This window comes from Clostridium sp., assembly GCF_026168755.1.
In the GTDB taxonomy this organism is placed as follows: Bacteria; Bacillota; Clostridia; order Clostridiales; family Clostridiaceae; genus Clostridium.
Map to the genome: position 1 here is coordinate 1 of NZ_JAPFDR010000021.1, position 49662 is coordinate 49662.

Annotated in this window: 52 protein-coding genes and 1 pseudogene; 3 read left to right on the forward strand and 50 right to left on the reverse strand. The window is 29.0% G+C overall.

The genetic code is table 11. From position 1 onward, the window contains the following. Positions 1-293 precede the first annotated feature (293 nt). The 20 genes and pseudogenes from ppdK to Q0Y03_RS09130 form a co-directional block, all read right to left on the reverse strand. The gene (ppdK, locus tag Q0Y03_RS09035; protein WP_297713504.1) at positions 294-2924 is read right to left on the reverse strand and encodes a pyruvate, phosphate dikinase; all 2631 of its coding nucleotides are present in this window, start codon (positions 2922-2924) and stop codon (positions 294-296) included. Positions 2925-3006: 82 nt separating this feature from the next. Then, the gene (locus Q0Y03_RS09040) at positions 3007-3645 is read right to left on the reverse strand and encodes a helix-turn-helix transcriptional regulator (RefSeq protein WP_297713505.1); all 639 of its coding nucleotides are present in this window, start codon (positions 3643-3645) and stop codon (positions 3007-3009) included. 186 nt (positions 3646-3831) lie between these two features. Then, the gene (locus Q0Y03_RS09045; protein WP_297713506.1) at positions 3832-4434 is read right to left on the reverse strand and encodes a DUF4342 domain-containing protein; all 603 of its coding nucleotides are present in this window, start codon (positions 4432-4434) and stop codon (positions 3832-3834) included. Between the two features lie 7 nt (positions 4435-4441). Beyond that, complete coding sequence (gene recO, locus Q0Y03_RS09050; RefSeq protein WP_297713507.1) at positions 4442-5191, reverse strand: DNA repair protein RecO; 750 nt, start codon at positions 5189-5191, stop codon at positions 4442-4444. Positions 5192-5198: 7 nt separating this feature from the next. Next, positions 5199-6089, reverse strand: a complete 891-nt coding sequence (era, locus tag Q0Y03_RS09055) for a GTPase Era (RefSeq protein WP_294387162.1) — start codon at positions 6087-6089, stop codon at positions 5199-5201. Between the two features lie 9 nt (positions 6090-6098). Then, the gene (locus Q0Y03_RS09060) at positions 6099-6500 is read right to left on the reverse strand and encodes a cytidine deaminase (protein WP_297713508.1); all 402 of its coding nucleotides are present in this window, start codon (positions 6498-6500) and stop codon (positions 6099-6101) included. Between the two features lie 129 nt (positions 6501-6629). Further along, positions 6630-7331: a diacylglycerol kinase gene (locus Q0Y03_RS09065; RefSeq protein ID WP_297713509.1), complete on the reverse strand. Its 702-nt coding sequence runs from the start codon at positions 7329-7331 to the stop codon at positions 6630-6632. A 22-nt stretch (positions 7332-7353) separates the two neighbouring features. Next, positions 7354-7854, reverse strand: a complete 501-nt coding sequence (gene ybeY, locus Q0Y03_RS09070; RefSeq protein WP_297713510.1) for an rRNA maturation RNase YbeY — start codon at positions 7852-7854, stop codon at positions 7354-7356. Positions 7855-7971: 117 nt separating this feature from the next. Further along, positions 7972-10035, reverse strand: a complete 2064-nt coding sequence (locus tag Q0Y03_RS09075; protein WP_297713511.1) for an HDIG domain-containing metalloprotein — start codon at positions 10033-10035, stop codon at positions 7972-7974. A gap of 31 nt (positions 10036-10066) precedes the next feature. Next, positions 10067-11206, reverse strand: coding sequence for a sporulation protein YqfD (gene yqfD, locus Q0Y03_RS09080; protein ID WP_297713512.1), 1140 nt, complete (start codon positions 11204-11206; stop codon positions 10067-10069). A 7-nt stretch (positions 11207-11213) separates the two neighbouring features. Next, positions 11214-11492 (reverse strand): sporulation protein YqfC, encoded by a 279-nt coding sequence (yqfC, locus tag Q0Y03_RS09085; protein WP_297713513.1) that lies wholly within the window; start codon positions 11490-11492, stop codon positions 11214-11216. 104 nt (positions 11493-11596) lie between these two features. Continuing rightward, positions 11597-12047: pseudogene (locus Q0Y03_RS09090) on the reverse strand (GatB/YqeY domain-containing protein). A 30-nt stretch (positions 12048-12077) separates the two neighbouring features. Continuing rightward, entirely contained in the window at positions 12078-12254 is a 177-nt protein-coding gene (rpsU, locus tag Q0Y03_RS09095; RefSeq protein WP_003441547.1) for a 30S ribosomal protein S21, read from the reverse strand. Between the two features lie 123 nt (positions 12255-12377). Then, positions 12378-12722, reverse strand: a complete 345-nt coding sequence (locus Q0Y03_RS09100; RefSeq protein WP_297713514.1) for a histidine triad nucleotide-binding protein — start codon at positions 12720-12722, stop codon at positions 12378-12380. Between the two features lie 99 nt (positions 12723-12821). After that, positions 12822-14126, reverse strand: coding sequence for a tRNA (N(6)-L-threonylcarbamoyladenosine(37)-C(2))-methylthiotransferase MtaB (mtaB, locus tag Q0Y03_RS09105; RefSeq protein ID WP_297713515.1), 1305 nt, complete (start codon positions 14124-14126; stop codon positions 12822-12824). Further along, positions 14126-14887, reverse strand: coding sequence for an RsmE family RNA methyltransferase (locus Q0Y03_RS09110; RefSeq protein WP_297713516.1), 762 nt, complete (start codon positions 14885-14887; stop codon positions 14126-14128). Before Q0Y03_RS09110 ends, mtaB begins: the two co-directional genes overlap by 1 nt. Before the next feature lie 21 nt (positions 14888-14908). Continuing rightward, a complete protein-coding gene (gene prmA, locus Q0Y03_RS09115; protein WP_297713517.1) occupies positions 14909-15850 on the reverse strand; it encodes a 50S ribosomal protein L11 methyltransferase in 942 nt (313 codons plus the stop codon). 135 nt (positions 15851-15985) lie between these two features. Then, positions 15986-17173 carry an O-antigen ligase family protein gene (locus Q0Y03_RS09120; RefSeq protein WP_297713518.1) on the reverse strand — a complete coding sequence of 396 codons (1188 nt, stop codon included), beginning with the start codon at positions 17171-17173 and terminating at the stop codon, positions 15986-15988. A gap of 318 nt (positions 17174-17491) precedes the next feature. Next, positions 17492-18148, reverse strand: coding sequence for a tRNA (guanosine(46)-N7)-methyltransferase TrmB (gene trmB / locus Q0Y03_RS09125; RefSeq protein WP_297713519.1), 657 nt, complete (start codon positions 18146-18148; stop codon positions 17492-17494). Between the two features lie 186 nt (positions 18149-18334). Continuing rightward, entirely contained in the window at positions 18335-19885 is a 1551-nt protein-coding gene (locus Q0Y03_RS09130) for a nitrite/sulfite reductase (RefSeq protein ID WP_297713520.1), read from the reverse strand. A 234-nt stretch (positions 19886-20119) separates the two neighbouring features. Between Q0Y03_RS09130 and Q0Y03_RS09135 the strand changes: the two genes are divergently transcribed. Then, positions 20120-20797 carry a hypothetical protein gene (locus Q0Y03_RS09135; RefSeq protein WP_297713521.1) on the forward strand — a complete coding sequence of 226 codons (678 nt, stop codon included), beginning with the start codon at positions 20120-20122 and terminating at the stop codon, positions 20795-20797. 32 nt (positions 20798-20829) lie between these two features. Here the strand turns inward: Q0Y03_RS09135 and dnaJ are convergent, their stop codons facing one another. The 9 genes from dnaJ to gpr all read right to left on the reverse strand — a co-directional run bounded on the left by dnaJ (position 20830) and on the right by gpr (position 31712). Next, positions 20830-21963 (reverse strand): molecular chaperone DnaJ, encoded by a 1134-nt coding sequence (gene dnaJ / locus Q0Y03_RS09140; protein ID WP_297713522.1) that lies wholly within the window; start codon positions 21961-21963, stop codon positions 20830-20832. Between the two features lie 126 nt (positions 21964-22089). Further along, complete coding sequence (gene dnaK, locus Q0Y03_RS09145) at positions 22090-23949, reverse strand: molecular chaperone DnaK (RefSeq protein ID WP_297713523.1); 1860 nt, start codon at positions 23947-23949, stop codon at positions 22090-22092. 49 nt (positions 23950-23998) lie between these two features. Continuing rightward, the gene (gene grpE, locus Q0Y03_RS09150; RefSeq protein WP_297713524.1) at positions 23999-24586 is read right to left on the reverse strand and encodes a nucleotide exchange factor GrpE; all 588 of its coding nucleotides are present in this window, start codon (positions 24584-24586) and stop codon (positions 23999-24001) included. 23 nt (positions 24587-24609) lie between these two features. After that, positions 24610-25638, reverse strand: a complete 1029-nt coding sequence (hrcA, locus tag Q0Y03_RS09155) for a heat-inducible transcriptional repressor HrcA (RefSeq protein ID WP_297713525.1) — start codon at positions 25636-25638, stop codon at positions 24610-24612. A 190-nt stretch (positions 25639-25828) separates the two neighbouring features. Further along, on the reverse strand, positions 25829-26962 hold the full coding sequence (gene hemW / locus Q0Y03_RS09160; protein WP_297713526.1) for a radical SAM family heme chaperone HemW: 1134 nt from the start codon (positions 26960-26962) through the stop codon (positions 25829-25831). A gap of 72 nt (positions 26963-27034) precedes the next feature. Then, the gene (gene lepA / locus Q0Y03_RS09165; protein ID WP_297713527.1) at positions 27035-28840 is read right to left on the reverse strand and encodes a translation elongation factor 4; all 1806 of its coding nucleotides are present in this window, start codon (positions 28838-28840) and stop codon (positions 27035-27037) included. Positions 28841-28973: 133 nt separating this feature from the next. After that, entirely contained in the window at positions 28974-29432 is a 459-nt protein-coding gene (locus Q0Y03_RS09170) for a hypothetical protein (RefSeq protein WP_297713528.1), read from the reverse strand. A gap of 104 nt (positions 29433-29536) precedes the next feature. After that, positions 29537-30649 (reverse strand): stage II sporulation protein P, encoded by a 1113-nt coding sequence (locus tag Q0Y03_RS09175; RefSeq protein WP_297713529.1) that lies wholly within the window; start codon positions 30647-30649, stop codon positions 29537-29539. An 88-nt stretch (positions 30650-30737) separates the two neighbouring features. Then, positions 30738-31712 (reverse strand): GPR endopeptidase, encoded by a 975-nt coding sequence (gene gpr, locus Q0Y03_RS09180; protein ID WP_297713530.1) that lies wholly within the window; start codon positions 31710-31712, stop codon positions 30738-30740. A gap of 174 nt (positions 31713-31886) precedes the next feature. On the opposite strand from gpr, the gene rpsT reads away from it, so the two are divergent. Continuing rightward, on the forward strand, positions 31887-32150 hold the full coding sequence (gene rpsT, locus Q0Y03_RS09185) for a 30S ribosomal protein S20 (RefSeq protein WP_133014421.1): 264 nt from the start codon (positions 31887-31889) through the stop codon (positions 32148-32150). A 97-nt stretch (positions 32151-32247) separates the two neighbouring features. On the opposite strand, the gene holA is transcribed toward rpsT, so the two are convergent. The 7 genes from holA to Q0Y03_RS09220 all read right to left on the reverse strand — a co-directional run bounded on the left by holA (position 32248) and on the right by Q0Y03_RS09220 (position 39806). Further along, on the reverse strand, positions 32248-33279 hold the full coding sequence (gene holA, locus Q0Y03_RS09190) for a DNA polymerase III subunit delta (RefSeq protein ID WP_297713531.1): 1032 nt from the start codon (positions 33277-33279) through the stop codon (positions 32248-32250). A gap of 19 nt (positions 33280-33298) precedes the next feature. Next, positions 33299-34984, reverse strand: coding sequence for a ComEC/Rec2 family competence protein (locus Q0Y03_RS09195; protein ID WP_297713532.1), 1686 nt, complete (start codon positions 34982-34984; stop codon positions 33299-33301). Between the two features lie 117 nt (positions 34985-35101). Continuing rightward, a complete protein-coding gene (locus tag Q0Y03_RS09200; RefSeq protein ID WP_297713533.1) occupies positions 35102-35422 on the reverse strand; it encodes a hypothetical protein in 321 nt (106 codons plus the stop codon). Positions 35423-35461: 39 nt separating this feature from the next. Further along, positions 35462-35878 carry a YbaN family protein gene (locus Q0Y03_RS09205; RefSeq protein WP_297713534.1) on the reverse strand — a complete coding sequence of 139 codons (417 nt, stop codon included), beginning with the start codon at positions 35876-35878 and terminating at the stop codon, positions 35462-35464. 50 nt (positions 35879-35928) lie between these two features. Then, entirely contained in the window at positions 35929-36228 is a 300-nt protein-coding gene (locus tag Q0Y03_RS09210) for a nitrous oxide-stimulated promoter family protein (RefSeq protein ID WP_297713535.1), read from the reverse strand. Between the two features lie 106 nt (positions 36229-36334). Next, on the reverse strand, positions 36335-38005 hold the full coding sequence (locus Q0Y03_RS09215; RefSeq protein ID WP_297713536.1) for an ABC transporter ATP-binding protein: 1671 nt from the start codon (positions 38003-38005) through the stop codon (positions 36335-36337). Between the two features lies 1 nt (position 38006). Next, positions 38007-39806, reverse strand: coding sequence for an ABC transporter ATP-binding protein/permease (locus tag Q0Y03_RS09220; protein WP_297713537.1), 1800 nt, complete (start codon positions 39804-39806; stop codon positions 38007-38009). 173 nt (positions 39807-39979) lie between these two features. Here Q0Y03_RS09220 and Q0Y03_RS09225 point away from each other — a divergent pair, with 173 nt between their 5' ends. Continuing rightward, positions 39980-40789, forward strand: coding sequence for an EcsC family protein (locus Q0Y03_RS09225; protein ID WP_297713538.1), 810 nt, complete (start codon positions 39980-39982; stop codon positions 40787-40789). Between the two features lie 77 nt (positions 40790-40866). Here the strand turns inward: Q0Y03_RS09225 and Q0Y03_RS09230 are convergent, their stop codons facing one another. The 14 genes from Q0Y03_RS09230 to spoIIAA form a co-directional block, all read right to left on the reverse strand. After that, positions 40867-41151, reverse strand: a complete 285-nt coding sequence (locus Q0Y03_RS09230; protein WP_297713539.1) for a DUF2325 domain-containing protein — start codon at positions 41149-41151, stop codon at positions 40867-40869. A gap of 58 nt (positions 41152-41209) precedes the next feature. Beyond that, positions 41210-41848 carry a DUF3793 family protein gene (locus Q0Y03_RS09235; RefSeq protein ID WP_297713540.1) on the reverse strand — a complete coding sequence of 213 codons (639 nt, stop codon included), beginning with the start codon at positions 41846-41848 and terminating at the stop codon, positions 41210-41212. A gap of 7 nt (positions 41849-41855) precedes the next feature. After that, positions 41856-42272: a flavodoxin gene (locus Q0Y03_RS09240; protein WP_297713541.1), complete on the reverse strand. Its 417-nt coding sequence runs from the start codon at positions 42270-42272 to the stop codon at positions 41856-41858. A 181-nt stretch (positions 42273-42453) separates the two neighbouring features. Continuing rightward, positions 42454-42618: a FeoB-associated Cys-rich membrane protein gene (locus Q0Y03_RS09245; protein WP_297713542.1), complete on the reverse strand. Its 165-nt coding sequence runs from the start codon at positions 42616-42618 to the stop codon at positions 42454-42456. Between the two features lie 30 nt (positions 42619-42648). Continuing rightward, entirely contained in the window at positions 42649-44796 is a 2148-nt protein-coding gene (gene feoB, locus Q0Y03_RS09250) for a ferrous iron transport protein B (RefSeq protein ID WP_297713543.1), read from the reverse strand. A 30-nt stretch (positions 44797-44826) separates the two neighbouring features. Further along, positions 44827-45048, reverse strand: coding sequence for a ferrous iron transport protein A (locus tag Q0Y03_RS09255; RefSeq protein ID WP_297713544.1), 222 nt, complete (start codon positions 45046-45048; stop codon positions 44827-44829). Between the two features lie 12 nt (positions 45049-45060). Further along, positions 45061-45270: a FeoA family protein gene (locus tag Q0Y03_RS09260; RefSeq protein WP_133014441.1), complete on the reverse strand. Its 210-nt coding sequence runs from the start codon at positions 45268-45270 to the stop codon at positions 45061-45063. A gap of 204 nt (positions 45271-45474) precedes the next feature. Next, positions 45475-45633 (reverse strand): DUF1540 domain-containing protein, encoded by a 159-nt coding sequence (locus Q0Y03_RS09265; protein ID WP_291676439.1) that lies wholly within the window; start codon positions 45631-45633, stop codon positions 45475-45477. Between the two features lie 137 nt (positions 45634-45770). Beyond that, on the reverse strand, positions 45771-46127 hold the full coding sequence (gene spoVAE, locus Q0Y03_RS09270) for a stage V sporulation protein AE (protein WP_297713546.1): 357 nt from the start codon (positions 46125-46127) through the stop codon (positions 45771-45773). Between the two features lie 20 nt (positions 46128-46147). Continuing rightward, on the reverse strand, positions 46148-47167 hold the full coding sequence (gene spoVAD / locus Q0Y03_RS09275) for a stage V sporulation protein AD (RefSeq protein ID WP_297713547.1): 1020 nt from the start codon (positions 47165-47167) through the stop codon (positions 46148-46150). Positions 47168-47185: 18 nt separating this feature from the next. Beyond that, positions 47186-47650 (reverse strand): stage V sporulation protein AC, encoded by a 465-nt coding sequence (gene spoVAC, locus Q0Y03_RS09280; RefSeq protein ID WP_297713550.1) that lies wholly within the window; start codon positions 47648-47650, stop codon positions 47186-47188. 198 nt (positions 47651-47848) lie between these two features. Further along, positions 47849-48601, reverse strand: coding sequence for an RNA polymerase sporulation sigma factor SigF (sigF, locus tag Q0Y03_RS09285; protein ID WP_297713548.1), 753 nt, complete (start codon positions 48599-48601; stop codon positions 47849-47851). A gap of 17 nt (positions 48602-48618) precedes the next feature. Beyond that, positions 48619-49041, reverse strand: a complete 423-nt coding sequence (gene spoIIAB / locus Q0Y03_RS09290; protein WP_297713549.1) for an anti-sigma F factor — start codon at positions 49039-49041, stop codon at positions 48619-48621. Between the two features lie 15 nt (positions 49042-49056). Then, positions 49057-49392, reverse strand: a complete 336-nt coding sequence (gene spoIIAA / locus Q0Y03_RS09295; RefSeq protein ID WP_133014447.1) for an anti-sigma F factor antagonist — start codon at positions 49390-49392, stop codon at positions 49057-49059. Positions 49393-49662 lie beyond the last annotated feature (270 nt).

A 49662-nucleotide genomic window follows, 5' to 3' on the forward strand; every position in this document is an offset into this window, starting at 1 on the left:
ACTTACTCCTCTGAGCGATAGTGAAGAGTGAGTTTCCTTTTAAAAGGAAGCACCTTCTCCTTACGTCGAATGTGTAAGTTCGATTAACAAAATTGAAATTTTGAATCTCACTTAAGTTTAAAAACTTTAGCCAACTTCACGGAATCAATTATATAAATTCTAGGCAAAAATTTCACAGTTCCCGGAAAATAAATATTTCATTTTTTCTCTTCCACGTGGTGCGCAATAGAATTCAGTTGTTCATTAAAAAAGGAACGCGAAAGCGTTCCTTTTTTATATTATCTCGGTTTATATTATCTTGGATTTTTTACTTGTGCTTGTGCTGCTGCAAGTCTTGCAACTGGTACTCTAAATGGTGAACAAGATACATAGTTTAATCCAACATTATGGCAGAATTCAACTGATGATGGATCTCCACCATGCTCTCCACAAATACCTAACTTAATGTTTGGTCTTGTAGCTCTGCCCTTTTCCGCAGCAATTTTAACTAATTGACCCACACCTGTTTGATCAAGCTTAGCAAATGGATCTTGTTCGTATATCTTTCTTTCATAATAGTCTGATAAGAATTTAGCAGCATCATCTCTTGAAAATCCAAATGTCATTTGAGTTAAATCATTTGTTCCAAAAGAGAAGAATTCAGCTTCTTTTGCTATCTCATCAGCTGTTATAGCAGCTCTAGGAATTTCAATCATTGTACCAACATGATAATTTAATTTAACTCCTTTTTCATCCATAACTTTTTCTGCTGTTCTAACAACTATATCTTTAACAAATTTTAATTCTTTAACCTCTCCAACTAACGGAATCATAATTTCTGGAACTATATCATATCCTTTATCAACTTTAACTTCTATTGCAGCTTCTATTACTGCTCTAGTTTGCATTTCTGCAATTTCTGGATAAGAAACAGCTAGTCTACATCCTCTATGCCCCATCATTGGATTGAATTCATGTAAACTTTCAACTGTAGATTTTAATTCTTCAAAAGTTAACCCCATAGTCTTTGAAAGTTCTTCTATCTCATCATCTGTATGAGGTAAGAACTCATGTAGTGGTGGATCTAAAAATCTTATTGTAGCTGGCATTCCTTGAAGAGCCTCATAAATTCCAATAAAATCTTTTCTTTGAATTGGAAGTAATTTTTCAAGGGCTGCTCTTCTTTCCTCTTCATTCTTAGCTACAATCATCTCTCTCATAGCCATTATTCTATCCTCTTCAAAGAACATATGCTCTGTTCTACAAAGCCCTATACCTTCTGCTCCAAACTCAACACCTTGTTTTGTATCTCTTGGATTATCAGCATTAGTTCTAACATTAAGTTTTCTTATTTCATCTGCCCATCCCATAAATGTTGCAAAATGACCTGAAATCTCGGGAGTAACAGTCTTAATTGCTTCTCCATATACACTTCCTGTAGAACCATCTATTGAAATATAATCATTAGCTGTATAAACTTTACCATTTGCCTCTAATGTTTTTTCTTCTTCATTTACCTTTAAATCTCCACATCCAGCTACACAGCAAGTACCCATACCTCTTGCTACAACTGCAGCATGTGAAGTCATTCCTCCCCTAACTGTTAATATACCCTCAGCAGCTATCATACCTTCAATATCTTCTGGAGAAGTCTCAAGTCTTACTAAAACAACCTTTTCTCCTTTTTCAGCCCTTTCCTTAGCTTCTTCTGCAATAAATGCAACTTTACCACAAGCTGCTCCTGGAGATGCTGGAAGTCCCTTAGCTATAACAGTAGCCTTTTTCATTTCTGTTAAATCAAATGTTGGGTGTAATAAAGAATCTAATTGCTTAGGTTCAACTTTAAGAATTGCTTCTTCCTTAGTCAACATACCTTCTTCAACTAAATCAACAGCAATTTTTAAAGCTGCTTGAGCTGTTCTCTTACCATTTCTTGTTTGTAAGAAATATAATTTTCCTTCCTCAATAGTAAACTCCATATCTTGCATGTCCCTATAGTGATTTTCAAGAGTATTAACTATATCTATAAATTGTTTATATATAGCAGGATTTTGTTCTTCTAATTTAGCTATTGGAAGTGGTGTTCTAATACCAGCAACAACATCTTCCCCTTGTGCATTCATTAAATATTCACCATATATTTCTTTCTCTCCAGTTGCAGCATTTCTTGAGAATGCAACACCTGTTCCTGAAGTATTTCCTTTATTACCAAATACCATCTCTTGAACATTAACAGCTGTTCCCCATTCACCCGGAATATCGTTTAATCTTCTATAAACTATAGCTCTTGGGTTATCCCATGATCTAAATACAGCTGTAATAGCTTCAGTTAATTGTGTTGTTGGATTTTGTGGGAATTCTTCACCCCTTTCTTTCTTATATAACTCCTTATACTTTACAACTAGTTCCTTTAAGTCATTCTCATCTAAATCTGTGTCATATTTAACACCCTTTGCTTCCTTTGCTTCATCTATTAAATTTTCAAATAATCTCTTCTCTATTCCCATAACAACATCAGAGAACATTTGAATAAATCTTCTATATGAATCATAAGCAAATCTTGGATTTCCTGTTGCTACTGCAACAGCTTCTACTGCAACATCATTTAAACCAAGATTCAATATTGTATCCATCATACCCGGCATTGAAACTCTTGCCCCTGACCTTACAGAAACTAATAATGGGTTTGTGTTGCTTCCAAATTCTTTTCCTGTTATTCTTTCTAATTCTTTAATGTTTGCATATATTTCTTCTACAACTGAATTTGTAATTTGTTTTCCATCCTCATAATACTTGTTACAAGCTTCAGTTGTAACTATAAATCCTTGAGGAACAGGAATCCCTATTCTAGTCATTTCTGCTAAATTTGCCCCTTTACCTCCAAGAAGGTTTCTCATTGACCCATCACCTTCACTAAAAAGGTAAACATACTTTTTCTTCTCCATCTCAATACTCCTCCGTTCATACAATAATATATACTAACAAGACTCTGTCTCGTAGCTACCATAATTACCCTTTAAACTACCCTTAATTTGCTTCTCCAAGATTAACAAATAGTTTTGTTATGTTAGTCTTAGAAATTTTGCCAACTATCTTTAAATTAACTTTTCCATTGTCTGATTCGCAGGATTTTTCTACTATCGGTATACTATCAATTTCATGTTCTATTATTTTTTTAGCTAGTGAATAGGCACTATCCTCTGGATGACCATAAATTATATTAGGCATTCTTGTCATGATAACTCCAACTGGAACCCTATGTATATCTGTTCCTCCAATTGCTATCTTAAGAAAATCCTTTCTTGATGCTGCCCCAACTAAATTCCCATTGTTTTCAACAAAAAGTGTTCCTACATCATGTAAAAATAAATGAACAATTGCATCATATACAGTAGTATCATCGTTAACGGTTACAGGCTTAGACATAATGTCACCAACCTTTATTTTGGATAAATTCTCCAAAATCTCCCCATCAATCTTTTTCCCTAAATACACATAACCTACCTTAGGTCTAGCATCTAAAGTACCAGTCATTGTAAGTATTGCTAGGTCTGCTCTTAAAGCAGCTCTTGTAACTCCAAGTTTTTCTGCTATTGCTTCACTTGTAATTGGCTGCTCATCTTTAACTATCTTAATTATCGCCTCTTGTCTTTTTGTAAACTTCAATGCTATCCCTCTTTTCGACTATTTAAGGAATATTCAGACAATTAAGAATATTTTTTATTCACAGTATAATTATAACATTTTCTCACTTTTTGACTATGCTTAATTTTCTGAAAAATCACTCATATTAGCTGAATATTCCTGTTGTCCCTTTTTTTCTAGACTATATCGTTGTTTTTCTTTAATTTCCTAATTTTTCCCATTATCATCATCAAAATTCACAGTATAAGTAAAGGTATTATTTTCCTTTTCTTCTTTTTCCTTTTCCTTAAATTTATTTGGCATTTTTATTCCATCTAAATTTACATCTTGAACTTTTTCCTTAACCTTATCTGCCAAACCATTTGCTTTATCCTTCGCTTCGTTAACAGCCGCTGATATATATTTATTAACAACTTCTACTGTACCATCAGCCTTTGTTATTTCAATTGTAACTTGAGTTACTACAGCTGCTACTACAACAAATGCTAATATAGATGGAATTATTATAGCTATAACACCTGCTGCTATTCCAGCATTAACTGGAACATCAACTATCTTTTTGCCATCTTTAGTTATTTTAATTCTAGTAACATTTCCTTTATTTATTAACTCTTTTAACCATCCCTTAAACTCATCAATAGTTTCAGATTGTTTAACTTCATTTAAATCATTATATTTTGATTTTTCTTCAAGTAATATAATTGCATTTAAGACATCTCCATTTACTTCTTCTAATGCCTGTTTTGCTTCTGCATAACTTACTCCAGTTCTTTCTCTTACTTGATCAACCATTTCCAATGTAATATCCATATTTCCTCTACTCCTTTATATAATTTAACATCTCTAAACTTTTCGGCTTTCTTGAATAATTTGAATTTATTATAAATGTTGTTACCTTTTCTATTTGATTCTTAATCTCTTTATTTACATTCAATCTATAAATTTTATCCATTGGTGTATTATTTAAAAATCTTAAAGCATTATATCCTGCTCTAGAAATATAAAGTCCATGTTCCTTATTACACTCTACACATACACCACCAAAGTGTGATAATGAAATATAATCACTTGTTCCTATTACTTTTTTACAAATACAACATTTATCAAACTCCAACCCATATCCTGTAGCACTCAACAATCTCAATTCAAAAGCTCTTATTAATAACTCATAATCCATAGCATCTGTATTTAATAAGTATAAACAAGTTATAAAATTCCTAAACAACTCCTTATTTACTTCGGCATCTTGTACACATATATCTATTAATTCACAAACATATGAAGAATACGTAAGCTTATCTAAGTTGTTTAACAATCCCTGAAATGAGTTTATAATTTTTCCTTCTTGAAGGTTATACAAATTTCTACCTTTAAAAAATATATATTCCCCAAAGCATAAGGGTAAAGTCAAACTTAAGTTTTTACTTTTACTCTTCTTTGCCCCCTTAGCTATAAAGGTTATTTTCCCTAAATCTTCACAATAAGCCCATATAAGTTTATCATTTTCTTTATAATCTATAGCCTTAATTATTATAGCCTTAGTCTTCTCAATAGACAGAATACTCAACTCCTATCTACTTTGTCTTTTTATATCCTAATTCCTTAAGTAAAAGTCCATTATCTCTCCATTCTTTTCTTACTTTTACCCATATCTTTAAATTAACTTTAGCTTTTAAAAATCTTTCTATTTCGTATCTTGCAGTCTCTCCAATTTTCTTTAAAGATGCTCCGTTCTTTCCTATTATTATTCCCTTATGTGAGTCCTTTTCACATATTAAATCTACCTCAATATGATATGTTCCATTTTCTTTTTGCTTCATTTGAATAATATCAACAGCTATTCCATGAGGAATTTCATCTCTTAAATTCTTTAATGTTTTTTCTCTTACTATTTCTGCAACAATAAATCTTTCATTAACATCTGTAATCATGTCCTCTGGATAATATTGTGGACCCTCTGGCATTTTTTCTACCATTAATTTTACAAGAGTATCTACATTTTTCCCCTTTAATGCTGATATTGGTACTATTTCAGCAAAATCATATTCCTTTGAATACATATCAAGTGTTTTAGCTACTTTTTCATGACTATTTTCATCAACTTTATTAACAACCAAGAATACTGGTGCTTTTTGTTGTTTTAATGCCTCTAATATAAATTTATCTCCTCTTCCAATTTCATCACAAGGATTAATTATAAATACAACTAAATCTACTTCTTTTATAGAGCTAGTTGCAGCATTAACCATATAGTCTCCTAGTTTATTCTTTGGTTTATGTATTCCTGGAGTGTCAACAAACACTAATTGATAATCATCTCCAGTTAATATTGTTTGTATGTTGTTTCTTGTAGTTTGCGGTTTATTTGAAACTATTGATAGTTTTTCTCCCATTATCTGATTAGTTAATGTTGATTTTCCTACATTTGGTCTTCCTACTATTGTTACAAATCCTGATTTATACATATTAGCCTCCTAGCCTTTTAAGTCTTTTTTTGAAAAAACACCTGGTAATATTTCTTCAAAAGTTTTTACTATATAGTCATTTTCATTTTTTATTATTATTACTGGAACTTTTTCGTCTGCTATAAACTCTGCAATTACTTGCCTACATATTCCACATGGATAAGTGTATGAATTAGTATCTCCAACAACAGCCACAGCTTTTATTTCCCTATTTCCTTCATGTACACCTCTAAAAATAGCTGTCCTTTCTGCACAATTAGTTGCTCCAAAAGATGCATTTTCTACATTAGATCCTGTATATATTTTTCCATCTTCAAATAATATAGCTGCTCCAACCTTAAAATTAGAATATGGACAATAAGCTTTTTCTCTTGCTTCTAAAGCACTTTGTATTAATTTTTTGTATTCCATTTTTAATTCCTCCATCTAAATAGTATATCACATATAAGCAAAATTCCAAATGTTGATTTAATTTATATTATTAATATCAATATATTTATTAAATACACTTCTAATTAAATTTGGAATATTACTTAAATTTTATAATTTAAATATAGTAAATATTAATAAAGTTAATAATATTCCTAATATTCCTCCTACTATAACTTCGAATACAGTATGAACTTCTGAGTCAACTCTACTTTGAGCAGTAATAAATGCCATTAAATAGGCTAATATAATGCAAATAGGCTTTTCAGTTATTAATGCTATAGCTGTGGAAATAGAAAATGCTAATGCACTATGTCCACTAGGCATACCACCTTTTAAAGGTGTTCCTTCACCAAAAATAGCTTTTATTATAACAACAGCCAAAACAACTATAACTAATGCTATTAATATCATATATGGTTCTGAATGTTTTATTTTATAAACTACCTCAAATGAAAAGTTAGAAAGTTTATCCCAAAATACAATATATCCTACTAATATTGCATTTATTGCTGTTACAAGCACTGCTCCTGCTGCTGTATTTTTAGCTATCTTCGCTAAAGGATGATAATAATTAGTATTTAAATCTACCGCTGCTTCTACAGCTGTATTGACTAATTCAGCGCTAATTACCATTGTGATTGTTATTGCCAATGCCAGAAATTCTGCCTTTGATACATCAAAGAAAAAACAAGCAATTAAAACACCCATAGATGCTAATATATGAATTTTCATATTCCTTTGAGTTCTTACAGCATCAACTACGCCATCAATTGCATTATTAAAGCTCTCTAATAATTTTTTCATCTCCATAAATTACTCACCCTACCTACATTTATCTAGTTATATTTAAATCCCCCAATATTTCCTCTTCTCTTTTTCTCATGATTTTCTTTTCTTCACTTTCCATATGATCATATCCTAATAAGTGAAGAATAGAATGAACTACTAAGTAGCACACTTCTCTATTAAAAGAATGATTATATTCTATACTTTGCTCCTTTGTTCTTTCTAAAGATAAAACCATATCACCTAATACTAGCTCTTCACCATCTAAATATATCTCATTAAATTTAGTGTCCTTATAAACCCCTTTAAAAACTTTACCTTTAGGATAGTCTAACATAGGAAATGATAGCACATCAGTAACTTTATCTATCCCTCTAGTTTCTCTATTTATATCTCTTATTTCTTCATTGTCTACAAATAAAAGTGATATTTGATAAGGAATATTTACCTCTTCAGCCTTTAAAGCCTTTTCACAAACTTCATTTATAATATTAATGAGTTCCTCATTCACTTCTATTTTATTTTGTCTATTATCAGTATATAACATAACTTCTCCTTTCATTTTTTCATAATTTAAATTATGTATATTTTAAATTAACCTTTATTAGCTATAATGCTTTTTAACTTAGTAATTTAGAATAAAAAAGGAGGTAACCCTCCCCTTTTATTCTTTACCATTTTCTTTTGGATACTCTATTCTATGATGATAAATTCCCTTTAAAACCTTTAAGAAACAACTCTTTATAGTTTCTAAATCTCTAAAAGTCAAATCACATTCATTTAATTGATCTGAGTTCAATTTATCTTTCACTATATTATTTACCATATTTTCAATCTTATCGAATGTAGGCTCTTGAATTGATCTTACAGCTGCTTCAACACTATCTGCCATCATAATTATGGCAGCTTCCTTACTTTGAGGCTTAGGGCCTGGATATCTAAAATCTTCTTCCTTTATACTATCTGGATCATCACTATTATTTTTTAAAGTATAATAAAAATATTTAACTAATGTTGTTCCATGATGTTGAATCATCATATCACTTATTGCACTAGGTATATCATATTCTTTTGCCAAGTCTAATCCATCTTTAACATGAGATATTATTATGGATGCACTTAAAGCTGGTGAAATTTTATCATGAGGATTAATTCCCCCTAATTGATTCTCACCAAAGAAAAAAGGTCTTTTTATCTTACCTGCATCGTGATAATAGGCTCCAACCCTAGCTAACATAGGATTAGCTCCAACCTCTTCTGCTGCAACCTCAGCTAAGTTTGCAACCATAACACTATGATGATATGTTCCTGGAGCTTCCATTAATAATCTTTTCAATAAAGGACTATTAGGATTTGAAAGCTCTAATAATTTCATATTAGTAACTAAACTAAAACTAGATTCTAAAAATGGTAATAACCCCATAGCTAATATTCCTGAAATAAAAGCTCCTAATGCAACTAACGCCATATCAAGTAATGTTTTCTTTATATTATTCGATAAAAGCACTCCACTTGATAAAACAACAATAGAAGCAGAAATTGCAACATAAATAATGGAATATAATATATCGTTTCTTTGGCTAATCTTCCTTAAAGAAGTCGATGCTACAATTGTCCCAACTATACCTACTAAAATAACTTGTGGGTCAAACCCTACTATAACTGCTATAAACATTAAATTTAAAGAACTAATTATAACTGAAACTTTGTAATCTAAAAATACAGTAATAAGTATTGGTGAACATGCTATTGGAATTAAAAATAACGATACAAATGTAAAAATTCTTGTTGTTACTAATGATATCAAGTTTAATAATAATATTAAAAATACAAGCTTAGTGTTACAAAGAACTTCTTTTCGCTCTTTTTTTAAATACATATACTGCAAAATCAATATAAATAATACATAAAATGCTATTATTATATAAGTATATATATAATCCTTGCTTATTCCTTCTCCTACTAATCCTAATTCATTAAGTATAGTTATTTGCTTTTGTGTAATTGGCTCTCCTTCTTTTACTATAATTTGATTTTTCTTTATCATAACCTTTGAAACACTTTTTAAGGCTTCCTTAACAGCTTCATCTGTCTTTGTTTGATCAAAAAAGTAATTTGCCTTTACCTGGCTATCACACATTTCTTTTAAAACATCTTCAAGATTAATATCTAAACTCTGACTTTCTAAATATTCCTCTACAGAAGCCTTTGCTTCTTCTATTTCATCAGCATTTCCTTCCTCTATCTGATTTTCATATGCCTTATCAATTGCTGCTAGTGCTATCCATTGTAACTCTGTGTCTTTATCAACACTAAGATCTAATAATGCTTTATATTGGTTATCTGAAAGCTTAAATGACTCTATCTTCTTTAATTCATTAATTTTTTCTTTCTCTTCTATTTCACTACTCTTTAAATTAATTAACTTATCAAAAAATGTTTTTATATTCTGACTTGCTTCAATTTTTACTTCATTTTTCAAAGTAAACTTTTTTTCTACCTTATCTGCTACTTCTTGTTCCTTTGCACTTGTAGCTTCCTCATCAATAATATCCCTAGGTGCCTTTATATCAACACTAGCAATATCACCTTCATTGAAATTATACCTTTTAGGAGTCACAACAGTCATTATTATAAAATAAACTAAGAATGCTGTTACAGTAAATAAAAATATTCTTTTCCATTTGTCTTTCTGTGTCTTTTTATCTACACCACTTTTATCTTTCATTTTGTTCACCTTCTCATCCTACCCTAATTATCTAATATCTTACAGTATCCTCACTTACTATATTTTGCTCTACAACAAAAACCACATTTATCAACATATTTTCTTCATCTTTCATTTCTTTATCAACTAATTTGTCAACTATCTTTGCATCTCTACTTAGCTCATTTAATAAAGATTTTTCTAAATCATTAACTGCCTTTTCTATAGCATCATCTTCCGATAAATTTATATCTTTTTCTACTCTTTCATAATATAACACCTTATTAAACATTTTACCACTCACTTCTATTTTATCATAATGTTCAAAATCTTTTATAGCCTTTTTTAAATAAATTTTTTTACCAAAAATATTTATATAAATATCACTATCTTTTTCTCCACTTCTTTCTAGCGTAGTTCCATTAACTTTTACATTTATAGATTTTTCATAAAATGTATTGGCTATAACTATTCCTCTTGGTGGTAAAATATACTCTCCTCCTTCACTCCCATCTACCCCCTCTATTACAACATCTCCTGCTTTAACTAATTGCCCACTCTTAACTTTTGCTCTACCTGCAAAAGTGTAAACTCTCTTTACTTCTCCCTCCATAGTTGCAACTAAATTTCCATATTCATAACTCTGTTCTTGTGGTGGATTTATCTTTTCTTCTATTACAACCTTTAAGGTAGACCCCTCAACTCTAACCCTTAACCACAATATTTCCGAACTCATATTTTCTAACTGCTTCTCTATTTCTTTCACATCTATAGAATTTTTAGCAATTCCAGGTTTAATACCTATACTATTTAGCTGCTTTCTTATTTCAAAGGGTGGTATATTTTGTTGAACATCTACCTCTATAGCCCATATGTAAGTAGATAAATAATATATAATACATAAAAACATAATTCCACCAATAACTAATGATAACTTCTTTTTAACATTACCTAAAAAGAATACAAACCCTGCACTTTTTATAATGTTTATTCTGCCACCTAAACTTTCCACCAACGCTTTTACTTCTGCATAATTCAAATAATCAATCTCTAATATTAATGTTGCAAAATCCCTTTTCTTAACTTTATAAACTCTTATGTTCTTTGTCCAAAATAAATTTAACAACTTCTCAGTATTTAATATTTTAATTTCAACTAATATTTTTCCATTTTTTATCTTATCAAAAGCCATTTTCTATTCACCCCACATATTCAATCGAATTAAAATAACCTTTAATAGTTATAGTTGAAGCTGCTATATATAATATTTCAAACTCACTACCATTTATCTCAATTGGTGACATATTAGTATTTATCTTTATCTTATCTCTTTCAAAAACCATTATCCCTTTATGATTTTCTATGGTTACTTCATTTCTTCCTGTTACTATAATCTTTGGTACATCTAGTAATACATCTTTAGGGAGATCAAGTTTTTCAATCAAAACCTCTTTACTTCTATTAAACTTATTTTCCATAACTTCTCTCCTTTAAATAATACTCTCTCAATGTACTTTATGATTTTATTTTAAAGAAAATAACAAAAATAAAAAAGAACCCAATTTACATTGAGTTCTTTTAACTATTTACTATTTAAATACTCTTTAACAATCTGACTAACAAGTTTTCTATCTGCTTTGCCTACAACCTTTGGTCTAACTGCTGACATAAGCTTACCCATGTCCTTCATGTTATCGACACCCACTTCTGTAGCTGTTTCTTTTACAATTTGTAAAATTTCTTCTTCACTTAATTGCTGAGGAAGGTAACCTAGCAAGATTTCAATTTCAGATTTATTCTGATTAATCAAATCCTGTCTATTTCCCTTTTCAAATTCAAGCATTGCTTATTTACGCTGCTTGACTTCTTTTGCTAATATTTCTATAACCTTATCGTCCTCAAGCGTAACACCATCGGTTTTTTTACTAGCAATACAGCAGACTTAGACTACTTAATACATTAAGTCTAAATTTATCTTTAGATTTTAATGATTATTTTCAGTCCTCTTGTAGTCTTTCTTTTATTGTTGGCATACTTAAATACCTTGTTTCAAAAATTAAAAACTACTTGAATTTTCTCTTTCTTGCAGCTTCTGATTTTTTCTTTCTCTTTACGCTTGGCTTTTCGTAATGTTCTCTCTTTCTAACTTCTGAAAGAACCCCAGCTCTTGCGCATTTTCTCTTAAATCTTCTTAATGCACTTTCTAGTGTTTCGTTTTCTCCAACTTTGATTTCTGACATCTATTATCCCTCCCTCCGCTAGCTCAAATTAGTATCTTTAACTCAGCTACGGGCTTAATAACACATATTGTATTATACAATAATGGTCACAAAAATGTCAATATTATTTATACTATTTTTATATTAACCAGGTGGCCATTTTAATTCTCTTGCACCTAATATATGAAAATGTATATGATTTACGGTTTGACCCCCATCAGCTCCGCAGTTATTTACAATTCTATAACCTGAATCAGCAATACCTAGTTCCTTTACTATTTTATTTATTATCACGAATATGTGTGAAACTATTTCAGAATTTTCTTCAGTTATTTCATTAGCACTACTAATATGCTCTTTTGGTATTACTAAAAAATGAACTGGTGCTGCTGGACTTATATCATAAAATGCAAGAACCTTATCATCTTCATATATCTTCTTAGATGGAATTTCTCCAGCTATTATTTTACAAAAAATACAATCTCCCATAAATTCACCTCCTTTAACTGACACTCCAAATTTTCAATTTGGTTAGTTGAAGTTACTCATTCCACTTTAGAAGAATAAGTTTTCTTTTCAAAGGCTTTTTTAAACCATACTTGCTATAGCATAATCTCCTATTGCTTCTTCAATCTTTACATCTACTATTTTACCAGTAATATCAGCTGACATGCAATGTACTATTACTTTTATATAATTTCTTGTATATCCTTCATAGAAATCTGGTTTATCTTTAATTTCTTTTTCTATTAAAACATCCATCACTCTTCCAATGAACTTCTCTGTAAAGGCATGCTCGTTTTTATCATTTAACTCTATTAAAGCCTTACTTCTTATATCTTTTATAGTTCCATCTAATTGATTTGGCATATCTGCCGCTTTAGTTCCTTTTCTTGGACTATATTTAAATACATGCGTCTTAGTCAAATGAATTCTTTTTAAGTATTCATAAGTTTCATTAAACTCTTCTTCAGTCTCTCCTGGGAAGCCAACAATTACATCTGTAGAAATTGATACATCTGGCAATGTTTCTCTTAACATATTAACCGCAGCTTCATACTCTTCAGCTGTATATCTTCTATTCATTCTCTTTAATGTTGCATCACAACCACTTTGAAGCGATAAATGGAAGTGTGGGCATAACTTTTTAAACCCTTTAATCTTCTCAATAACTTCTTCAGTGAAAAATGCTGGCTCAATAGATCCAATTCTAATTCTCTCTATTCCATCTATTTTTTCTATATCTTCTATTATATTAATTAAATTTATATTGCCTTCTAAGTCTAATCCATATGAAGCAGTATGTATTCCTGAAAGTATAACTTCTTTAAATCCATTAGCTGCCAATTCTTTAACTTCTTCTAAAACCTTATTTGGATCCTTTGAACAAACTGATCCCCTAGCATAAGGTATTGTGCAATATGTACAAAATCTATTACATCCATCTTGAATCTTTAAAAACGCTCTAGTTTTATCTTGATAATCTTCTATTTTTAAATCTTCAAACTTTTTATTTTGTAGTACAGGTTGAACATGTACTTGTGGCTGACCTTCATCCTTTGCCTTGTTAACATAATAAACTACATCACCTTTATTTCTTGTACCTAGGACTACATCTACCCCTGGTATTTCTGAAACTTCTTTAGGTGCCATTTGTGAATAACATCCAACGGCTGCAATTATAGCATCTGGATTAGCTCTTCTTGCCCTACTTATTATTTGTCTTGATTTTTTATCTCCCATATTAGTAACTGTACAAGTATTTATTACATATACATCAGAAAACTCATTAAAATCCACTACTTCATATCCTTCTCTAATGAACTTTTCCGCCATAGCTTCTGATTCATACACATTAACTCTACAACCTAATGTAGCAAATGCAACTTTCATTAATCATTTCCTCCTAAATCACTCAGCTCATATTGTATTAAGGATGTTACAACAAATCCTGCTGTTTCAGTCCTTAATATTCTTTTTCCTAAAGTAACTATATAAGCTCCTTTATCTTTAAGTCTTTCAATTTCATCTTCTTCTATTCCGCCCTCAGGCCCTACAAATATTCCAATATTTTTAATGCTATCTATATTATTCTCTTTTCTTAATTCATTAATCAATGTTTTTATACCAAAATTATTTGCATTTTCATATGGAACTATTAATAAATCTAAAGAATTTATTTTGTCTAAAACTTCATCAAACTCAATAGGCTCTAACACTTTAGGAATTATACTTCTCTTACTTTGTTTTGCAGCCTCTAAAGCTATTCTATTTAATCTATCTAACTTTTTAAATTCACCTTTTAATTTAACATCCACCCTATGAGTTATTGTTGGAATGAACTCTGTAATTCCAAGCTCAGTTCCCTTTTGGACTATTAAATCCATTTTTTGAGACTTTGGTAGCCCTTGAAATAAATATATCTTCACATTACTTTCATTATTTAATTCTAGCTTTTCTAATATTTCTATTAAAACTTCTTGTTTAGAAACAGACTTAACTCTTCCTAAATATTCAACACCTTCACAATTGTTTAATGTTACTTTTTCACCTTCAGAAATTCTAAGAACTTTATATATATGTTTTACATCATCACCAATTATTTTAGCTACATCTCCGTTAATTAATTCTTTTGGAGTAAAAAATTTATGCATTATTTGATTCTCTCCTAAAAATTATTTTAATTTTGCAACTATGCAGTTCCATTCACCATCTCTATTTTTTTCAATAACTTCAAATCCAGTAGCTTCAAGTTTTTTACAAACCATATCAACTCTATCATGAATTATTCCTGATGTTATGAAAATTCCACCATCATTTAAAACTCTCTTAACATCATCTGTTAATATGCATATTATTTCAGCTAATATATTCGCAACAACTATATCAGCTTTCCCATCAATAACTTCAACAAGATTTCCATGAAGTATTTCAATATTATTTAAATTATTATATCCAACATTTTCTATTGAAGATTCAACTGCAACTGGATCTAAATCTACACCAACAGCTAACTTTGCTCCAAGTTTTGCTGCCGCTATAGCTAGTATACCTGATCCACATCCAACATCAAATACTGTACTTTCTTCTTTAACATATCTTTCTAAAGCTTGAATGCACATTCTTGTAGTTTCATGTGTTCCTGTTCCAAATGCCATACCTGGATCTAAATCTACAACTAACTCTCCATCTTTAGCTTCATATTCTTCCCATATTGGTTTTACAACTATCTTTTCACCAACTTTTGATGGTTTATAATATTGTTTCCATGTATTAGCCCAATCCTCTTCGTGCATTTTTTCGTGCTCAACTTTAGCTTCTCCTAAATCAAGGCCCATTTCTTTAAGCTCTGTTAACCTTTCATTAACATATTGTAATACATCTTCAATATTATCTTCTTCTGCAAAATAAGCCTTTACAACTGCAACTTTTCCTTTATGCTCTAAAACATTTATATCTGCAAAATCCCATGTTAACGGACCTTGTTCTCTTCCTAAAATATCCTCAGGATCTTCTATTGCAACACCTTTGCAATCTAAGCTATAGAAAATTCCTGATATTGGTTCCAATGCTTCACTTTTAGTTATTACTCTAACTTCTATCCATGTTCCATCCATTATTGAATCATCCTTTCAAATCTTTCTCCTTGACTAATACTATATTTTACACGTATGTTTACATAAAGTCTAGAATAATTTATATACAAAAAGGATAACTATATTTTTACATATAGTTACCCTTAAATAGCTAATTTAAACTGCTATATCTTTATTATCATTTTTCTTATTCTTATCTTTACTGAAGTTAACTTTTCTAACGATTTTATTATTAGCCATATTATAAGTCACTGTTCCTATAAAAACAAAAATTATGGCTAACTGTGGTGCATACAAAGTACAATCTACAATTCCCTGAATAATTATCATTGTATTTATAGACGCAATTAAAGGCAGCATTTTATTATGTTGTTTGTATAAGCTTACCATATTTTTATACAAATTAATTTTAATATATAAGTATATTAAAAGCCCTACAATTCCCAAAGTAACTAAAAATGTTAACCACAAATTATGAGGATGAATTAAAAAATCAATTATTTTATTATGTAAACTTGGATCATCACTAAAAACAAAATTTGATCCTTGTTGCATCATCCCTAACATTCCCCATCCTGTAATAGGCTTTTTTAATATCATACTTATAGCTCCAATCCAAATACGATATCTCGAATTGAAAGATATTACCAATTCCCCAATAGGTGTTGTGTTAGCAATCTTATTCTGCACTATAAAGAAAAAAATAGAACTTATTGTTACAGTAATACAAATTGCTATTAGTCCTCTTACATCTTTTTTCTCTTTTAATATATAATATACAAATATTGCTCCTACTAAAGCAATAAATGCTCCTGTTGATTCAGTTAATAATAAAGCTAATATTATTAATATAATTGAAAAATTATATTTTATAGAATCCTTTTCTCTTTTATTGATGCACTTTAAATAAAATATCATTAATATTATACTTCCAAACCAAGCTCCTGCCATGTTAGGATTTCCAAAAGAACTAAAAACTCTATGATGCGGCATTCCTATCAAAATAAATATTATCTTTTCTATTACCCCTCCAATAGCTGCAATTACACTTAAATATACCAAATACTTAATGACTATATTTATTCTACTCATCTTAACAAAGTAATTTTGAGAAAATACATTTAAGCCAAAATATAAAAATAATATAGAAGATGCTAATAAGGATAATAAATTATTATTTACAACACCACTAAATACAGAGTATATAAATAATAAAAACAAACCTATATTCCAATAATTTTTTTCTATTTTTAATTTCTTTTTAAATATTAAATTCACTGCATATACAGCCGGAATTATAGCTGTAAAAGGTGAAAAAACAATCATAATAATAAAGTATATCATAATTTACCACCAACATTTATTATTTACACCATATTATGTAACTTGACTAAGTATACACATACTAAAAACTTTATTCAAAAACTTTAACTATCTTTTTATTAAATTTAACATAAATATTTTAATATATACTTAGTATCTCCAATAAATATTTTTATTTATCTAATAACATGATGTTTACATTTATATATTTACTAATAAATCTTGTTATAAATTATATATATTTCTATTTTTTCTTTTTACTTGATATTCACTTAAGTTTTTTATCCTTATAGTCATTTTTATCAACTTATATTTTTTTTAAATTCTAACATACATTTTCTATTTATATATAGCAATTAAGAATTTAGTTTTTATCCCTTGAGCTGTAAACATTTCTTCATGCTCTGTTGTAACATTTCCTTCAAATCCACTATTATGTAAATCATAAGTAATATATTTAATTTCTAAGTTGCTTTCTTTAAAATACTCAAGTGACTCTTCAAATAATTCATCATCATCTGTCTTAAACCAAATTTCTGCACCACTCTTTAAAAACTTCTTATATTTTTCAAGTTGTCTTGTATGAGTTAATCTTCTCTTTTTATGACGCTCTTTTGGCCATGGATTACAGAAATTAATATATATTCTTTCTATAACATCATTTTCATCTAACATATCATCTATCAATAATATTTCCTGGGACATAAGAGCAACATTGTCTATTTCATGACCAACTTTTTTATATGCTTCTTCAATATTTCTTTTGGCTAAAACTAAAACTTCATCTTTTATATCTACTGTTATATAATTTATATCTGGATTTTTAGAACCATGTACAGCCATAAATGTTCCTTTTCCACAACCTAATTCCATATACATTGGTTTATCATTTCCAAAAAACTCTCTCCATCTACCTTTATATTCACTTGGCTTCTGTATAAAAAATTTACAACTTTCTAATTCAGGTCTTGCCCAAGGCTTTCTTCTCATTCTCATAACTTTTGTTCACTCCAAATCATTTCTTTAAGTTTATAGATTAATTATACAGATTATTTCTTTTATTTCAACTCTATATACATCTTCATAACAACTTTTATTTATATAATAATAAATCCACAATACACAACTTCTTATTTACAAAGATAGTATATTGTGGATAATTTTAATAATTATTTATACTTACTAACAGTTATACTTTTCAACTAAAGTCTTAAATTCACTACCATTACTCTTTATATACTCAATAAAGCTCTTATTAGCGGAATTTAAATTATTAGCTAATTCACAAATAAACATTGGAATATCTTTTTTTGCAATATCCCCATAGCATTTTCCTAACCTTGCTTCTCCCTCTACAAAACTTCCATCAACATGAATTTCATATGCTTCTTCTATAACATCATTAATTCTTTTTTTCTTTCCTGTAAATCCTATTTCAGCTATTTCATGTACACCACAAGAGTTAGGGCATCCTGAGAAATATAATCTAGGTAATAAATCAATATTAGAAGTATTTTCTTTAACATAATTTAATGTCTCTCTTAAAACCCCTTGACTTTCACATATACCTATTTGACATGTTGGAACTCCTATACATGCTACACTATAATCAAATGAAGTTGTTCCTCCCATTGATTTTGTAACTTCTAATAACTCTTCTGCTTCTTTTCCATTTAAGTTTCTAAAGTATACACCCTCTGTCATTGATAATCTAATTTCAGGATCATCAAATTTTTCTAATGTTGATATAATAATTCTTAAATCACTTAGCTTTATTTGACCTCCTATTGGATGTACATAAACACTATATAATCCTGGTTGCTTTTGCGCTACTAATCTTGAATTAGTTGTATTTGTTTCTATACCAGCTTTAGTATACTTTTTAGCTTCTACTGATAGATTATAACCCTCTTCTTTTTTTACTATTTCAACATACTTTTTATATTCATCAATAAAGCCTTCTTCTCCTAATTTATCAACCATATATCTTACACGAGCTTTAGCTTTATTTTCATAATTTCCTTCAGCTTTAAATAATCTAACCATGGCTTCAACATAATTTAATACTTCACTAGGTTCAATAAGCTCTGGATATATTAATGCAAGCTTAGGGTTTCTTCCTAATCCTCCACCAAGATATACTCTAAAATATTCCTTACCATCCTTCTTCACTGCTAAGAAACCTAAATCTTGTATTGTACAATGCGCTGTATCATTTGAACCATTAGAGAAAGATACTTTTAACTTTCTTGGTAACTTGTAACTAGTTATTCTCTCCATAAAATATTCCCCAGTAGCTACTGCATATGGTGTTGGATCAAATGCTTCTTCTTTATCAACACCTGATAATGGTGATAAAGCAACATTTCTTGGAAAGTTTCCACCTGCTCCTCGTGTATATATATCCTTATCTAATGCTTCCTTCATTAAATCACATACTTCATCTATTGATAATCCGTGATATTGAATTGCTTGACGAGTAGTAAAATGTAATCCACCTAACTTATACTTTTCTGCCCAATCATATATCATTTTTAATTGTGGCATAGTTATTATACCTGAAGGCATTCTAAGTCTTAACATAAACTCCTTACCACCACGATGAGCATATGCTCCCATTCCACCTGATGCATGCTTAAAGTCCATAACAGACATTTCTCCATTTACGAACTTACGTCCAACTTTTCTAAATTCTTCAATTTCTGGTAAAAGTCTTTCCTTTAATTTTTCCATATTATCACCTCATATTATTGCTACTCTTTTTAATATTCCTTGTTATCATAACAAATATTCACTTCTATATTATACTATAATCCACTTTATTTTCTATTAATTAACTATTTAAATATTTAATTATAACCATTAACTTTTTAAATGTTTACCATTTTTTAAAATTTCTATCAATTGATTTTTTGTATTTTTTTCTATAAAATATAAATAATGTACATATTTACAAGGAGTGATTATATGGTCAAACAAAGAAACAAACCACATTTAGACTCAGAAGTATCTGTTAAAGAAACCTTTAAATCTTTATCTGCTAAAAAGAAAATTGAATTTATATATGATTATTATAAACTTCCTATAATAGGTACATTACTTGCTATTATAATTATAAGTTATATGACATATTCATTTATCACAAAACAAGATATTTATTGTAATATAACATATTATGGTTCTACTATTAATACAGATAATTTCAATAAACTTAAAGATACACTAAATGAAAACATTTTAGGAAATGATAAAAAATCTACTATATTTACAGATAGTCTTTTAATTAATGCTAATTCAAACTATGGTGATGATCCAACAACAACGCAAGTCTTTGCTGTTAAATTAGCAGCTAATGAACTAGATATTCTCTTAATTCAAAAGAATAATTTTGAATTTTTCGCTTCTAACAATATGTTATTAGATTTAAACTCATTAGAAGGATTTGCTTCATTAAATATACCTGAGGAAGCCTTAGTAACCGCAAAAGATCAATCTGGAAATAGTAATTTATATGGTATTAAAGTGGATAACCTAGATTTATTGAAAGATTCTGGTATTGATAATGAAAATACTGTTTTAAGTATAGCTATCAGCTCAAATAGACACGAAGAGATTATTAAAGTATTAAGTGAACTTACTAAGTAAAAAAAGATGTTGCAACTTTGCAACATCTTTTTTTACTTCTTATTAAATAAATCTTTTAAACCCTTTTTATGTGTAACTTCTCCATCAACACTTTCTCCACAGGCTTCCATAAATGCTTCTAAAGCTTCTTTTTGTTTAGAATTTAAATTCTTAGGGGTATCAACTATTACTTTTACGTATTGATCTCCTCTAGTATTTGAATGAACCTTAGGTACACCCTTACCTTTTAATCTAAACATTGTTCCTGATTGAGTTCCTGCTGGAATAGTATACTTAACATCTCCATCTACTGTTGGAACTGTTATTTCAACACCTAAAGCAGCTTTTCCCATTGATATATGAGTTTCTATATAAATATCATTTCCTCTTCTATCAAATTGTTTAGACTTAGCCACGTTTATTCTAATATATAAATCTCCTGGAGGTCCATCATTAGAACCATGTTCACCTTGACCTCTAAGTGGCATTACATTACCTGTATCAACACCAGCTGGTACATTTATTTTAATTGATCTAGTCTTTCTTACTTTTCCTCTACCACTACAACTTGAACATGGAGTTTCAACTATAGTTCCTTTTCCTCCACATCTATCACAAGCTGAAGTACTTACAAAGCTTCCAAGGGGAGTTTGTCTTTGAACTCTAACTTGCCCACTTCCATTACATGTTGGACAAGTCTTTGGTGATGTTCCTGGTTCTGCACCAGTACCTCTGCAAGATTCACAATTTTCATTTCTATTTATTGTGATTTCTTTTTCTACTCCAAATACAGCTTCTTCAAAAGTTAAATTTAAATTGTATTCTATGTCAGAACCTTTTACTGGTCCGTTTCTTCTTCTTGAAGAACCACCACCTCCAAAAAAGCTTTCAAATATATCACCAAAACCTCCCATATCTGAGAAGTCAAAGCCACCAAATCCACCTGCTCCAAATCCACTTCCATCAAAGTCAGCAGTACCAAATTGATCATATCTAGCCTTCTTTTCTGGGTCAGAAAGTACTTGATATGCCTCATTTATATCTTTAAATTTTTCTTCTGCTTCCTTATTACCTTGATTTTTATCAGGATGGTATTTAATAGCTAGCTTTCTAAAGGCTCTTTTTATTTCATCATCACTCGCACCTTTTTCAAGGCCAAGAACAGCATAATAGTCTTTATTTGCCATCTATATACTCACCACCTATTTATATCTAACTTAATCTATATTAACATTTATAAAAATATTCGTAAATACCTAAACTTTTAAAAAGGGAAGACGACTTTTGTCTTCCCTATATTTATATTACTTATATTATTTATCTTCTTTTACTTCAAAGTCAGCATCTACTACATTATCATCATGAGCTGGTCCTTGATTAGCATTTCCACCCATGTTGTTTGGATCGAACCCTGCACCTTGAGCTCCTGCTGCACCTTGAGCATCAGCATACATCTTTGAAGATATAGCATAGAATTCTTGAGTTAATTCTTCTGTAGCTTTCTTAATAGCTTCTAAATCCTCTCCATCTTTAACAGCTTTTAATGCATCTAATTTAGAAGTTATTTTTGCTTTATCATCAGCAGAAATCTTATCACCAAGTTCTTCTAATTGTTTTTCAGTTTGGTAAGTTAATTGATCTGCATTGTTCTTAGTTTCTATTGATTCTTTTCTCTTCTTATCTTCTTCAGCAAATCTTTCAGCTTCTTTTACAGCTCTATCTACTTCTTCATCACTTAAGTTAGTTGAAGCAGTAATTGTGATATTTGCTTCTTTACCAGTTCCTTTATCCATAGCAGATACTTTAACAATACCATTAGCATCTATATCAAAAGTAACTTCGATTTGTGGAATTCCTCTTGGAGCTGGAGCAATACCTGATAGAGTAAATCTACCTAAAGTCTTGTTATCAGCAGCCATTTGTCTTTCACCTTGTACTACGTGAATTTCAACTGATGTTTGACCATCCGCTGCAGTTGAGAATACTTGACTCTTCTTAGCTGGTATAGTTGTATTTCTTTCGATTAATGGAGTAGCAACTCCTCCTAAAGTTTCAATACCTAATGTTAATGGTGTAACATCTAGTAATAATACATCTTTAACTTCTCCAGTTAAAACACCTGCTTGAATTGCAGCACCCATAGCTACGCATTCATCTGGGTTAACTCCCTTTGAAGGTTCTTTTCCAGTAAAGTTCTTAACAGCTTCTTGAACTGCTGGAATTCTTGTTGAACCACCAACTAATATAACTTTATCTATTTGACTAATTGAAAGTCCTGCATCAGATAATGCTTTCTTCATTGGTTCAATTGATCTTTGAACTAAATCATGAGTTAATTCATTGAATTTTGCTCTAGTTAAGTTCATATCAATATGTTTTGGACCTGTTGCATCAGCAGTGATAAATGGTAAGTTAATGTTTGTTTGCATTGATGAAGATAATTCTATCTTAGCTTTTTCAGCAGCTTCTTTTAATCTTTGAACTGAGCTCTTATCGTTTCTTAAGTCAATTCCATATTCAGCTTTAAATGTATCTGCTATATAATCTATAATTTTTTGGTCGAAGTCATCTCCACCTAAATGAGTATCTCCGTTAGTTGATAATACTTCGAATACTCCATCACCTAATTCAAGGATAGATACGTCGAATGTACCTCCACCTAAGTCATAAACGAATATTTTTTCGCTGTGATCAGTCTTATCTAATCCATAAGCTAATGAAGCAGCTGTTGGTTCGTTTATTATTCTTAATACTTCTAATCCTGCTATTCTACCAGCATCCTTAGTTGCTTGTCTTTCAGCATCATTGAAGTAAGCTGGAACTGTAATAACAGCTTGAGTTACAGTTTCACCTAAGTAAGCTTCTGCATCAGCTTTAATCTTTTGAAGTATCATTGCTGATATTTCTTGTGGTGAATAAGTTTTATCGTCAATTTTTGTTTTATGATCTGTTCCCATTTCTCTCTTAATTGAGATTATAGTGTGTTCTGGATTTGTAATTGCTTGTCTTTTAGCTATTTGTCCTACTAATCTTTCACCGTTAGCTTGGAATGAAACTACTGATGGAGTAGTTCTAGCACCTTCTGAGTTAGTGATAACTACTGGTTCTCCACCTTCCATAACAGCTACACATGAATTTGTTGTACCTAAATCAATACCTATAATTTTTGCCATAATTTTTTCCTCCTCTAATCATTATCTATTTAAAAATTTTCCTTACTTACTATTTTGCTACTGTAACCATTGAATATCTGATTACTTTTTCTCCTTTTTTATATCCCTTTTGATATACTTGAGCAACATCATTAGTATTTAAATTTGCATCTTCAACTACTGAAATTGCTTGATGTAAATTAGGATCAAAACCATTAGTTGTATCTATTTCTTCAACCCCTAATTTTTCTAAAGAGTTTAAGAATCCTTTTATTGTCATCTCAACACCTTTTTTAATATCTTCTACATTACCTTCTACAGCTAAAGCTCTTTCTAAATTATCTGCCACAGGTAATAACTCTTTTAATACATCTGTGCAGGCATCTGTATAAATACCTTCTTTTTCTTTTGCTGTTCTTTTTCTATAGTTATCATACTCAGCAGTTAATCTAAGTAATCTATCCTTTAATGCATCTAATTCATTAGAAAGTTTTTTATTTTCATCTTTTAACTTTCTTATCATTGATAAATCATCAATTTCAGAATACTCTTCTATTACTTCTTCTACTTCTTCATTTTCTGTAGCTTCTGTATTCTCTTCTACTGAACTGTTTTCTTCTACTATTTCATCATCTCTTAAATCTTTGTTTTCTTCCATCTTTACACCTCATCTCTCTTTATTCAATACTCTTGGTCCTTAAGACTTTTATTTAACTCTTTCATTACTTGTGCCATTATAGAAATAACCTTCGAGTAATTAATTCGCTGTGGACCAATAAGTCCAACACTTCCAATCGGCCTTCCTCCTAAGGAATACTCTGCTGTTATTATTGAACAATCCTTAGCTTCTGGAATATAATTTTCATCACCAATTTTAATTGAAATATCACCACTACTCTCTAGTAGCTCTATTACACAATCTTTATTACTTATTAATTGAAGTACTTCCTTAGCCTTTTCAATATCGTTATATTCAGGATAATTGAAAAGATTAGTAGTTCCCTCAACAACTAACTCTGATTTTGAACTATTATTTAAACTTTCATATAAAGCTGGAAGCATTGCATTAAATAAATCATCAAACCCTACTAAGTCATTTTTAAGCTCATTAATAACTTCTAAATTAATAGCTTCAATTGTTAAATTTTTAAGTTTAGAATTTAATACCTCGTTAATTCTAATAAGTTCTTCATTACTTGGTACAGCATTAACTTTAATTCTATGATTTTTTATAACTCCACTATCTGTAACTATTACAACAATTAAATTCAATTCATCTATCTTTATTAATTGCAATGATCTTATATAGCTTCTTTTCATAGAAGGAGTTCTAACTATACAAGTTAGATTTGTTAATTCAGATAATAAAACACAAGCTTCCTTCAAGATAGTATCAACTTCATGCATAGCTGAATTAATTAAATATTCCTTAATTCTTAGCTCTTCATCTTTACTTAGCTTTGGTGTTTCCATTAATTTATCAACATATAATCTATATCCCTTACTAGAGGGTATTCTACCTGCTGACGTGTGAGGCTGTTCTAAATATCCCATCTCCTCTAAATCTGCCATTTCATTTCTTATGGTTGCAGATCCTACACCTAAATCATACTTCTTAGCTATTGTTCTTGAACCAACAGGTTCTCCTGTTACTATATAGTCATTAATAATGGCTTGAAGTATTTTTATTTTTCTTTCATCAATAGCCATTTCATCACCCCTATTGTTAGCACTCATCAATGTCGAGTGCTAATGACTACAATATCAATATATTCTTATTTGTTTTTTTTGTCAATTTCGTATTTCTTTAAATTTTCAACTATTTTTTTATATAATTTAACTTTCTCACTATTATCTCTTTCCATCTCTAAATTTCTCCTTATTACTCTACTTTTCATTTTTATGATTTATCTAATATAAAATCTGACATTACACTGTTTGATAACTCCATTCCTTTAGCTGTTAAAAACATTTTATTTTCCTTAACAACAAGCAATCCACCCTTTATATTCTTCTCAATGATTTCTTTATATATACTATTTATATCTACACCAAATTTTTTCTCAAAATTTAATAAGTCTATGCCATAAACCATTCTTAACCCCATAAAAACAAACTCTTCCATTTCATCCTCAATAGAATTTTCATACTTATCTATTACTACACTTACATTATTACTTATCTTTTCTATATAATCATTTATATTGCTTGTATTAGTAAATCTATATCCATCCATATAAGAACTACTTGCACTTCCAACTCCAATATATTCATCTAATGACCAGTAAACCTTATTATGCTCACATTCCTTGCCATCTAAAGCAAAATTAGAAATTTCATATTGATGATATCCATTAGCTTTCAATATATCTTTAGTTATTTTATCCATTATCCTTTCATCATCTTCACTTGGGAGTTCAAGCTTATCTTTTTCGTATAATTTATAAAAGGCAGTTCCTTCTTCAATTATGAGACTGTATGCCGAAATATGTTCTGGTTTTAATTCACATATATTTTCTAAAGTATTCTTCCAATCTTGGATAGTTAAATTAGGAAGACCATACATTAAATCTACATTAATATTGTCGAATCCTACTTTTCTTGCTAAATTATAATTTTCTAAAAATTCTTCAAATGTATGTATACGACCAATTTTTTTCAGCAAATTATCATTACAAGATTGAAGACCAAAGCTTATTCTATTTATCCCATATTTCTTCATTATCTTTAATTTATTTTCATTTACTGTTCCTGGATTACACTCCATAGAATATTCCAGTTTATCTAATAAATTCAGCTTAGAAACTGCCATAAGAAGTTTTTCAAGCTCATTTTCTTCAAGATATGAAGGTGTTCCACCTCCAATAAAAATAGTTTTTATTAAATAATCAGAACACTTCTCTTTTATTTCCTTAATTAAAGCATCAATATATTCTTCTCTAAATCTTTCTTTTCCTGCGAAGGTTGGAAAGTCACAATAAAAACATCTTTGCTTACAAAATGGTATGTGTATATATAAACTAATTTCCTTCATTATTTTTCCTCCAAATCAAATAACTTTTAACTCATAATTGAAAAAAGACATTGCAAAAGCAATGTCTTTTTACTAGTCTACTTTAAGAACAGCCATGAATGCTTCTTGTGGTACTTCTACAGATCCCACTTGTCTCATTCTCTTCTTACCTTCTTTTTGCTTTTCAAGAAGCTTCTTCTTTCTTGAAATATCTCCACCATAACATTTAGCAAGTACGTCTTTTCTCATAGCCTTAACTGTTTCTCTAGCTATAACCTTAGATCCTACTGCAGCTTGAATTGGAACTTCAAACATTTGTCTTGGAATAATTTCTTTAAGCTTTTCAGTAATTCCTCTACCTTTATGATAAGCTCTTTCTTTTGGAACTATCATTGATAAAGCATCAACTACATCTCCATTTAATAATATATCAAGCTTAACAAGTTCAGTTTTAGTATATCCTTTAAATTCATAATCAAAAGATGCATATCCTCTTGTTCTTGATTTTAAAGTATCAAAGAAGTCATATACAATTTCATTTAATGGCATATCATAGTTAATACAAACTCTTGTAGTTTCTAGATATTCCATATCGATAAATGTTCCTCTTCTTTCTTGGCATAAATCCATTATAGCCCCAACATAATCAGTTGGTGAAATAATAGAAGCCTTAACAACTGGCTCTTCCATATAATCTATTTCAGTTGCTTCTGGTAAGTTTGTCGGATTTGTTAAATCTAAAACTTCTCCATTAGTCTTTGTTACCTTATAAACAACTGAAGGAGCTGTTGTTATGATATCTAAATTAAATTCTCTTTCTATTCTTTCTTGAATTATTTCCATATGAAGCAATCCTAAGAATCCACATCTGAAACCAAACCCTAAAGCTATAGATGTTTCTGGTTCAAAATCTAAAGCTGCATCATTTATTTGTAATTTTTCTAATGCTTCTTTTAATTCATCATACTTAGCTCCATCTACTGGATAAATACCTGAATAAACCATTGGAACTGCCTTTTTATATCCTGGAAGTGCTTCTGCCGTTGGTCTATCTGATTCTGTTATAGTGTCACCAACTCTAGCATCTGCAACATTTTTTATAGATGCAGTTATATATCCAACATCACCAGCTCTTAGTTCAGTTATAGGCATTAATTTTGGCGTGAAAACTCCAACTTCTGTTACATCATATACTTTATTTGTTGCCATAAGTTTAATTTTAGTTCCTGGCTTAACTACACCATCTTTAATTCTTACATAGCAAACAACACCTTTATAACTATCATAGTAAGAATCGAATATTAAAGCTTTTAATGGAGCTTCTTCATCACCAGTTGGTGCCGGAACCTTTTCAACTATTGTTTCTAACACTTGCTCAACATTTAATCCAGTTTTAGCTGATATCATAGGTGCATCTTCAGCCTCTATCCCTATAACATCTTCAATTTCTTGTTTTACTTCATCTGGTCTTGCAGAAGCTAAATCTACCTTATTAATTACTGGAGCAATTTCTAAATCGTTATCTAATGCTAAATAACAGTTTGCTAAAGTTTGAGCTTGAATACCTTGTGTAGCATCTACTACTAATAACGCTCCTTCACAAGCAGCTAAACTTCTTGATACCTCATATGTAAAGTCTACGTGTCCTGGTGTATCAATTAAGTTTAATATGTATTCTTCTCCATCTTGGCGTCTATATATTAATCTAGCAGCCTGAGACTTAATTGTTATACCTCTTTCTTTTTCAATTTCCATATTATCAAGAACTTGCTCTTCCATTTCTCTTTGTGTAAGAGTCCCTGTAATTTCTAATAATCTATCCGCTAGGGTTGACTTACCGTGGTCTATATGTGCTACGATTGAAAAGTTTCTAATCTTTGATTGTCTATTACTTTGCATATATCTTAACTGCTTTTTATTCAGCAGCTTCTTCACCCCCATATTGTTAAATCAAGCTAAATTATAACATAGAGTATAGAGTAAGTGTCAAGAATATTAACATGGAATTCATATTAAGATTACTAGTATTTTTTTAATTATTAATATTTTGATTAAAATCATCTACACTTTCATCCAACTCACTATTATTACTATCATCTTTTATATTACTATTTTCATCATAACCACTATTAGTTTTTGTACTTTTATTTATTTTATCCCTTATATTTATAAAAGCTTTATTCACATATTCTAAAGCTTTTTTTATACTATTCATAAATAAATTATCACTAGTTAACTTAATTTCTTTATTATATATCTTTACAGTTGATAAACCATCATTTTTTTCTCCAACATAAATCTTCACCGCACTATTATCTTTAATAAATTCCTGAAAATCTTCTCCGAACTCCTCACTTACAACTTTAAAGTTATCATCAGTGTTTCCCAATGGTGATAATGATTCTGTATTTATTATATTTATCTTTACAAAACCTACAATAAGCAAAATTACTGCAAATGTAGGTATAAGAAATTTTTTAATAATTTTCAACTTAAAACCGCCTCCTTAACTCAATTTATAACATATATAGAAATAAAAAATGAGCTCCTTAGTTATTAGCTATAAGGATGCTCACTTTTCAAACTTTTATTCAATTATTCTTTACTATTTAAATATTCGGCAATTAATCTAGCTAGATATTTAGCACTTAATTTTGCTTCTTGTGCCGTATTTAGTTCTGTTCCAAACTCTGTTAATATACATGCTGAACTTAAATCTTGATTAAAGTTATTTGATCCACGATCATATTCATAAAGACCAACTCCATTATTTCCATCTGCAAGGAATCCAGGAAAAAGTTCTTCTGAAGTAGAAATCATGTCGGTTACTGCGTTCATCATTTCCGTATAATATGGTGAAGCCTTTGAGGTAACAAACATAATTCTTGCTAAACTTTGCCCATTAATTTCTACCGTAGTTCTATCCTTACTAGGTCCACTATTTCTATGCAAATCTATTACTAATTTTAAATTAGGAAATTGATTTAAATAACTTTGCACCGTTGGTCCTGATCTATAATAAGATTGATTATAAGGACTAGTATCATGTACTGTTTTATCATGAATAACAGATATTCCATATCCCTCTTCAAGTTCTTGTGCTAATACATCTCCTACACCAACAACACTAAAATCTTCTTGTTCAGTGTCTGCTCCAGATTCTGCATATCCTTCATGAGTATGAGTATGATAAATTAATATTTCTACATTTGCCTCATCTAACGTTTTCTTAAGTGAAGGATCATATGCAGCACTAGTTTTATTTAGTTCTGCTAAATCTTCTTCTGTAACCCTAGCAATACTTTCTTCCTTAACAACATAGGGCTCAAATAAATTAAAGGTTGTTTTAGAGCTATTATCTAAATTGCCATTACTATTAACGTTATTTATATTATTAAAAAAAGATACTTCATTACCTATTATTCCATAAGTAGTTATCTTATTTAGACCTAAAGCTTCAACTACCACTCTTTTAATACTCACTTTATTTTCTCTATATGCTGTACTATCATATATTTGTGTTTTAACAACTGGCATAGAGTGATTAAGCAATTGTACATATGCTAATCCCCCACGCTCTCTATAACTATTAATAACACTACCAGCTCTTATAAAAAAATTAATCATAAGAGCTAATAGAACTATATATCCTATACTAATACCATGTTTCTTTCTGTTAACATTATTACCATCATTAACCCATTGCATTTTATATACCTCCTCACTCTTTATAAATATATGGGAGGTTTTACATAATTATTAATAGATGATTAAAAAAACACAAAACACTTTTTAGTTAATTCATAAATTTATTGATTTCTTCCATATTCATATTAGGTTGAACTGCAATATTAATCCCATTTGCTATTATTTTTGATAAAGACTCAATAACTGTATCAACATCTTTTGGAGTAACCATTAAATCTCCAAATGATGGATTTAATATTTCTCTAATAAGCATATTCTTCTCATTTCTATCTACGCTCTTTAACATATTATAGAATTCTTTTCCTTTTTGTGCTTTACTACATAAATCATCTAATAATAAATCCATAGTATCATTTGCTATAGTTGCAGCATCAACAACTGTTGGAACTCCTACAGCTAATACTTTTACCCCTAAACTCTTTTCGTTTATTTGCATTCTATGATTCCCAACTCCAGCACCTGGTGAAATTCCTGTGTCTCCAATTTGAATAGTTCTGTTTACCCTCTCTAATCTTCTAGATCCTAATGCATCAACACATATTACTAAGTTCGGTTTAATTTTATCAACTAATGATTTTATAACTTCTCCAGTCTCTATTCCTGTAATTCCCAAAACTCCTGGTGCTATTGCACATACTGGTCTTACAGAATCATCTATTGCATCTGGCATTACTTGTTTTAAATGCCTTGTTATCATAATTTTCTCTGTAACTTTTGGTCCAAGTGCATCTGGTGTAACATTCCAATTTCCAAGTCCTACTACTAATACAAGTTTATCCTCAGAAATATCTACAAGTTTTTTCATAACTTTTCCTACAACTAATGATAATTCATCCATTGATTCACCATCATAAGGGGTAAATTCAGGAAAATCTATAGTTATATAATGACCTTTTGGTTTACCTAATTCTTTTCCAGCCTCATCACTCTCAATAGTTACAGTAGTAATTTTGACCTCGCCTTCCATTTCCTCATCAATTTTAACTCCATCAAGCTCTCTTTTATTTTCCTCTGTATATGCTTGTTTTGCTTCTATTGCAAGGTCTGTTCTAACACTTATCATAATATTCCTCCTAAAATTTATTACTCCTCAAGTTTATTTTCCCAAATAAGTTTTAATTTCATACTTGAACTTAAAAACTTTAGGTGTTATAATATGATTTGTTGAAAATGAACTCGTACGCAGATTTCCCCAAAAACTGCAGAGGCCCTATAAAATATCAAGGGGGTGAATTGAATGGCAAATATTAAATCAGCACAAAAAAGAATTAAAGTTACTGAAAAGAAAACTTTACAAAACAAGATGGTTAAATCAGCTTTAAAAACTGCTATAAAGAAGTTTGAAGCTGCTGTAGCTGCTAACAATGCTGAAGAAGCTAAAGCTTTATTCGTTAAAGCTACTAAGTCTTTAGACATGGCTGCTCAAAAAGGTGTAGTTCACCAAAACATGGCTGCTAGAAAGAAATCAAGATTAGCTGCAAAATTAAACGCTATGGCGTAATAAATAAGAAGCCGGTGATTTTTCACCGGCTATTATTTTACAATTTTTAAGTTATGAAATATTATATATTTTTTATCTATTTTTATTTAAAACATATCTATTTAACCATAAATGTTTTAAATAGCATAAGCTCCATTTCCATTTGCTTTTCTGAAGTAGAAGACTTTAATTTTAATTCAGTCTCTACACAAACTCGAATAAGTTCACTTAATTGTTTCACTGTAAATTTAGCTGCTTGATTCATTAATTTTTCACAAACAAATTGAGGCAACCTATATTTAGACATAAAAAAATCTAACCTTTTTCCTTGTGATAAATATACTTTAATCTCATGTAATCTTCTGAAATGATTTCCTATAGATGATATTATTAACATATGCTGATCCGCTTTAAACAACAATTCATCTAATAAATCTAATGCCTTCTCAACCTTCCTAATAGAAATATATTCTACAAGGTCAAATATATCATCCTCACTTTTATTTTGAATTAACTTATCAATATCCACCTTAGTTATCTCTCTTCCACTAGAATAGCAATCTAATTTATCAACTTCTCTTTTTATAATATCAAAATTATTTTGTACCTTATCTGCAAAGTATCTTAGTTCTACTTTTCCTATAGTTCTACCTTTTTCTTTAAATAAATCATCAATCTTTTTATAATATCTGTCTTTCTTTAATTTATCACAATGGACTACTTTAACATATTTATCAAGAGTAGTTAACTTTTTATTTTTCTTAGGCGTATCTCTCTTATCATTAAATAAATAATACATAATAAGAATTGTATGAGATGGTAGATCCTTAATATACTTTAAAGTCTCAGTATAAACTTTACCTCCATCTTTATCTGGTTTTTCTTTTAAAAAATTAGCCCTATATACTACTACAACTTTTTTATCTCCAAAAAACGGTAAGGTTTCACAAGCATTTTCTATATCATCAAATGTAGTTGTTAGTCCATCTAACTTTATAAGATTCAAATCTAAAAAGTCTTTTTCAACAACCTTATCTATTATAGAATTAACACTTATCTTTATAAGCTCTTCATCTAAACCACAAAATATATAACCATTTGATATATCATTTTTCTTTATTTCTCCATCTAGTATATCTATATTAATCAATGCCTATTGCCACTCCTAACTAATTGTTTATTATCTCACCTTTAAAAAGTAAAATTTCTTTTATATCACCTTTTCTGAAATCTATTATATCATAATCATTATTTAATTTTTCATAATTTACAAATAGCAAATAGTTATTATTTAATGTCTGCAAAACAAAATTTTTACCATTTCTTTTTACCTTAATTTCTTCTCCAATAGTAATTTCATTAAAATCATTAGATATATTACTTGCTAAGGAAACTGACATAAGCTTTTTCTCATCAACCTCATCTTTTGTTTGAATAAGTACTCGTTCTCCTTTATAGCTTATTAAAAGCCCTCCTTCATTATAATATCTTATCTTAGGTAGTGGTGAGTATATTAATACTACTATATAAAAAAATATAATTAAAGGATAATATATAAACCTTTTAAACCCTTTTTTATAAAAATAATATGTTGTTAATAAGGCTATATAAAAATATGCCACAGTATAATGAAAATATATCAAATCAAATGACATATTATCAATTTTATACATAATTATATCAATATACTTGATTATATAATGACATATATACATAATGTAATTAAATATGCTTGAAATTCCTATTATGAATATCGATATATTCCCTAAAACCACTAAAATATTCATAAAAGGAATTACAACAATATTTCCAACTATAAAATTCAATGATACTTCATTAAAATATAATATTATAATTGGTAATGTTAATATTTGTGCACTTAATGAAATTGCAATAGTATTTCTAATGGAATTAGGTAATTTATATAACTTTTTATTTAAATCATTATTAAATAATATTATTCCTAAAGTAGCTAAAAATGAAAGTATAAATCCAAGATTATAAGTATAATATGGCTTCATTAATAGCAATATTATCCCTGCTAAAGATAATGATGCTATAGGATTGTAGTTACGCTTAACTATTTTTCCAAGGTTTAATATCACTATCATTATATACGACCTTACAGCTGGTGCTGATGCCCCTGAAAACAATACATAGACTAATGCTAGTACTAAACTTAACTTTACCCCTAAAAACCTTCTTAATACACTATATACTAAAACTAAATGTAATCCTGAAACAGAAATAACATGAGATATCCCTAAATTTTTCATTAACTCCTCATGATCTTCATCTAATTCACCTTTATATCCAAATGATACTGATGTTATTAATGCAGCCTTCCTTTCCCCTAGCTTACTTTCAATACCTTCAAATACATATTTTCTTCTTTTGTAGAGCTTATCAATAAAATCAGGCTTTAAAATTTTGTAATCTTCTATTTTATACTCTCCAATTACTCCATTGCTTATATTCTTATTTTCACTAAACTTACCTTTAACTAATAATTTATTTCCTACTTCTATATTATCATTAATATTAGATAAACTAACTATTCTCCCATTAATTTCTCCTTTACCATAATAATTTTTAACTTCAGTTATTCTTACCTCTTCAACTTCTTTGGGAGTATAATTATAAAAATATACAGTATTATTTAATGCTACAATAAAAAATAAAACTAATATGAACATTATATATTTACCTTTAAGATACATTATAAAAATAAAGAAACTGGCAACATAAAAACTTGCCAAAATAGCATTTTTGCTATACATTTCATAACTAAAATATGCTAACATAAACACAATAAATATATATGGTAACGGATTATTAAAATACTTATCATTCATACTATCCACCTTGGCAACACCTCATTAAATAAGCATTACCAAATTTCCAATATATAAATCACAAACATAAAAAAAGACCTTACTTAATTAGTAAAGCCTACAACAACTTATTATTAATTATAAAAATTTAATAGCTATAGGTAAATATACAAAAAATCCTATAGTAAATATAATATGAATCTTCTTATAAAGTTTATAATTCTTCTTCATTATCATACCAGTTATTCCAATAGTAATCATAATAACTGAAAAGCCTATATATTTTATAAATCCTTCTTCTGCAAATCTATTAATTAGTTCTCCTACCATTGCTAGCACTGAAACAGATCCTAATATTATATGTGCTTTTAGATATATTTTTCTTTTTACCTTAAATAATTTTAATCCATAATAAACTATTAATGATAAACAAAAAAACATAGATGATATTCTTTCCATTTTATTCCTACCTCCTCTTCCGTAAATTAATATTTTTCATTAAGCCATTTTTCTTCTTGCCGCTTCCATTACAAGCTTTTCTTCTGGAGTAATTGTCTTAACTTTAAATATAAAGTAATATAATTTAATTATTATTAATACTATAATAGTTATTCTCATAGGTAATACATCAACTAATATTAAAGGAAAAGCTAACATAAAATTAACGAAACTTAGTAATACAACTTTTTGTTTTAATGTCATAGCTCTTTCCTTTACAAAACTCTCTAAATGCTTTTTGTAAATATTTGTGTTTGTAAACCAAACATGAAATCTGTCAGATCCCTTTGCAAAACAAAATGATGTTAATAATAAAAATGGTGTTGTTGGTAATATGGGTAATATTACTCCTACAAGCCCTAACCCAAGTGCTATAAACCCTAAAGTTATATAAAAATATTTCTTTACTTTATTCATGCTTTACTCCCCTTTTAATTAATACTTTTTATATTTCCTAATATTTATTACTATTTATTTAACGCATGTCTAATAAGTTCAACTGGATTATAAATAATCAGTCTTGGTCCAGAAAACTTCATTACTTCCTTTACCTTTTCCTTCATATCTTTTTTATAGCAATGAATTGGACATCTTGAACAAGTAGATTTATTTTCACCAAACTTACAAAAACTAAGTCTTTTATGTGCATATTCTAATAACTCTGCACACTCTTCACATAATTCACCTTTTTTATTGCCATGCTTCTTTTGACAATATATATCTATCATTAGCTTTATAGTCTTTTTTTCTCTATCTATTCTTCCCATATTAATGCCCCTTTCAAAATATTAATGATAATCATTATCATAATATCCTTTTAATAAAAGACTGCATCAAAACTCATAATTTCATTATGATACAGCCTTTATTTAATTAGCTTAATACTAACTTACTATTTTCAAGCTTATATGTCTTATTACAAACAGCCGTTGTTGATTTTCTATGTGAAATAAGTACTATTGTCTTATCTTCACAATTTTCTTTTATTGATTTTAGTATTTCACCTTCATTTAATGTATCTAAGTTACTTGTAGGTTCATCTAAAATTAAAATCTCTCCATTACTTAAGAATGCTCTTGCTAGTCCTATTCTTTGCTTTTCTCCTGAAGAAAGATTTCCTCCAAGTTCTCCAACCTTAGTATCGTATCCTTTAGGTAAAGTTTCTATAAACTCATGTATAGATGCCATCTTAGCAGCTCTTATTACATCTTCTTTCGTTGCATTATCATTACCTATTTTTATATTATCCATTATAGTTTCATTAAACAAATACGTTTCTTGACTAACTAAAGTTTGGCTACTTCTAAGAGATGCAGTATTAACCTCTTTAATATTTTTATTATCTAAGTTAATTTTTCCTTCATTTACATCCCAAAATCTCATCATAAGCTTAACAAATGTACTCTTACCAATTCCACTTTCACCTATAAGGGCTATCTTATCCCCTCTTTTTATATGAACTGATGTATTATCAAAAATCTTTTCTTTTCTATTTGGGTAAGAGAATGTTACATTATCATAAGCTATTGACTCACCATTTACTAAGTGTCCATCTAAAACTTCCTCTACATGTGGCTCTTCATCAATTAAATCAAATAATCTTTCTGCACAAGCAAAAGTTTGAAGTAATGTATTTGAAAGGTTACTTAAAGCAACTACTGGTCCAAAAGATGAAGCAATTATTACTATAGCTACAAGCATCCATGTAAATGAAATATTCCCAATTGAATATTGAGCAAATCCAACACCAACAAAAGTTAATATTGCAATCATTATAGTTAAATCTGTAATAGCTCTTATTATACCTTCATGCTCTTTAATTTTATCAAGGCTTTCATTTATTCTATGTGATTTTGAGTTAATTTCATTTAATCTTTCATCACCTGATTTAAATAGTAATACTTCCTTTAACCCTCTTAAAGAGTCAAGTATATAGTTATTACATTCACCAAACATATTTCTATAAGCAACACCAGCCTCTTTACCTAAACTAGAAGAAGCATAAGGAATAAGAAATCCAACTATTAAGAAGAATATTACTGATAACCCCCCAAACCAAGGATTTATTATAAATAATATTATAGAAATAATACTGTTAGTTATTATTGCAATTGATATTGGAGCTATTGTATGAGCATAAAATACCTCTAAAAGCTCAATATCTGAAGTTATTAACGAAATAAGATTTCCCTTTTCTTGACCCTCTAATTTAGCAGGCGCTAATTTTCTAAGCTTAGCAAATATCTTATCTCTTAATATATATAGTATTTTAAAAGCAATATAGTGGCCAGATAATTGTTCACCATATCTTAAAAATCCTCTTAAAAGTGCACTTACAGCCATAACTACCATTGCACCAGTAAAGCTAATAAATGTAATATCACCTATGAATGCACCTATAGCTATTGCTCCAAAACTCGCTATAGCTATTGCAGCTAAAAACCCTATAACACCCATACTTATAGTAATTGCCATAATTGGTGCTAATGGTTTTAATTCCACTATTAATCTCTTCATTATTTGGAAGCCTGATCTTCTTTTCATACTAGCAAACCTCCCTTATCATTTCTAATTCATTTTGCTTATTAACCATATCATAATAATAATTTTCTTTACTCATTAACTCTTCATAAGATCCACTTTCTACTAAGTGGCCTTTATTCATGACATAAACCTTCTTAGCCTCTTTTACATTGGCTAATCTATGAGAAATTACTAATATAGTTTTATTTTTAGAAAGTTCATAAATAGCTTCCCAAATACTTTCTTCACTTTCAACATCTATATTTGAAGTTGCTTCATCAAAAATTATCATTGGTCTATCTGCTAAGATAACTCTAGCTAAAGCTAATCTTTGCTTTTGTCCTCCTGATAATGCACTACCTGCTTGACCAACATCAGTTAATAATCCATCTTTTAACCCTTTAACAAAATCATATAATCTTGCAGTTTTTAATGCCTTATTTATTTCATCCTCTGATGCATCTCTCTTAGCCATTAATAAATTATCTAAAATAGTTCCATTAAATATGTAACTATTAGTAGAAACTAAGGCTATGTTTCCATAAATATTATCTAAAGATATATTTTCTATATTAGTATTATTTACTCTTATTTCACCTTTAGTAACTTTACTGTTATTTAATATAAGTGAGGCAATTGTACTTTTACCTGATCCACTTTCCCCTACTATTGCAACTAATCCACTTGGTGTAATTTCCATATTTATATTATTTAATACTTTTCTTTCACCATCATAGCTAAAATCAACATTTTCTAATTTTACATTTATATCACTAAATTTAACTTCTTCATTAGAGATTACGTCTTTCTCTCTTTCTTCAGCATCTAAAATACCAAACATTCTATCACTTGCCGCCATACCATTCATAGCTATATGGAAATAAGAACCTAAAAGTCTAAGTGGTATAAAGAATTCTGATGAAAGTAATATTATAATAAGTAGACTTCCTACAGGAATCTCTCCATTTTTAAATTGAATTAATGCAACAATTGTTCCTGCTGCAGCACCACCAAAAGCTACTAAATCCATTATTGTTATTGAATTTAGCTGCATACTTAAAACCTTCATAGTTATTTTTCTAAACTTTTCGGCTTCTTCATTCATTTTCTCATGTCTTTTTTCATCAATATTAAATACTTTTAGTGTAGTTAATCCTTGAAGATTTTCTAAGAAAGTACCTCCTAAATCTGAATAGGACTTCCAATAATCCTTTAATATTCTTTTAGCAATTTTCATAATTGCAATTATTGATATTGGTATAAGAGGTACACAAAGTATAAATACAAGTGCTGCTTTAAATGAAATAAAGCTCATAAAAGCAAATAATGTTACTGGTACTAAAAGTGCGTAGAAAAATTGTGATAGATATTTACCAAAATAAATTTCTAATTGCTCTATTCCCTCAACAGATACTTGAACTACTGCTGATGTACTTTCAACATTAGTATATCCAGTACCTAATTTTAATAATTTTTTGTAAATAAGTTCTCTTAATGTTACTCTTGCATTTGCAGAGGCTGCATTTGAAAACTTAGCATATAAAATATTACATAAATATCTTATAGCTAGTAAAATTCCTATAATTATAATTCCCGATAGTAGTGAAATACTCCCCCATATTTTATAGTTCATCATAGATTCAAAAACATTATCTCCATTAAGATCTAATCTTTCACCTATATAAATTTTATTAATAAATTGACCAATTAGTATTATAGTAACTATATTACATAAAACTGCAATCCAATTGACCAAAATAGTTAATGCTATGTATTTTTTAGAATCTTTACATAGGTTTATCAACCTTTTATTTATCATCATAATATATACTCCTCCTTTGAATCCTTTATTCATTTGAAACAAACTTTCAACTGATATTTATTATCACTTAATATACTATAACCCAAATGATAATTATTTTCAATACTTTCATTAATAAATTTTCTATTTTTGTATTATAATTAACTTATAGTACATATTTTAGGAGTAATAATATGAATAAATTTTCAAGCAAAAACAAATTAATTGAAAGACAACTAAAACAACTTAATAAAAAAGAAGAAAAATTAACAGCTGAAAGAAATCCTGGTATTATAAAAACTAAATTAGATCCTTTAAAAGCAAATATTGAAGAGAAAATCCCTGAAAAACTTCAAGTCACTTTAAATATTGCCTTTGAAAAAGGATTTAAAACAGTATTTGATAAAGGTATAGGTATAATTGAAAAAACTTATAATAAAGAAAATATAAACATGGAATTTGATATACACTCTTACGCAATAAATAAATATCCAACAAAAAAAAATCTAAAAAAAATTGATAAGTCTGCAAATAAAAAAACATTTATAAATAAATCTGTTAGTGCTATTGAAGGTAGTGCTCTAGGACTATTAGGTATAGGACTTCCTGACATCCCTATATATATTGGAGTAATTTTAAAGTCTATTTATGAAATTAGTTTAAGTTATGGATTTGATTATAATTCTCATGAAGAGAGAGTTTATATTTTAAATATAATTTCTGCTTCCGTCACTTTAGGTACTGAAAGAAAAATTTATTTTAATAAATTAGACACTATAGCAAGTGAAATAGATAATAATCAATATCATGATTACAATATTGATGAAACATTAAAAGAAACTTCTAATAAAATCTCTACTTATATGTTAACTTCAAAATTTATACAAGGTCTTCCTATAGTCGGAGTTATTGGTGGAATTGCCAATTTTAAAACATTACAAGATATAAGCACTATAGCTAAACTCAAATATAAACAAAGATATTTAAATAAACTCTTAATATAATAACAAAAGCGACTAGATATAACTCTAATTTATAACTAGCCGCTTTTTTAATTTTAACTTCCTCATATACTCACACTTTAGTTTAATACTATTTCCTTAATAAGTGATTCCACTGCATTTAATGTACTTTTATGCTTTCTTATAACCCTTATATTTTTCTTATCTGCTTCTCTCTTTGCCGTCAATACAAGTTTATGAGATACTACATCTGTTAATAATATAACTGCATCTGGCATTCCAATTTTATTCTTTAACCCTGTTTCCATTTGAGTAAAAACCTTTGCCTTACAATTATATTTTTTACATACTCTAATATAATCTTTAGTCATTTTATCATGACCACCAACTATTACTACACTCATTTTTTCCTCTCCTTTTAACTATTTATTATCTTTAATCTTATTAATTGGAATAATTGTCTTATGCACTAGCTTCTTCATATTCTTCAAATAAACCTCTTATAGAGCAAGCTACATTATGAGATGAATCTCCATTTAAAATATAATTTACAGTATGCTCCTTAACTTTATCATATCTACTGAAAGTTTCCTTGGCTTCTTGTAAATTATTATATACAAGCCAATATCCACATCTTAAACATTTTTTATTTTTACAATTCATAAAATCCATAACATCATTTAATGGAAAGCCTAAAAATATACCTAATTCATGTGGACAATTAAATTCTTTATATCTGTTCTTTAGCATATATAAATAATTATTTATATCACTCTTATCTGAATATCCTAATTGCATTAAGAATCTTTTATTATCTTTTCTAAATATATAGTTTGATAATTGCTTTTTATTATATATCAATATAATTAACGCATTACTACATTCTCTTAAATCTATATATTGAATATCAATAGCTTCTAAAAAATCAATTCCGTACTTTATCCATTTATCATATAAATTTTCTTTGTCTTTTTTTATTGTGATGGTTGCTGATGGTTTAACTCCTGAGATTACCAGAGAGGCATTGTAAATTAAAAACTTTTCAATGCACTCCCTTTCTTCCATATTAGCAAGACTTTTGTAAAATTCAACTTGCTTCAATTTATTTCTACGCCTTTGCTATAGTCATTCCTAATTCAATACACTCAGAAGAGTTATCCTCAGGCTCATATTGAATTATTAACCCATCATCAATTAAGGTACAACCTAAAGACTCCATTCTTTCTTGCCAATCTCTCATCCATTGACCATCTCCCCATCCATATGATCCAAATAAAGCAACTTTTTTTCCTGAAATTTTAGACGATATTTCTTCTACGAAAGGTTCAAATTCATTTTCTTCTAATACTTCATCACCCATAGCTGGACACCCAAGTATAACTATTTCTTCATTATCAAATATATTAGCATTTGCATCTGATACATTAATTACCTCTACACTTTTTCCACCATTAACTATCCCCTCTGCAATTAAATTTGCCATTTTCTCAGTGTTTCCAGATGCTGAATAATAAACTATTTTCATATTCTCTCCTCCCAAGCAATATTGATATTCATTCTCAATTATTTATTATAATATAGTATTCTCTTTATCATGTCAATATATAACTTGAAATTTTTTGCAATTATTTTATACTTATCTACATTTTCATAAAAAAATAGAAGATACTAAAACTCCTTCCAGTACCCCCTAAAATATAAAGTATCTACTTGTGCTTAAATTTTATGTTACTATTGCATGATTTTTTGATAGAACATCCTGAACAACCACAACCACATCCATCACTATTATTTTTACTCTTCTTAAACATATTCAATACAGCTAAAAATAACAAAGCAAATACTATTGCTCCAATAATAAATGTTGCCATTTATATCACTTCCTTGTTTATTACAATATTTTATCCACTTATTTCTCTGCCTTCTTTATTAGTCTTTATATCTCTTCCTGATCCAATAGCTATTAAGATGGCTAGTACTGCAATTAATATTGAAGCCACGGCTCCAATTACACTACCATCTCCCAATAATAAACTACCAACTTGGTTTATTACTAATGCAACTATATATGCAGTTAATGTTTGGAAACCAACTGTTATCCACATCCATTTCCAAGATCCCATTTCTCTTCTAATTGCACCTATAGCTGCAAAACAAGGTGCATTAAGCATATTAAATGCTATAAATGCCAATCCACTTGCTGAGGTAAACATTGTTCCAATTTGTGTTAATAATGCTGGTGTATCCTCTGCTACTTCTGCTATACCAAATAATACTCCAAATGTTCCTACAACATTTTCCTTAGCTACTAGACCAGTTACAGTTGATACTGCTGATTGCCAATTGCCAAATCCAAGAGGAGCAAATATTGGTGCTATTACTTTACCTATACTTGCTAATATACTATCTTGAGCATCAACCATTTGTAATGTCCAATTAAATGAACTAGTAAACCAAATTACAGCACATGCAACAAATATAATAGTTCCAGCCTTTACAATAAACGCCTTTCCTCTATCCCACATATGAATTAAAACACCCTTCATACTTGGAATGTGATATTGTGGAAGTTCCATAACAAAGGGTGCTGCTTCCCCTTTAAATGCTTTAGTCTTATTTAAAATAATTCCACAAATTATAATCATAAAAATTCCTAGGAAATAAATAACTGGTGCTACCCAAGATGCTCCTCCAAAAATAGCTGCTGCAAACAATGCTATTATCGGTAATTTAGCTCCACAAGGAATAAATGTAGTAAGCATTATAGTAAGTTTTCTATCTTTATCGTTCTCCATAGTACGTGTTGCCATTATTCCTGGAACTCCACAACCTGAGCTTATAAGTACAGGTATAAATGATTTTCCTGACAATCCAAACTTACGTAGAATTCTGTCCATAATGAAGGCTATTCTAGCCATGTATCCACAATCCTCTAATAATGATAATAAAAAGAATAATAACATTATTTGTGGAACAAACCCTAAAACAGCTCCAACACCGCCAATTATTCCATCATTTATTAGCCCTTGTAGCCAAGGTGCTGTTCCTACATTTTCTAAAAATGCAGCGACATTTTCTCCGATTATTTCTCCAAATAAAGTATCATTTGTCCAATCTGTTAATATTGCACCTAATGAACTAACAGCTATATAGTATACTTCCCACATAATTAAAGCAAATATAGGTAATGCTAATATACGATTGGTAACTATTTTATCTATTTTATCTGATACAGTATGTTTTGATATGTTCTTTTTCTTAACAACTTTTGAAACAAGTGTTCCAATAAATTCATATCTTTCACCAGTAATAATTCCTTCTGCATCATCATCAAATTCTTTTTCACATTTTACAATAATTGATTCTATTTTTTCTTTAACGTTATTGTCTAATGTTATTTTATTTATAAAATCACTATCACGCTCAAAAACTTTAATAGAAATCCATTGCTCAGTAACTCCTGAATAATTAATGTTGTTACTTTTTATTATACCTTTAATATCTTCTAGTGCATCTTTTACTTCTTGAGAAAAATTCATATTAAAGTTATTACTCTTATTATTTTTAGCTATTTCAATTGCCTTCATAGCAACTTCCTTTGTTCCATTTCCCTTTAATGCACTTGTTTTAACTACTGGGCATCCAAGGGTTTTAGATAACTTCTCAATATCAATGATATCTCCTCTTTTTTCTATAACATCCATCATATTTAATGCTATTACTGTTGGAATACCTAATTCTAATATTTGAGTTGTTAAATACAAATTTCTTTCAATATTTGACGCATCTATAATATTAATAATTACATCTGGTCTTTCATCTATCATAAAATTTCTAGTTACTACTTCTTCTAATGTGTATGGTGATAGAGAATATACCCCTGGTAAATCAACCAATTCAACATCTTTATAACCTTTAATCTTACCTGATTTTTTCTCTACAGTTACTCCTGGCCAATTACCCACATACTGCTTTGCTCCTGTAAGGTTATTAAACATAGTTGTTTTACCGCAATTTGGATTCCCTGCTAACCCTATTTTTATAGACATCCTTCTTCCCCCTTAATTTTTAAATACCACCTATTCAACTACTATCATTTCTGCATCATATTTACGTAATGTTAATTCATATCCTCTTATATTAACCTCTATAGGATCTCCTAATGGTGCCACTTTTCTAACATAAATTTCACTACCCTTTGTAATTCCCATATCCATTATTCGTCTACGAACAGCACCAGCACCCTCTATTTTTTTAACTTTTACTGTTTGTCCACATTTCACTTCTTTTAACGTTGCCATTTCCACTATCTCCTATACCATTATTCTACTTGCCATACTTTTATCTAAAGCTATTCTAGCTCCTTTAATATTTACTATTAAATTTCCACCTAAATCAGAAACTATTGTAATACCTTCACCAATAACAAAACCTAAACTGTTTAAAAACTTTTTTGTTTCAGCATTTCCTGTTATTTTTTTAATTTTAACTTCTTCTCCTACTTGTGATAATATTAATGACATTTTTTCCACCCCTTATACTGATAATGATTATCATTATTCCACTATTATTATACTCCTTTATTTGTAAAAGTAAATATTTTTTTCTATTAAATCTTTATTTTGTATAAATACACAAAATTATTTTTGCCATAAAAAAGTAAGTAACTTAGAATAGAAATATTTTTCTTTACCAAGTTACCTACTAATTTTTAATCTAAATTTAGATTATTTTAATACAAATGATTGGCAATCTGTACATTCAACAACTGTTGGATTAGTTTCATGAGTTCCAACTTGTATTGCATCTAAAGTACAATAATTTTCTGAACAGGCATGATACTTACATTGTTGTACACTACATTTAATGCTTGAGTTCTTTTCCATAACTTTCACCTCCATGTCTTTAGTACTCTATTATTTTTCCCATAAAAGGAGTTATTATTCTAAAAGATTTCTATCAAAACTTCATGAATTTTCTCTATGTATTTATTTTTTTATATTCTATCTTAATGCCAATTAAATTATTGTTTTGTTTTAGGATTAAAAATAAGAGCCATTAAATATCCAAAAAATATTGCTGCTGTAATTCCTCCTGCTGCTCCTTCAATACCACCTATAAAGGCTCCTATTAATCCATTTTCTTTTACTCCCTTTATAGCTGCTTTTGCTAAACCATTACCAAAGCTAGGTAAAGGTATTGTTGCTCCTGCACCTCCAATTTGAACTAATTTATCATAAATCCCAAACCCTCCAAGAATTGCTCCAAGAGTAACAAATATAACTAATATTCTAGCCGGAGTTAATTTTGTTGTATCCATTAATACTTGAGCAACAACACAAATTAATCCTCCAACAATAAATGCACTTACGTATTCCATAATAAACTCTTACCTACCTTCTATTTATATTCAATAGCTACTGCATGAGCTATTCCTGGTATACTCTCTCCTTGAAGAGATGATGTTGTACTCATTAATGCTCCTGTAGAAACTAATAGTAAACTTTTTATTTCTCTTCTCATTAATTTTTTATAAAAATATCCACATGTTACAACTGCTGAACATCCACAACCGCTTCCACCTGCATCAGTTTTTTGTCTTTCATCATCAAATATTAAATCTCCACAATCCACATAGTTATCTTTTACATCATAACCATAATCTAATAATAATTTAGTTGTTATTTCTTTTCCTACCTTCCCTAAATCTCCAGTTGCAATTACATCATAATCTTTAGGTGTTCTTCCTGTATCTTTAAAATGATTATAAATTGTATCTACTGCTGCTGGAGCCATTGCAGCTCCCATGTTATTAGCATCTTTTATTCCATAATCCTTTACTAGTCCTGTAGTTACATATGTTACCTTAGGAAAATCTCCATTTCTAGCTAAAACCATTGCTCCTGATCCTGTAACTGTCCATTGGCATGTTGGACACCTTTGACATCCATATTCTAATGGAAATCTAAATTGTCTTTCTGCAGAACTAAAATGTGATGAAGTAGAAGCTACAATATACTCTCCAAATCCACCATCTAAAAATAATGATGCCATACTTAAAGATTCTGACATTGTAGAACAAGCTCCATACAATCCTATAAATGGTATATTTAATTCTCTTGCAGCAAAACTTGATGATGTTATTTGATTTAATAAATCACCTGCAAATAGATAATCTATTTTTTCTTCTCTTAAATTTGCATTGCTTATAGCATTTTTTATTGCTGTATACATCATTTCAGATTCTGCTTTTTCAAAACTATCCTTACCTAAAGTATCATCATTTAATATTTCATGAAAATACTCCTTTAAAGGACCTTCTCCTTCTTTAGGTCCAACTATAGAATAAGTTGAAATTATTTTAGGAGGATTTTCAAGTTTAATAGTTTGTTTTCCTACCTTTTTATTTTTTATATTCATTGATATTCACTCTCCAATTTAAACTATTCCCATAAGTCCTAAAATATAATATACTAATCCTATTATTACTGATGTTCCTATTCCATAAACTAATACGGGACCTGCAATAGTAAACATTTTAGCTGCTACACCAAAAACAAAACCTTCTTTTTTAAATTCTATTGCAGGAGATACCATTGCATTAGAAAATCCTGTAATAGGCACTATAGTACCAGCACCAGCAAAACTTGCTATCTTATCATAAACTCCTATTCCCGTTAATAATGCTCCAATAAATATCATTATTATAGGCAACCAAAGTTTAGCAGTTTCTTCATCTATACCAAATTTTATTAACATATTTAGTATAAACTGTCCTATAGTACATATAGCTCCACCAACTAGAAAAGCTAATAAAATATTTTTAAAATACTTTGGTTTAGGAACCATTTCCTTTGAAAGATTTTCAAAATCCTTAATTATCTTCTTTTCTTCCTTAGCCATTTTTCCCATGTATTTACGTCTCCTTTCTTTCATAAATTTATTATTCCTCTTAATTTAAAATTAACTCATATTATTACAATTTTAATTATTATTTTACTTCTACAAAAAAATCTACATTAAATAACTTTTTATTATTTAATGTAGATTTATTCAAAAAATTTATTCTTTTTTAACTTATACATCTTCTTATGTTCATCCTTAATCTAATTGTTTTCTCATCTCTAAAAGTACCTTTTTCTCTATTCTCGATACTTGTACTTGACTTATCCCTAACATTTTAGCCACTTGTATTTGTGTCTTATCTTTGAAATATCTTAATACAATAATTTGTCTAGATTTCACATCTAAATTGTTTAATGCCTCTTTTAAAGCTAATTTTTCAGTTAAATTTTTATCTTCTGCTGCATTTTCACTTAACTTATCAATAAGTAAAACTGGTGCACCATCATCTTGATGAATTACCTCATAAAGATACTGCATACTTGCAGAAGACTCCAAAGCAAATAATATTTCTTCTTTATCTATACCTGAAAATTCAGCTAGTTCCTCTATACTAGGATCCCTATTTAGTTTTTTAGTTAATGCTTCTTTATCAAAATGCAACTTTTTAGCTAAACTCTTAACATTTCTACTTACCTTTATAATTCCATCATCTCTAAGAAATCTTTTTATTTCTCCAATTATCATTGGAACAGCATAAGTTGAGAACTTAACATTATACTTATCATCAAAATTATTAATTGCCTTAACAAGACCCATACATCCTATTTGATAAATATCTTCGTAATCATACCCTCTATTTATAAACTTTTTACTTATAGAAGTCACTAAAGGTAAATTTGCTTCTATGAGCCTGTTCATAGCCTCTGCATCTCCAGCTTTGGCTAGAGGTAATAATTCTGAGTTATCCTCATAGCTTAACTTTTCTTTTTTTAGTTTACCCTTTTCCATACCTCTCCCCTAATACGCTAATTAAATTTCTTTGTCATAACAATTCTAGTGCCCTTACCTTTTTGACTTTCTACCTCTAAACTATCCATGAAGCTTTCCATAACAGTAAATCCCATTCCAGATCTTTCAAGATCTGGTCTTGAAGTATAAAGAGGTTCTCTAGCTTTATCAACATCATCTATTCCTTTACCATAATCAGTAATTATAACGGATACTTCTTTTCCAGAAATTGTAGACTCGATCTTAATTATACCCTTTTCATAATTTTCATAACCATGAATTATAGAATTTGTTACAGCTTCTGAAACAGCTGTTTTAATATCTGCAATTTCTTCAATAGTTGGATCTAATTGAGAAACAAAAGCTGAAACTGCAACTCTAGCAAATCCTTCATTTTGAGATCTACTTTCAAATTCTATACATACTCTATTTTCTTCCATGTTATTAACCCTCCATTAAATGTTTGCAAGTGCTTCATTTACATTATTATAAACAGTAATTATTTTATAAAGCCCTGATAGTGTAAATACTTTATCTACTCTTTTATTAATATTAGTTATGCATACTTTTCCATCTCTATTCTTAATCTTCTTTAATCTACCTATTACAACACCTATACCCGAACTATCCATAAATGTTACTTCTTTAAAATCCATTATAACTTTTTTTATGTTATCTCTCTCTATTCTATCATCTATCTTTACTCTAACTTCTTCTGCACTATGATGATCTAATTCTCCAACAAGAGTAACGACTAATTTATCATCAACTTTATTAAATTTCAAAAACATAATAATCAACTCTAAAAACAAATAATTAGAGCACCCTCCCATCTTCCTTCTTTTTCCATAATTTTAACATAATATTTATTTTGTCGTCAATCTATTTTTTACCTTTTTATGGATATTATGAGAATATATCTAAATTGTTCGTTAGAGCTTGAATGCCGTGATGCCGAAAAAATTGATTATATAATCTCCAGGAAGGAATATAATTTCACTAAGAATTTATATTATTATTTCCATAAAATCTACTAAAGCTTCGAAGCTCCTAACCGTCGC

What these genes read in the sequence shown, in the direction of transcription:
- trmB (WP_297713519.1), bottom strand. Translation starts at nt 18,148, where the DNA reads ATGAGAATGAGAAGAAAGCCTTGGGCAAGACCTGAATTAGAAAGTTGT.
- Q0Y03_RS09245 (WP_297713542.1), bottom strand. Translation starts at nt 42,618, where the DNA reads ATGGCAACATTTATTATTGGAGCAATAGTATTTGCTTTGTTATTTTTA.
- ybeY (WP_297713510.1), bottom strand. Translation starts at nt 7,854, where the DNA reads ATGTTATATACTGATAATAGACAAAATAAAATAGAAGTGAATGAGGAA.
- Q0Y03_RS09065 (WP_297713509.1), bottom strand. Translation starts at nt 7,331, where the DNA reads ATGGAGATGAAAAAATTATTAGAGAGCTTTAATAATGCAATTGATGGC.
- spoIIAA (WP_133014447.1), bottom strand. Translation starts at nt 49,392, where the DNA reads ATGTTTTTGAAATTTAATAAAGTTGATGATAAATTAGTCGTTACTCTT.
- Q0Y03_RS09265 (WP_291676439.1), bottom strand. Translation starts at nt 45,633, where the DNA reads ATGGAAAAGAACTCAAGCATTAAATGTAGTGTACAACAATGTAAGTAT.
- Q0Y03_RS09205 (WP_297713534.1), bottom strand. Translation starts at nt 35,878, where the DNA reads ATGAATAAAGTAAAGAAATATTTTTATATAACTTTAGGGTTTATAGCA.
- Q0Y03_RS09120 (WP_297713518.1), bottom strand. Translation starts at nt 17,173, where the DNA reads ATGATATACTTTATTATTATGATTGTTTTTTCACCTTTTACAGCTATA.
- Q0Y03_RS09135 (WP_297713521.1), top strand. Translation starts at nt 20,120, where the DNA reads ATGGTCAAACAAAGAAACAAACCACATTTAGACTCAGAAGTATCTGTT.
- ppdK (WP_297713504.1), bottom strand. Translation starts at nt 2,924, where the DNA reads ATGGAGAAGAAAAAGTATGTTTACCTTTTTAGTGAAGGTGATGGGTCA.
- Q0Y03_RS09110 (WP_297713516.1), bottom strand. Translation starts at nt 14,887, where the DNA reads ATGCATAAATTTTTTACTCCAAAAGAATTAATTAACGGAGATGTAGCT.
- rpsU (WP_003441547.1), bottom strand. Translation starts at nt 12,254, where the DNA reads ATGTCAGAAATCAAAGTTGGAGAAAACGAAACACTAGAAAGTGCATTA.
- Q0Y03_RS09260 (WP_133014441.1), bottom strand. Translation starts at nt 45,270, where the DNA reads ATGTCATTAATATTATCACAAGTAGGAGAAGAAGTTAAAATTAAAAAA.
- prmA (WP_297713517.1), bottom strand. Translation starts at nt 15,850, where the DNA reads ATGGATGGAACATGGATAGAAGTTAGAGTAATAACTAAAAGTGAAGCA.
- spoVAD (WP_297713547.1), bottom strand. Translation starts at nt 47,167, where the DNA reads ATGAATATAAAAAATAAAAAGGTAGGAAAACAAACTATTAAACTTGAA.
- hrcA (WP_297713525.1), bottom strand. Translation starts at nt 25,638, where the DNA reads ATGGCTATTGATGAAAGAAAAATAAAAATACTTCAAGCCATTATTAAT.
- yqfC (WP_297713513.1), bottom strand. Translation starts at nt 11,492, where the DNA reads ATGGAAAATAAGTTTAATAGAAGTAAAGAGGTTTTGATTGAAAAACTT.
- hemW (WP_297713526.1), bottom strand. Translation starts at nt 26,962, where the DNA reads ATGAAGGAAATTAGTTTATATATACACATACCATTTTGTAAGCAAAGA.
- Q0Y03_RS09210 (WP_297713535.1), bottom strand. Translation starts at nt 36,228, where the DNA reads ATGGGAAGAATAGATAGAGAAAAAAAGACTATAAAGCTAATGATAGAT.
- Q0Y03_RS09045 (WP_297713506.1), bottom strand. Translation starts at nt 4,434, where the DNA reads ATGGATATTACATTGGAAATGGTTGATCAAGTAAGAGAAAGAACTGGA.
- Q0Y03_RS09215 (WP_297713536.1), bottom strand. Translation starts at nt 38,005, where the DNA reads ATGAAAAGAAGATCAGGCTTCCAAATAATGAAGAGATTAATAGTGGAA.
- sigF (WP_297713548.1), bottom strand. Translation starts at nt 48,601, where the DNA reads ATGGAAAAGGGTAAACTAAAAAAAGAAAAGTTAAGCTATGAGGATAAC.
- grpE (WP_297713524.1), bottom strand. Translation starts at nt 24,586, where the DNA reads ATGGAAGAAAACAAAGATTTAAGAGATGATGAAATAGTAGAAGAAAAC.
- Q0Y03_RS09240 (WP_297713541.1), bottom strand. Translation starts at nt 42,272, where the DNA reads ATGAAAATAGTTTATTATTCAGCATCTGGAAACACTGAGAAAATGGCA.
- rpsT (WP_133014421.1), top strand. Translation starts at nt 31,887, where the DNA reads ATGGCAAATATTAAATCAGCACAAAAAAGAATTAAAGTTACTGAAAAG.
- mtaB (WP_297713515.1), bottom strand. Translation starts at nt 14,126, where the DNA reads ATGAAAGTTGCATTTGCTACATTAGGTTGTAGAGTTAATGTGTATGAA.
- Q0Y03_RS09230 (WP_297713539.1), bottom strand. Translation starts at nt 41,151, where the DNA reads ATGAGTGTAGTAATAGTTGGTGGTCATGATAAAATGACTAAAGATTAT.
- Q0Y03_RS09175 (WP_297713529.1), bottom strand. Translation starts at nt 30,649, where the DNA reads ATGCAATGGGTTAATGATGGTAATAATGTTAACAGAAAGAAACATGGT.
- yqfD (WP_297713512.1), bottom strand. Translation starts at nt 11,206, where the DNA reads ATGGCTTTTGATAAGATAAAAAATGGAAAAATATTAGTTGAAATTAAA.
- gpr (WP_297713530.1), bottom strand. Translation starts at nt 31,712, where the DNA reads ATGATAAGTGTTAGAACAGACCTTGCAATAGAAGCAAAACAAGCATAT.
- Q0Y03_RS09075 (WP_297713511.1), bottom strand. Translation starts at nt 10,035, where the DNA reads ATGAAAGATAAAAGTGGTGTAGATAAAAAGACACAGAAAGACAAATGG.
- spoIIAB (WP_297713549.1), bottom strand. Translation starts at nt 49,041, where the DNA reads ATGGAAGAAAATAGAGTATGTATAGAATTTGAAAGTAGATCTCAAAAT.
- Q0Y03_RS09100 (WP_297713514.1), bottom strand. Translation starts at nt 12,722, where the DNA reads ATGGGAGATTGTATTTTTTGTAAAATAATAGCTGGAGAAATTCCATCT.
- era (WP_294387162.1), bottom strand. Translation starts at nt 6,089, where the DNA reads ATGTATAAATCAGGATTTGTAACAATAGTAGGAAGACCAAATGTAGGA.
- dnaK (WP_297713523.1), bottom strand. Translation starts at nt 23,949, where the DNA reads ATGGCAAAAATTATAGGTATTGATTTAGGTACAACAAATTCATGTGTA.
- feoB (WP_297713543.1), bottom strand. Translation starts at nt 44,796, where the DNA reads ATGTCTATAAAAATAGGGTTAGCAGGGAATCCAAATTGCGGTAAAACA.
- spoVAE (WP_297713546.1), bottom strand. Translation starts at nt 46,127, where the DNA reads ATGGAATACGTAAGTGCATTTATTGTTGGAGGATTAATTTGTGTTGTT.
- Q0Y03_RS09225 (WP_297713538.1), top strand. Translation starts at nt 39,980, where the DNA reads ATGAATAAATTTTCAAGCAAAAACAAATTAATTGAAAGACAACTAAAA.
- spoVAC (WP_297713550.1), bottom strand. Translation starts at nt 47,650, where the DNA reads ATGGCTAAGGAAGAAAAGAAGATAATTAAGGATTTTGAAAATCTTTCA.
- Q0Y03_RS09220 (WP_297713537.1), bottom strand. Translation starts at nt 39,806, where the DNA reads ATGATGATAAATAAAAGGTTGATAAACCTATGTAAAGATTCTAAAAAA.
- Q0Y03_RS09255 (WP_297713544.1), bottom strand. Translation starts at nt 45,048, where the DNA reads ATGGCAACGTTAAAAGAAGTGAAATGTGGACAAACAGTAAAAGTTAAA.
- Q0Y03_RS09060 (WP_297713508.1), bottom strand. Translation starts at nt 6,500, where the DNA reads ATGGAATACAAAAAATTAATACAAAGTGCTTTAGAAGCAAGAGAAAAA.
- lepA (WP_297713527.1), bottom strand. Translation starts at nt 28,840, where the DNA reads ATGCAAAGTAATAGACAATCAAAGATTAGAAACTTTTCAATCGTAGCA.
- Q0Y03_RS09130 (WP_297713520.1), bottom strand. Translation starts at nt 19,885, where the DNA reads ATGGAAAAATTAAAGGAAAGACTTTTACCAGAAATTGAAGAATTTAGA.
- Q0Y03_RS09195 (WP_297713532.1), bottom strand. Translation starts at nt 34,984, where the DNA reads ATGAATGATAAGTATTTTAATAATCCGTTACCATATATATTTATTGTG.
- dnaJ (WP_297713522.1), bottom strand. Translation starts at nt 21,963, where the DNA reads ATGGCAAATAAAGACTATTATGCTGTTCTTGGCCTTGAAAAAGGTGCG.
- Q0Y03_RS09200 (WP_297713533.1), bottom strand. Translation starts at nt 35,422, where the DNA reads ATGGAAAGAATATCATCTATGTTTTTTTGTTTATCATTAATAGTTTAT.